The following is a 51,209-nucleotide window of genomic DNA, read 5'->3' on the forward strand; positions in this document are numbered from 1 at the left end:
CCGCGCCGCGCACGTACAGTCCCGAGCCGCCCACCAGGACGGGCCAGCGGCCCTCGGCGAGCAGCGCGTCGATACGGGCGCGGGCGAGGCGCTGGTACTCGGCGACGGACGCCGTGACCGTCACGTCCCAGATGTCCAGCAGGTGGTGCGGAACGCCGCCGCGCTCCTCGGGCGTCAGCTTGGCGGTGCCGATGTCCATCCCCCGGTAGAGCTGCATGGAGTCGGCGTTGACGACCTCCCCGCCGAGCTGCTGGGCCAGGAATACTCCCAGATCGGACTTTCCGGCCGCGGTCGGCCCGACGACGGCGATGACCCGCGGCGCGGGGGCTGCACTACTCACCGCAACAGTCTCGCAAACCTCCGGACCCCGCCTCGAACGAGTTACGTGACACCCCGAGTGGGGGGTCGTTGCCTGTTGCGAGGTTCCGGTCACCGGTTCGAGAACGGGTGACCCGGGGCGACGCAATGGGGCGCACCGAGTTACGCGGTATTTCGCCCGCACGAGTAACGTATGGAGTGGATATGGGTGTTTTTGCACGGCTTCTCCGGAGGCCGAGGACGACCGAGGAGAATCGGTCGGCCGCGACGGAGACCGCACAGGCGGTGGAGGGTGCCGACGCGGAGGCGACGGACGAGGTGACCGATTCGGGCACGGCTGAGGCCGGGAAGCCTCCGGAGAGTGCTCCGCAGGAGAGCGCGGACGCCGACGACGACGCGGTCGGGATCCCGACGCAGCAGTCCGGCGAGAAGGCCGTCGGCAGCGAGGCCGGCGAGGGCGCCCGTACGTAACCCGTTTGAGCCAGGGAAGGTGGACCATGGGCCTCGTGGACAACCTGAAAGCCAAGGTCACGAACCTCGCGCAACAGCACGAGGAGAAGGTCGACCGCGGCCTCGACAAGGCCGCGCACGTGATCGACGAACGGACCAAGGGCAAGTACAGCGACAAGATCCACACGGGCACGGACAAGGCGAAGCACGCGGTGGAGCGCCTCGCCCACCGGGACACCGGCCCGTCGACCGGCGAAGCGGCACCCCCCGGGACACCACAGCCGCCTTCGGCCTCCTGACCACGCTCCGGACAGCACATCACACGTCGGCGGACGGCCGCGGGGCCATGGCCTCCCGGCCGTCCGCCGTGTCCGCCCCACGGCGGGAGCGACCACGTTCGGCGGCCGCGCCCACGAAGGCGCTAGGACCAGACGGCCACCAGGTATCCCACCCCGTACGGCGCCTCGTCGTACAGCAGGCTGCCGGACGGGCGCACGTCCGCCGCCGCGCCCGCGAGGATCTGCCAAGGCGCCCGGCCACAGGCCTTCAGGTCCCGGGCCAGGGCCGGATCGAGGGATTTCAGGGCCGGCACGTCCGCCGCACCCAGCGCCCGCGCGACCTCCGCGTCGAAGTCGGCCGCACGCTCGTCCAGGTAGCCCGGCGCCTTCACCGAGCGGCACGCGCTGGCATCGCCCATGATCAGCAGGGCCGTCCGCTCGGCCTGCCCGGCGAGCCCGGCTCCGACCTCGGCGCACCGCTCGGGGGTCAGGAGTTCCGGCACAGCCAGCCCCTCCACGGGCGCGTCGGCCCAGCGTGTGCGCTCCAGCAGCCATGCGGCGACCGCGAGCGACGGCGGAAGTTCACGCTCCTCGCCCGCGCCGCCCGCGCCCAGCCGTACGTCGACGTCCACACCGAAGCTCCGGAACGAGCCCGGCGCGCCCTCGGCGTAGCCGCCCTCCCCGCCCTCCCCCGCGGGCCCGACGACCACCAGCCGGTCGGGACACGCGGCGGCGAGCACGCCGAGCGCGTCCTCGCACGCGGCACGGGCGCCGTCCAGTTCGGGCGCGGCACCCGCGGCGACCTCGGGCACGAGGAGGGGCGGACAGGGACAGACGGCGGCGGCGACAAGCACGATCCGCAGCGTAACCGGGCCGGACGGCGGCGTCAGTCGCAGCCGCAGGCGCCGGCGGTGGCCATGGGCAGCGGCGCGGGCGCGCCGACCTTCGGCAGACCCAGCATCACACCGGCCGGCCTCGCGGCCTCAGCGGCGTTCCGCTTCGCCCACGCGTCGCCCGCACGCGTACGGCGCACATCGAGGACGGAACCCTCGGCGAGGAGATGGTGCGGGGCGGCGTACGTCACCTCGACGGTCACCACGTCACCGGGGCGCACCTCCTGCTCCGGCTTGGTGAAGTGGACCAGGCGGTTGTCGGGGGCGCGGCCGGACAGCCGGTGGGTGGCTCCGTCCTTGCGGCCCTCGCCCTCGGCGACCATCAGCTCCAGGGTGCGGCCGACCTGCTTCTTGTTCTCCTCCCAGGAGATCTCCTCCTGGAGGGCGACGAGACGCTCGTAGCGCGCCTGGACGACCTCCTTGGGGATCTGGTGGTCCATGGTGGCGGCCGGGGTGCCGGGCCGCTTGGAGTACTGGAAGGTGAACGCCTGCGCGAACCGTGCCTCGCGCACCACGTGCAGGGTCTGCTCGAAGTCCTCCTCGGTCTCCCCGGGGAAGCCGACGATGATGTCGGTGGTGATCGCGGCGTGCGGGATGGCGGCGCGCACCTTCTCGATGATCCCGAGGTAGCGCTCCTGCCGGTAGGACCGGCGCATCGCCTTCAGCACGGTGTCCGAGCCGGACTGCAGCGGCATGTGCAGCTGCGGCATCACGTTCGGCGTCTCGGCCATGGCCGCGATGACGTCGTCGGTGAAGTCGCGCGGGTGCGGGGAGGTGAAGCGGACGCGCTCCAGGCCCTCGATCGTCCCGCAGGCGCGCAGCAGCTTGCTGAAGGCCTCGCGGTCGCCGATGTCGGAGCCGTACGCGTTGACGTTCTGCCCGAGCAGGGTGATCTCGCAGACGCCCTCGGCGACCAGGGCCTCGACCTCCGCGAGGATGTCGCCGGGGCGGCGGTCCTTCTCCTTGCCGCGCAGCGCCGGGACGATGCAGAAGGTGCAGGTGTTGTTGCAGCCGACGGAGATCGACACCCAGGCCGCGTAGGCGCTCTCGCGCCGGGTGGGCAGCGTCGACGGGAACGCCTCGAGCGACTCCGCGATCTCGACCTGCGCCTCCTGCTGCACCCGGGCGCGCTCCAGCAGGACGGGCAGCTTGCCGATGTTGTGCGTGCCGAAGACGACGTCCACCCAGGGCGCCTTCTTCACGATGGTGTCCCGGTCCTTCTGCGCAAGGCAGCCGCCGACGGCGATCTGCATACCGGGCCGGACGGATTTCTTCGGCGCGAGGCGGCCGAGGTTGCCGTACAGCCGGTTGTCGGCGTTCTCCCGCACGGCGCAGGTGTTGAAGACGACCACGTCCGCGTCCCCGTCCGACCCCTCGGGCGCGCGCACGTACCCGGCCTCTTCGAGCAGCCCGGCCAATCGCTCGGAATCGTGGACGTTCATCTGGCACCCGTAGGTGCGGATCTCGTAGCTCTTGGGTGCGTGAACGTCCACTGCGGGGCTCCGGTCGCTGCTGCTGGTCATGCAACAAGAGTAGGCGGTACTCCAACAGCCCTGCCCCGGCCACGAGCCACCGTGCACCGCCCGGTCTCCGCAGGGTCGCGGCGCAGGTCAGTGGCGCACCTCACAACACTTCAGCGATTGCGCAACTCTAAGGTTCAAGCATGGATCTTCATGTCGCGACGAAGTGGGAGACGGCGGTGCTCGCCGGAGGGCCGGCCGACGGCCTGCGCATGCAGGTCGCGGGCCGGCCCTCGGTGCTGCAGGTGACCTACCCCTGCCGGGTCGAGTCCCCGGCGGACGGGGTACGGGTGGAGGCGCTGTACGTCTACCGGCGCCGGCTGGGCGTGAGCAGCGAGCCGCTGACCTACGGCTACGACGGGGCCAGCCCCTGACGGACGCGGTCTCAGCCGGCGGCGGTCGGCGGCCTCTCCGTGGCCGCCTCGGCGGCGGTCGTGACGACCGTCGGCTCGACCGGAGCGGGCGCGGAGGCGGCGGGCGCGGACGCGTTCTCGTCCTTCATCGCTTTCGCCTCGCTCTTGAGGATGCGCATGGACTTGCCGAGCGCCCGGGCGGTGTCGGGGAGCTTCCTCGAGCCGAACAGCACGATGAAGACGATCGCCACGATCAGCAGGTGCCAGGGTTCCAGTCCATTGCGGAGCATGACTGCCCGCCCTTCCTCGCGTCGGCCGAGGACGCCTCTCGCCGCTCCCCCGTGCCATGTCGGTTGCTATGTTGCGCAACTGTACAACCCGCGGTCGTCGGCGGAACCGTGCGGAACAGGAATCGCAGGGAAACCGACAGAACCCGCCGACCGGTCACCACCGCGCACCGGACCGTCGTTCGTAGCGCGACTTGACCGCCCGCAGGGCGAGCGCGTACAGGGCGAGGACGGCGGCGAGCAGCAGGTAGTACGCCAAGGGCAGCACGGGCAGGCCGAGCACGGAGCCGAGCGGGGAGAGCGGCAGCAGGAGCGCCACGGCCGCGAGAACGGCCGCGGCCCGTCCGAGCGGACCGGGCGCGCGTCCCTCGGCGACGCGTCGGCCGGACCTCAGCAGCAGCATCACCAGGGCCTGGGTGAGCAGGTTCTCCGTGAACCACGCCGAGTGGAACACCGCGTCGTCGTCGAGCGCGTCCGGGCCGTACAGCGCGAGCGCCAGGACGCCGAAGGTGGCGAGGTCGGCGACCGCGTTGAGCAGTCCGAAGCCGGTGATGAAGCGCAGGAAGTCGCGCGTTCGCAGCACGGTGGGCCGGGCCAGGGTCCGGGCCGCGGGGCGGTCGTAGGCGAAGGCGAGCTGGGCCGCGTCGAAGCACAGGTTCTGGGCGAGGACCTGGGCCGGGAGCATCGGCAGAAAGGGCAGCAGCAGACCCGCGGCGAGCATCGCGACGACGTTGCCGAGGTTCGAGGAGAGCGTGACGCGCAGGTACGAGGCGATGTTGCCGCCGGCGTGGCGGCCGGCGGCGACCGCGTGGTCGATCGCGCCGAGGTCCTTGTGGGCGAGGACGACGTCCGCGCTCTCGCGGGCCACGTCGACGGCGTCGCGCGGCGTGACTCCCACGTCGGCGGCGTGCAGCGCGGGCACGTCGTTGACACCGTCGCCGAGGAAGCCGACCGTGTGCCCTGCCGCGCGCAGGTCGGCGACGATGCGCGCCTTGTCCTCGGGGGTGCAGCGGGCGACGACGGTCGCGCTCGCGTCGTCCGGGGCGCCCGCGGTTCGCACCCGGCCGGGGTGGAGGCCGAGGTCACGGCAGACGCGGACCGCGGTGCCGGGGTGGTCGCCGGTGAGGATCCGCACGGTGACGCCGCGGGCGGCGAGGTTCCGCAGGGCGTGCGCGGCGGTCGGGGCGAGGGCGTCCCGGAAGGTGACGAAGCCGCGGAAGGTCAGGCCGCGTTCGTCGGCGGGGGTGTAGGGGCGGGTGCGGGCGGGGCGGTCCGCGGTGGCGACCGCCAGCAGCCTGAGGCCGTCGCCGGCCTCGCGCGCGGCCTGTCCGAGCAGCCGTTCCCGCTCGGCGGGCTCCAGCGCGCAGCGTTCCAGCACGTCCTCGGCTGCGCCCTTGACGACGAGGACGTGTGTGCCCACGCCGCCGCGTACCACGGCGGTGGCACGGCGGCGGACCGGGTCGAACGGCACGGCGGCCACGCCCTCGCAGTCCTCCCAGGCGCCGTCGGCCGCGTCCAGGATCGCCTCGTCCAGGGCGTCCGGGGCGGGCAGGTCGGCGAGTTGGAGGGTCCACCAGGCGCTGACGGCGGCCCAGCGCAGCACCTCGGGCGCGTCCCTGCCGTCGCCGTCCAGGGCGCGTTCGACCACCGGCCGGTCCTGGGTGAGGGTGCCGGTCTTGTCCAGGCACAGCACGTCGACGGCGCCGAGGTCGTGCAGCGCGGGCAGGCGTTTGACGATCACGCCGTGGCCGCGGGCGAGCAGGGAGGCGCCGCGGGCCAGGCAGGTGGTGACGATGACCGGCAGCATCTCGGGGGTGAGGCCGACGGCGACCGCGACGGCGAACGGCAGTGTCTGAAGGCCCCGGCCGCGCAGCGCCGCGCCCGCCATGAGGACCAGCGGCGGGGTGAGCAGCATGAACCGGATCAGCACCCAGGAAATGCCGTGCACGGACCGGTCGAAGGCGCTCGCCCCGCGCGCGGCCGGCGCGCCGTGGGCCCGCGCGAACCGGGTCCGGGCGCCGGTGTGCAGGACGAGCGCGGTGCCGCTGCCGGAGGCCACGCTGCTGCCCTGGAAGCAGAGGTGGGGCTGGGCGAAGGGTCCGCCGCCGACGGTGCCGGGGACGTCGGGGGCGCTCTTGGCGACCGGCGCCGACTCGCCGGTCAGCGCCGCCTGATGCACGGTCAGGCCGCCGGCGCGCAGCAGTCGTACGTCGGCGGGGACCAGGTCACCGGGCGCGAGCCGGACCACGTCGCCCGGCACCAGTTCGGCGGCCGGTACCTCGCGCTCGTGCGGCGGTCCGTCCGCCTCCGGTCGGCGCACCACGGTCGCGGTGGTGGCGACCAGGTCGCGCAGCGCCGCCATGGAACGGTCGGCCCGGTGCTCGCCGGTGGCGCGCAGGCAGCAGCTGACCACGACGAGGGAGAGGATCACGCAGGCGGTGCTCCAGGCGGTGACGGTCGCCGAGACCAGGCCGAGGCAGAGCAGCACACTGGTGAAGGGGTCGCGCAGTCCGCGCACGAAGCGCCGGGTCCAGGAGGTCGTACGGGCCTCCGGGAGCACGTTCTCCCCGTGCTCCCCGAGCCGGGTCTCCGCCTCCGCCTCGGTGAGCCCGCGCAGACTGCTCTCCAGGCGGCGCAGCTCCTGCAGGGAGGTGGGTCCGCCGGCGCCGGGGTCCGGGCCGGGCGCGGGTGCCGGGGCCGCGGCGGTCTCAGAGGCCACGGAGCCGGGGTTCCGGGACGTCGGCCGGGGCGGCACGGTCGGTCAGCCGGCCGACCAGGAGGCGCACCACGGTCACGATGTCCGCGTCGTCGACGAAGTACACCTGGCGGCGGCCCTCACGGCGGGAGCCGACGAGTCCGGCGAGCTTGAGCTTGGTCAGGTGCTGACTCACGGCGGGAAGCGCGCCGCCGACCCGCTCGGCGAGTCCGGTGACATCGCTCTCGCCCTGAGCGAGCGCCCACACGATGTGCAGCCGCGCGGGCGAGGCCAACAGCCCGAACGCCGCGGCCGCCTGGGAGAGCACCTCGGCGGACGGATCCTCGAAACCACCGCCGACTGCCGCCACCGTGGGCCCTCCTGTTCACACCGGGGTCATCCGGGGCCTCCCTTGCGGATCAGCTCGGCGTCGCGGAGGTCCGGCACGCACTCCTCCACTGCCTCGACGGCGTGGGGGCGCCCCCCAGCGGCGTTGTCGTCGGTCGCCGACGCTCCGCGTCGACTCCCTCCTCCGCCTGGCAGCCGCACGCACCAGACCCCGCTCGGGCTCGGCCGAGACGGACCGCTCCTCACCACCGACCTGATCCGAAGGACAGACCCTAGTCCTTACGGTGGGTCAGTGTAGGCGTCCCCTACGACGGCGTCGGCGTCCAGCCCTGGCTGCGCAGGACCGCCGGAACGTCAGGGGCGCGGTAGTGGTCGCCCTTGAGGACCTTGCCGTCGGCCCGGCGGGACACCGTGCCGTCCGGGCCGATCTTGGTCATGTTGGCCCGGTGGATCTCGGCGATGACGGCGTCGAGGTCGATGCCGTGCACCAGGGCCGTCCCGTACGCCACGTACACGAGGTCGGCCAGTTCGTGCGCCAGGCGGTCGAGCGGACCGGTGACGGAAACCTCCACGACCTCCGCGGCCTCCTCGGCGAGCAGCTCACCGCGGTGCGCGGCCAGTTCCGGGGCGACCTCCGTCGGCACGGAGCGCACGTCGAGACCGAAGGCGAGGTGGAACTCACGGACGAGGGCGGCGGGGGAAGGACGCATCCGCCGACCCTACCGTCCGGCGGCGACCGTCGGCGGCCTCCCTTCTCCTTCCGGCCTGGCCAGACGGGCGCGTGGCCTGGCAGGATCGCGCGCATGCTCCAGGCACTCCCCCGTATCGGCAGCCGCCGCGCGCTGCTGGGCTCGGCGGCAGCGTGCGCGGTTCTCGGGCTGCTGCTGTGGTGGCTGGTGCCGATCGGCGAGGAGTCCCCGAGCGGCACGGTGACCTTCAGTACCGGCACCCGGAGCGGCGTCTACGAGAAGTACGGCACCCTGCTGCGGCAGACGATGGCCCGGGACATGCCGCGGCTGGACGTACGGCTGCTGAACAGCGACGGGTCGCAGGAGAACGTGCGCCGGGTGGCCACCGGGAAGGTGGACTTCGCGATCGCGGCGGCCGACGCGGTGGAGACGTACCGGCTGCAGCACGGGCCGGGCTCCGGCCGGCTGCGCGGCTGCGCCCGGCTGTACGACGACTATGTGCACCTGGTGGTCCCGCGCTCCTCCGCCGTGCGGTCGGTGGCGGACCTGAAGGGCCGCACGGTCGCCGTCGGGCCGGGCGGCTCCGGGGTGCGGCTGATCGCGGAGCATGTGCTGAAGGCGGCCGGGCTGGACCCGGAGAAGGACATCACGCCGCTGTCCGACGGTATCGCGACGATGCCCGGGCTGCTGAGGCAGCACCGGATCGACGCGTTCTTCTGGTCGGGCGGGCTGCCCACCGGCGCGATCACGGAGCTGTCGAAGCACTTCCCGGTCCGCCTGGTGCCGATCGGCGGCGACCTGGTGGCGCGGCTGCACGCGCAGGGCGGCGCGTCGCGCCGGTACCGGGCCGCGGTGATGCCCGCCGACGCCTATCCGCAGGCACAGCAGGGCGCCTCCGTGCCGACCGTCGCCGTCGCCAACCTCCTGATCACGCGGGAGGACATGAACGCGGGGCTGACCGAGAAGCTCACCCGCGTGGTCATCGACAGCCGCGACGGGATCGGCGCCCAGGTGCACGCGGCGCAGCTGGTGGATCTCCGCACCGCGATCTACACGGACCCGCTGGAACTGCACGAAGGCGCACGCCGGTACTACCGGTCGGTGAAGCCGTAGCGTCGGGCGCCCGGGGTCACCCGCGGGCGCCGCCCGCTCCCGTCCGGAGAAGCGACACCGTCACCCTCAGGCCGTGCGGCTCGTGATGGGCGTACGAGACCGAGCCCCCGCCCGCCGCCAGCAGCGTACGGGTGATCGACAGGCCGAGGCCCGAGCCCTTGATGTTCTGGTGGGCGGGGCTGCGCCAGAAGCGGTCGCCGACGCGGGAGAGTTCCTCGTCGCTGAGGCCGGGGCCGCCGTCGGTGACCACCACCATGGCGGTGTCACCGGTGGCCGCCACCTCCACCTCCACGCTCTCGCCCGCGGGCGTGAACTTCACCGCGTTGTCGATCACCGCGTCCAGCGCGCTGGACAGCGTCACCGGGTCCGCCCAGGCCGTGGTGGCCGGGCAGGTGCCGGTCAGCCGTACGCCCTTGGCCTCGGCGGCGGGCCCCCAGGCCGCGACCCGTTCGGCGGTCAGCGCGCCGATGTCGGTGAGCCTCAGGTCCGCCTCGGCGTGCTCGGCGAGCGCCAGGTCGAGCAGGTCGTCCAGGACCTGTGCGAGGCGCTTGCCCTCGGTGCGCACCGAGGCGATCTCCTCGTTGCCCTCGGGCAGTTCCAGGGCGAGCAGTTCGATGCGCAGCAGCAGCGCCGCCAGCGGGTTGCGCAACTGGTGGGAGGCGTCGGCGACGAAGGCGCGCTGCTGCTCCAGGACCAGCTCGACGTTGTCCGCCATCTCGTTGAACGACCGGGCCAGGCGCCTCAGTTCCGGCGGTCCGCCCGCCGCCGCGACCCGGGACTTCAGGCGTCCGGTCGCTATGTCGTGGGTCGTCGCGTCCAGGACCCGTACCGGCCTGAGCACCCATCCGGTCAGCCGCAGCGCCGCGCCGACGGCGAGCAGCATCGCCGCGATCTCCCCGGCGCCGATGAACAGCCAGCCGTGCAGGATCCTGGACCGCATCTGTCCGGTGGGCGAGTCGGTGACGACCACCGCGACGACGTCACCGTCGCGGATGACCGGCGAGGCGACCACCAGCCGGCCGCGCTGCCAGGGCCAGACCTGCTCGGGATCGTGGCTGCGCCGCCCCAGCAGGGCCTCGTTGAAGGCGTCGCGGCCCTCGCCCTGCTGCGGCAGGAACCAGTCCCCGGGCGCGTTGGCCATGGGGGTGTCGTCGCGGTAGAAGACGCCGGCGCGAATGCCGTACACGCCGTAGTACGTGCCGAGTTCCTTGGCCAGGATATCGCCGCGCTCGTCGGTGGCTTCGGTCCGGGAGCCGCCCGGCCGGTCGGTGACGAACTGTGCGAGGGCGGCGAAGCGCGCGGTGTCGTCGATGCGGTCGACGACGACCCGCTGCTGCTGTGCGGCCGCGAGACTCACCGCGAGCGGCACACCGAGCGCGAGCAGCACAGCCGCCAACAGGACGATGAGCAGCGGAAGGAGACGTGTGCGCACCCTTGCCCGCTACGCGGCCGGGGCGACGAGCCGGTACCCGACGCCGCGCACGGTCTCGATCAGCGCGGGCATGCGCAACTTGGAGCGCAGGGAGGCGACGTGCACCTCCAGGGTGCGCCCGGTCCCCTCCCAACTGGTCTGCCACACCTCGCTGATGATCTGCTCACGGCGGAACACCACACCGGGGCGCTGGGCCAGCAGGGCGAGCAGGTCGAACTCCTTGCGGGTCAGCTGGACGACCGAGCCGTCCACGCTGACACGGCGGGTGGGGAACTCGATGTGCACGGGCCCGAGGCGCAGCGCGGTCTCGGTGGCGCCGGTGTCGTCCAGGTGCGGGGTGCGCCGGCTGACGGCGTGGATACGTGCGAGCAGCTCCCCGGTGTCGTAGGGCTTGACCACGTAGTCGTCGGCGCCGAGGTTCAGGCCGTGGATGCGGGACCGTACGTCCGAACGAGCGGTAACCATGATCACGGGGGTGCCGGTGCGCTTGCGGATCCTTGCGCAGACCTCGTAGCCGTCCTGGTCGGGCAGGCCCAGGTCGAGCAGGACGACGCCGAAGCCGGCGCCCTCGGGGACCAGCGCCTGGAGCGCCTCCTCGCCGCTGCGGGCATGCGTGACCTCGAAGCCGTGCCGGGCCAGCACCGCGGACAGGGCGGCGGCGACGTGGTTGTCGTCCTCGACGAGCAGCAGTCTCATTCCGGCCCCCTCCGGTTTCTCGGCCCTGCGGTCTCGGTGCGCTCTCGGCGTGCGCAAGGGCGTCACCCGCGCTGCACCGGAAAGGCGTCAGCCACCCGAACCTGTGGGCACGCGCGCGTGCACCAAGGAAGTCACGCCGATGAACGAGGACGCCGTCAAGAGGCTTCGGGTTGCGGGCGGCTTCCGTTACCCAGCCGGTACGCGGCCGGCCGGACTCGGCTACGGGTCGTGTCCGGACGCTACCGGATCGTGATGCTCAGATCTCCCTCAGATGTAATGACGCTGGTCGTGCGGCCTCACTACTGTCCTGCGAAACCGAGCGAGGACGGAGCCAGTGAGCACATGACCGAAGTATCGGTGGCCGAGGACTCGGTGGCCGCGACCGACGAACTGGTCGTCCTGAGGAGCGTCAACAAGCACTTCGGCGCGTTGCACGTGCTCCAGGACATCGACCTGACCATCGCACGTGGTGAAGTCGTCGTCGTCATCGGGCCCTCCGGGTCCGGCAAGTCCACCCTCTGCCGCACCATCAACCGTCTGGAGACCATCGATTCGGGCGGCATCCTGATCGACGGCAGGCCGCTGCCCCAGGAGGGCAAGGAGCTGGCCCGGCTGCGCGCCGACGTCGGCATGGTCTTCCAGTCCTTCAACCTCTTCGCGCACAAGACGGTGCTCGAGAACGTGATGCTGGGTCAGATCAAGGTCCGCAGGACCGACAAGCAGAAGGCCGAGGAGAAGGCGCGCGCGCTGCTCGACCGGGTGGGCGTCGCCACCCAGGCGGACAAGTACCCCGCGCAGCTCTCCGGCGGCCAGCAGCAGCGTGTCGCGATCGCCCGGGCGCTGGCGATGGACCCCAAGGTCATCCTCTTCGACGAGCCGACCTCGGCCCTGGACCCCGAAATGATCAACGAGGTCCTGGAGGTCATGCAGCAGCTCGCCCGGGACGGCATGACCATGGTGGTGGTCACCCATGAGATGGGCTTCGCCCGTTCGGCCGCCGATCGGGTGGTCTTCATGGCGGACGGGCGCATCGTGGAAGAGGCCACGCCGGAGCAGTTCTTCAGCAACCCGAGCAGCGACCGCGCGAAGGACTTCCTTTCGAAGATCCTGCACCACTGACGACCGCGCATGCCTCTGCCGCGCGCACCTGCCTCTGCGGCGCGCACCTGCCTCTGCCGCGCGCACATGCCTCTGCCGCGCGCACATGCCTGTGCGGACCGTGCTCGCACGCGTCCGACTTCCCACGGCCGATGCCGAACACACGAAGGATGTCCACCATGAAGTTCCGCAACTCCGCCGTCACGGCGGCTCTCGCCGTCCTCGCGCTGACCGTTTCGGCCTGCGGCGGCGAGTCCGGCAACGCCGGCGACCAGCCCGGCGGGAACAGCGGCACGAACCAGCCCAAGCTGCCGACGTACGCCGTCGCGCAGAACGTGAAGATCGACTCCGCGACCCTGAAGAAGGCCCGGCAGGCGGGCAAGCTGGTGATCGGCGCCAAGAACGACCAACCGTACCTCGGCTTCGAGGACACGGACGGCAAGCGCTCCGGCTTCGACATCGAGATTGCCAAGATGGTTGCCGCCGACCTCGGTTTCAAGCCCTCGCAGATCGAGTTCAAGACGGTTGACTCCAACGTCCGCGAGACCACCATCTCCAAGGGCGAGGTCGACCTCTACGTGGGCACCTACACCATCAACGACAAGCGCAAGCAGCAGGTCGGCTTCGCGGGCCCGTACTTCATGGCAGGAGCAGACCTTCTGGTCCGCAAGGACGAGAAGGACATCACCGGTCCGGACTCCCTCAAGGGCAGGACGGTCTGCTCCATCAAGGGCTCGACTCCGCTCCAGGAGATCAAGAAGCCGAAGTACGGTGCCAAGACGGTGGAGTTGTCGAAGTACTCGGAGTGCGTCCAGCAGCTGCTCAACAACGAAGTCGACGCGGTGACCACCGACGACGCGATTCTCAAGGGATATGCCGCCCAGCGTCCGACCAAGCTGAAGGTCATCGGCAAGCCGTTCACCAAGGAGCCGTACGGCGTCGGCATGAACAAGGACGACAAGGCGCTGCGCGATGCGGTCGACGACGCGCTCGAGAAGCACGAGAAGAACGGCGACTACAAGAAGGCCTACGAGGCGACGCTCGGGCTGTCCGGCTCCCCGTACACGGAGCCTCCGGCCGTCGACCGCTACTGACACGCAACGCCGCGACGCAAGGTGCCGACGAAGCTCACCGCCACAGATCGGCACCGTCCGCGTCCGCGGTGACGAACCGTCCGTCCCGGACACCTCCAGGCCGATGTGCCCGGGACCGCGTCCTTCCCGCCCGTACGCCGCCCACGAGGACTTCACCCTGTGAACGTATTGCTCGACCATCTCGCGGAGTTCCGCGAGGGGTTCATCGGCACAGTCCTGCTCACCTTCGCCAGCGGACTCCTCGCGATGGTGCTCGGTGTCATCATCGCCGGGTTCCGTGTCTCCCCGGTGCCCCCGCTGCGGATGTTCGGCACCGTCTGGGTCACCCTCTTCCGCAACACCCCGCTGACCCTGCTGTTCCTCATCGCATGGTTCGTCGTGCCAGTGATCTTCGTACCGGGCCTGAGTCCGTGGATGAAGGCCCTTCTGGCGCTGGGCTTCTACACCTCGGCCTTCGTGTGCGAGGCCGTGCGGTCGGGCATCGGCACCGTGCCCCTGGGGCAGGCAGAGGCCGCCCGCTCCCTGGGCATGTCCTTCTCGCAGACGCTGCGCCTGATCGTTCTCCCCCAGGCCACGCGCACGGTCGTCCCGCCGCTGAGCTCGATCTTCATCGCGCTGACCAAGAACTCGGCGATCGCGGGCGCCTTCAGCGTCACCGAACTGTTCGGTGTGCAGAAGCTGCTGAGTGACCAGGGCTTCGCCATCGCCTGGATCTTCCTGTGGGTGGCCCTGGGCTACCTCGTCATCACCTTCTCGATCAGCGGTCTCTTCCGGCTGCTGGAGCGGCGCCTGGGGGTCGCACGATGAGTTCAAGCGTTCTGTACGACGCACCCGGCCCCAGGGCCCGTCTGCGCAACCGCCTCTTCACGGTGATCGGCTGCCTGGCCGTGGCCGCCCTGGTCGCCTTCACCGCGTACCGCATGGACGTCAAGGGCCAGTTGGACCCGAAGGTGTGGAACATCTTCAACAACGCGGGTGTGCGAACCAACATCCGCGACGGCGTGCTGACCACGCTGAAGGTGTTCGCCGTGGCCGGCGGGCTGTCCCTGGTGCTGGGCCTGGTGCTCGCCGTGGCGCGGTTGTCCGAGCACAGGACCGCCCGCTGGTTCGCCACGGGATTCGTGGAGCTGTTCCGCGCGGTACCGTTGCTGATCACGATCTACGCCCTGTGGGTGCTGTTCCTCACCTACAAGAACGATCTCGGTGTCATCGGGGACAACACCGCGTTCTGGGGCCTCGTCATCGGACTGACCGTCTACAACGGTTCGGTACAGGCCGAAGTGTTCCGCGCGGGCATCAACGCCGTGCCACGCGGACAGGTCGAGGCAGCCTACGCACTCGGACTGCGCAAATACCAGGTGATGACGACCCTCTTGCTGCCGCAGGCGGTGAGGTCCATGCTGCCGACCATGATCAGCCAGCTGGTCGTCACGCTGAAGGACACCTCGCTCGGCTACATCATCACCTACACGGAGCTCCTCTTCGCCGCCCGGACGATGGCGAACAACATCATCGTCAACGGTGAGAACCCGTTCACCGCGGTCACCATCGTCGTCGGCGCGATCTACATCGCCATGTGCCTCGCGCTCTCCTCGCTCGCCACCTGGATCGAGCGGCGCGGTCGCCGTGCGAAGACGGGTGTCACAGTGGCTCCGGCCGCCGAGCCGGCCGAAGCCCCCGGCGTACTCGACGTCACGGGAGTGGCCGCCGGCCCCGTCGACGGCGATGCGGACCGTACGCCGAAGTAGCCGCGGAACCGGTCCTTCCCGGCACGACCGGGCGCGGTGTCCTGCCGTCGCGGCGGGAACGGGCAGGACACCGTCGGCACCCCGGGGATCAGTGCACGGGCTTGATCGTGACGCTGCCCGTCATGTCCATGGGGTCCTGATGGATGGTCAGCGTGACGTTGGCGTTCATGTCCCCCATGGGCGTGAGCAGGACGGACTTGTTGCAGCCCTTGGCCGACGATTCGACGGTGTCGTAGGTACCACCCCACCTCACGGCGGCACGGGCCCGCCAGTTGGCACACGCGTTGTAGGTGATGCGGATCGAGTGCTTGCGCAGGTTGGGCAGCGAGGTGCTGCGGTACTGCTTGTCGACCCATTTGTACGAGTGGGGGAGTCCGCCGATGTTGATGGTGCCCGAGCGCTGGCCGAGGTAGATCTCGGAGGGGCCGTCCGCGGACGCCGACGGCGCCGCCAGGGCGGTCGCCAGTACCGCCGTGCCGAGAAGCATGACTGCGCGACGCTTCATCCTGGTCTCGTCACCGTGCATGATGAACCTCCTTCAGAATCCTCTCGCACAGATAATCCATGCTCGAGGAGATGTGAAACTTTGCGAATGAAATCGATTTACGCCGGGTATTCACCCCAGTTCCAACGCCAGGTGTCCCTGAACGGAACCCGCCCGGCGTTCTTGTAGACGATGGTCGCCTCGGCGTAGAAGGTCTTGCACTCACTCTTCGGCGGCAACGCCTTTATCAGGGTCGAGGCCGGAGCCTTCCTGTCCGCGATGTTGTCGCGGTAGACGACCTTGGAGTGAGGTTTGAAGCAGTGGATCTGCCCGGCGAGACTGGCGACCCCCCGCCCCTTGGGGCAGCCCCTGTCCGTCTCGAACCACGCCTTGAGGTAAGTGCCGAACTGGTCCGAGTCGTACCACACTTTGAGGACCGGGTTTCCGCAGTGGACCGCTGCCACCGGAGCAGTGGCGGGAGCCGCCGCCGCCGGCGCGGCCGCTGCCCCCGTGGCCAACAGACACGCGGCCGCCGCCGCACCCCACGCCGCACTCCGGCGCTGCCAATTACGGGCCATATCGCTTTTCCTCTCGTTCAGATCCTGCAGGGTATTACCATCATGAGTTCCCAACGAAGAGGAAAAGACCCCCACAGCGGGGGGTCCTGGATCACCACCCCCAAAATGGGGGTTGACTTTTTCTGCACAACGCCAACCAATGTCTACTGAACAGATGATTATGTTTGCTATTGCAACTCCTTTTGCATTGGGGGATCCGGAAGAAACTTGACGCGTACGCGCAATAGTCGGAGGATCACATGACTGCCGCTCGTCGTGACCGGACGAGCGCCGGGTACACATGCCGTTGCGTACGCACAGAACCACACGGGGATCGCATGCTGCGGGTGGGAATCATCGATGACCGATCGCTTTGTCGCGCAGGGCTGCGGGGGATGCTGCAGGCCCTGCCTCCGGACTCACACAGAAGACTGCGGACCAGCGTCGTGGCCGAAGGGAAACGAGCGCAGGCGACCGCCTTGGTGACGAACACCCGCCCGGACCTCCTCATCAGCGGTGACGCCTGCGGCAAGGACTCTCTCCCGCTCCTGGAGACCGTCGCCCGTCTCTCGGCGTCACCTGCAGTGCTGGTCATCACGGAGCGCATCACGGAAGAAGACGCCAGGACCCTCCTCGCCAACGGTGCGGCCGGCGTTCTGCTCCATCGCTCTGCGCCTCGACATCTGACCTGGGCCCTCAGCGCCGTCACCGAGGGCAGCCGTGCCCTTTCACCCGAAATCGCCGACGCGATCATCCACGGCCGCCCCGCCACGGTCCCGTCCGGCCACGGCCTGCAGGAACGTGTCGCCTGTCTGAGCGCACGGGAGCGTCAAGTCCTGGCCCTCCTCGGCGACGGGCTCCCCAACCGTGCCATCGCCCAGGCCCTTCACATCAGTCCGGAGACGGTCAAGGACCATGTCCGCACCCTGTGCGTCAAACTTCGCGCCGCCAACCGGATTCAGGCCGCCCGTATCGCCTGGCAGGCCGACGTCACCGGCGTCGCTGTCTGAGGAGGTCACTGACTGAGGCGCACTCAGCCATGCCGCAGCGGCCGTCGCTTGACGCAAGCACCCGCAATAGGTTGCATACTTTCTGTGATCGTGCACCCTGCTCCATACTTGTGTTCACCTGAGGCCGTCAGAACACCGCCGTGGGCAGGGGGCACCGCGTCGTGGACCCGGTGATCATCGTGGGAGCGGGGCCCGTCGGGCTCTCGCTCGCGCTGGCTCTGGCCCGGCAGGAGGTGCCGTCCGTCGTCCTCGACGAAGGCCCGGGCACGGACGAACCACGGGCGGCGCGCACCCTCGTACTGCGCGAGGACACGGCCGCCCTGATGGAACGACTCACCGGGGTACCGCTCTCCGGAGCCGGGCTGCGGTACACCGGTTGGCGGTCGATGCGGCGCAGGCAGGTCATCCGGAAGGTCGTCTTCGATGCGGGCGGCGGGCGGAAAGAGCAGTACGGCGGCGGATCCGCCCCAGGTGCCGGTCCGGCTGCCCAGGGTCGCAAGGGCGCGGTCGAGGAACCCGCAGGACCGTCGCCGCTGCACATCGCCCAGCATGCGCTGACCGCAGCCCTGCGCGCCGCCATCGCCGGACAGCCGCTGGTCAAGGTCGCCGTCGAGAGCCGTCTCGACTCCCTCGCACAGGAACCGTCCGGCGTCACGGCGCACACGCGCGGCCCCCGCAGCACCTGGTGGCGCGGCAGCTACCTGGTCGGCTGCGACGGGCCGCGCTCCACGGTGCGCAAACTGCTCGACATCCGCTTCCCCGGCCGTACGGCGGTGGAACGGCACGCCGTGGCCGCCCTGCGCGCCGAACTGCCCTGGCCCGGCGAAGCGTTGCTCCACCGCATGCCGCCGTGGCGGACGTCGGGCCCCTCGGGCGGAGAGATCACGGCACGGCCCCTGCCCGACGGGATGTGGCGGCTGGACTGGCTGCTGCCACCGGGCAAGGAGCTGGTCACGCCCGAACTGCTGGTGACCCGGGTCCGGGAGACCCTCGCCGGCTGGAACGGCAGCACCACCCCCGCCTACGACCTGCTGGACACCGGTGTCCACACCGTCCACCACCGGCTGGCCCGCCGCTGGCGCTCCGGGCGGGTCTTCCTCGCCGGGGACGCCGCGCACCTGCTCGGCGCGCTCGGCACGCAGGGCCTCGACGAGAGCCTGCGGGACGTCGACAACCTCGCCTGGAAGCTGGCGCCGGCCTGGCACCACGGGCCCCGCGAGACGCTGCTCGACAGTTACGAGACCGAGCGCCGCGCCGTGGTCGCGGCCCGGCTGCGCGCCGCCGACCAGGCGCTGCCCCTGCTGCGCGGCGGCGGAGGTCTGCGGTCCTACGTGCCCGGGTCCACCCGCGGCCATGACGCGCTGCTCTCGGAGGGTCACCTGGGGAGGGGTGCGCTGGGCGCACCGGGGACGTACGCCGCCTCGCCCCTGGCGGCCGCGCCCAGCGAGTCGGCGGCGTTCGTGGCCACGGAACCCGGGGCCCAGGTCGCGGATGTCCGGGTGACGGCGGAGGACGGCTCCCTCGTACGGCTTCGGGACCGGCTCGGCCGCGGGTCGCTGCTGGTCGTCCTGGTCGCGCCGGGCACCGGCGTATGGGAGCGCAAGCACTGGGTGTCGGCCGGGATCATGCCCCGGCTGGCGGCGGCGGTGACCGCCCTGCCGCACCCCGCGGAGTTGCTGGTCGCCGAGAGCTACCCGGGCGCCGCCGCCCACACCGTCCTGCTGATCCGGCCGGACGGCCACCTGGTGACGGCACTTGCCGGGGTGCGCCCCGCGGACCTGTACGCAGCGGCCGAGGCGGCGCTGGGCGGTCCGGCGAAGGCACAGGCGGCGGCGAGCGCACGCTAGTGCTGTGGAGGAGAACGCCGTTGCCCGCACTCACGGTCACCGTGAGGTCCACATGGTGACCGTGAGTTGACCGGTCTGCACCGCCGTGGTGTACTCCGGACCATGACCGACACGTATGCGCGCCTGTGGCGGAGGGTCCATATGGACCTCGTCCGCTATGCGGGCTGCATGTGTCGCCCGTCCTGCTGATCTCGCTCCCCTCACCGCGCGCCGTGCCTCTGCCGCCGCGCGCCCCTCGTGCGAATCCCCAGGACGGTCCCCCTTGTCTGTCTCCCCTTCAGTGCCGCTGTCCGCCGACTCCGCCCGGCCCCGGGCTCTGGCTCCCACCCAGGCCGAACTCCTCGACTTCGCGCGCCGTACGGCCGCCGACGCCGCACTGGTCGCCTCTCTCCCGCTGGATCCCGAGGGCCGCACCTGGGTTCGGCTCGAAGGGCCCGGCGGCAGCGAGGCCTGGCTGATCGGCTGGCCGCCCGGCACGGGCACCGGCTGGCACGACCACGCCGACTCGGTCGGCGCCTTCGTCGCCGCCTCGGGCGAACTCAAGGAGAACTCCCTCGCGGTCCGGCTGCCGTCCGACGGCTGGAAAACCCTGGAACTCACCGACGGAGTCGACCGGGAGCGACGCCTGCCGGCCGGTGAGGGCCGCTCCTTCGGCCGGCACCATGTGCACGAGGTGCTCAACGAGTCCACCGAGCGACACGCCGTCTCGGTGCACACCTACTACCCGCCCCTGCCGCAGATCCGCCGCTACAGTCGCACAGGTCAGGTGCTGCGGCTGGAGCATGTCGAACGCCCGGAGGACTGGCAATGAGTTCCGCACCCGAACACCCTGTGGGCATTGACGAGTTGCTGGAGCGGGTCCGCGAGGACCTGGACCGGGTGGAGCCCGCTGAGGCCCACGAGGCCGCACGGACCGGCGAGGCCCTGCTCGTGGACATCCGCTACGCGGCCCTGCGGGACCGTGACGGGCTCATCCCCGGCGCGCTGGTCGTCGAACGGAACGAACTGGAGTGGCGCCTGGACCCGCAGGGCAGCCACCGCCTTCCCGAAGCCACCGGCCACGACCTGCGCGTCGTGATCATCTGCAACGAGGGCTATGCCTCCAGCCTGGCCGCCGCGTCCCTGCGTCAACTGGGCCTGCACCGCGCCACCGACCTGGTGGGCGGCTTCCAGTCCTGGAGGGCGGCGGGGCTGCCGGTGGCGTCATAGGCGGGCATTCCTGCGGTTGCCCGGTCGCAACGGTGAGCTTCGTACCGGGGGAGGCCCCCTCCCCCACCCTCCTCCAGCTTCAGAACCCTTCGTCCAGCCCTTCCATGTCCTCCCCCTCCTCCGCCAGCACCTGGCGGACCACGCGCAGGGCCATCCCCTCCGAGTAGCCCTTGCGAGCGAGCATGCCCGCGAGACGGCGCAGGCGCTTGTCCCGGTCGAGGCCCCGCGTGGCGCGCAGCTTGCGGGCGACGAGCTCGCGGGCGGTGGCCTCTTCCTGCTCGGTGTCCAGCTGTCCCACCGCGGCGTCGATCAACGCCGAGTCCACGCCCTTCGTCCGCAGTTCCTGGGCGAGCGCGCGGCGGGCCAGGCCCCGGCCGTGGTGCCGGGACTCCACCCAGGCGTCCGCGAAGGCACTGTCGTCGACCAGGCCGACCTCCTCGAAGCGCGACAGCACCTCGTCCGCCACATCCTCGGGGATCTCCCGCTTGCGCAGGGCGTCCGCGAGTTGCTTGCGGGTGCGTGGAGTTCCGGTGAGCAGACGCAGGCAGATCGCCCGCGCCTGCTCAACCGGGTCCCCCGGGTACTCCTCCGTCCCGGCCCTCGACGAGAAGGAAGAGCCTCCGTCCTGTGGGGCGTCGGCCGGTTCCCCGCCACCGCGCCGCCGCCCTCGCCCGCGTCCACCGCTCTCGCCGCGTGGAATGTCCTCGCCGTGCGCATCCGCGTCGCCGCGCATGGCGTCCCACTCCCCGTCGTCGCTTCCGACGAACCCCGTGTCGCGCCCGCTCCCCCGCCGCTGCGGGGCCACGGGATGGGCGTACTCGGCCCAGTCGGTTCGCCGTGTCATGGGCTAGCTCTTGGCCGTCGGGGCCTTGGCCTTGGCCGCCTTGGCCGCCGGTGCGGGCGCCGCCTTGGTGTCGTCGGCCGCGGGAGCAGCGGCACTCGCAGCGTCCGCGCCCGGCTCGGCGGCGGGCTCCTCCGGCCGTACGCCGACGCCCAGCTTCTCCTTGATCTTCTTCTCGATCTCGTTGGCCAGGTCGGGGTTGTCCTTCAGGAAGTTGCGCGCGTTCTCCTTGCCCTGGCCGAGCTGGTCGCCCTCGTACGTGTACCAGGCGCCGGCCTTGCGGACGAAGCCGTGCTCCACGCCCATGTCGATCAGGCCGCCCTCGCGACTGATGCCCTGGCCGTAGAGGATGTCGAACTCGGCCTGCTTGAAGGGCGGAGCGACCTTGTTCTTGACGACCTTGCAGCGGGTGCGGTTGCCGACCGCTTCCGTCCCGTCCTTCAGGGTCTCGATGCGGCGGATGTCGATACGCACCGAGGCGTAGAACTTCAGCGCGCGGCCACCGGTCGTGGTCTCCGGAGAGCCGAACATCACGCCGATCTTCTCGCGGAGCTGGTTGATGAAGATCGCCGTGGTCTTGGACTGGTTGAGCGCGCTGGTGATCTTCCGCAGCGCCTGGCTCATCAGACGGGCCTGCAGACCGACGTGGCTGTCGCCCATCTCGCCCTCGATCTCGGCGCGCGGGACGAGCGCGGCGACGGAGTCGATGACGATGAGGTCGAGCGCGCCGGAGCGGACCAGCATGTCCACGATCTCCAGGGCCTGCTCGCCGTTGTCCGGCTGGGAGAGGATCAGGTTGTCGATGTCGACGCCGAGCTTGCGCGCGTACTCGGGATCGAGGGCGTGCTCCGCGTCCACGAAGGCGACCTGACCGCCGGCCTTCTGCGCGTTGGCCACGGCGTGCAGGGTCAGCGTGGTCTTACCGGAGGACTCCGGTCCGTAGATCTCCACGACGCGGCCGCGCGGCAGGCCGCCGACGCCCAGGGCCACGTCGAGCGCGGTCGAACCGGTCGGGATGACCTCGATGGGCTCCTTCGACCTCTCGCCCATGCGCATGACCGCGCCCTTGCCGAATTGCCGTTCAATCTGTGCGAGGGCGGCGTCGAGGGCCTTCTCGCGGTCGGTACCTGCCATGGGTTCCACCCGATTTGCTTGAGTCGATCGCTTCACGTCAAAGACGCTAACGCCTGCCACTGACAATGCGTCCCGACGCTCGTCCGGCTGTGGACAACTCGGGCACGTATCCGCCAAAACCGTGTCGAATCCCCGCCGTGAGCCTCGCCGGGGCCTCCATAAGAATGGATGTTCGATTTTGGTGTCAAGCACACCGACAGCGGCCGCCGGGATCACTCTTAGGGCGTGGCGGCACGCGCCCTCGCACCCCGCCCGCGACGCCCTTCGACACCGCGTGGGCGATGACCCTTGCGCTGGGCGGCGGCGTCCTCGTCGTCGTGCTCTCGACGTTCGCCGCCGCGGCCTTCCGGCACCGGCCGGACGGCCCCCTCGGCACGGCCCTCGGTGCTGCGCTCCGGGTTCGCGATCACCGTGGCGCTCCTCTCGGGCGCCGCGATGATCGCGCGAGGGACCGTGCTGTCCCGCGCCGGGCATTTGGAGGAGGCGCACCGCTCGACAGCGCCGCTGAAGCCCCTGCGCGAGGTGGGCCCGCACGCCGTGCCGGTACCGCCCGCGCCGGCCTGGCCGCTGTCCCGCACGTCCTGAAGCGAGGCCGCGGGGCAGCGGGTCGTCGGCGCGGCGGCCGGCGGCTGCGCGGCCGCCGTGCTCGGCGCGGGGCTCTCGGGCGGTCACCGCCTGGTGAGCCGGTGCCCTCAGCGCACGAACAGCCGCCGCACGCGCGCCGTGAGAGCGCCCGAGCCGCGCGTGCGGTGCCCGTGGACGCGGGGGTCGTCGGTGACGTCGTACCGCTTCACGTACGCCCCCAGGAAGGCCTGCAGCGTGGCGACCGCGGGGATGGCGATCAGCGCCCCGACCGCGCCGAGGAGGGCGGTGCCCGCTATGACGGACCCGAAGGCGACGGCGGGGTGGATGTCCACGGACCGCGCGGTCAGTTTGGGCTGCAGCATGTAGTTCTCGAACTGCTGGTAGACCACGACGAAGATCAGCACCCACAGCGCGTACCAGGGGGCCACCGTGAAGGCGATCAGCATCGGCAGGGCACCCGCGAGATAGGTGCCGATGGTGGGGATGAACTGCGAGACCAGTCCGACCCAGACGGCGAGCACAGGTGCGTACGGAATGCTCAGCGCCTGCAGCAGGACGTAGTGCGCGATGCCCGAGATCAGTGCCATCAGGCCGCGCGAGTAGAGGTAGCCGCCCGTCTTGTCGACGGCGATCTCCCAGGCGCGCAGCACCTCGGCCTGTCGGGCGGGCGGCAGCACCGAGCACAGCCCGCGCCGTAGTCTGGGCCCGTCGGCGGCGAAGTAGAACGAGAACAGGCCGATCGTCAGCATCTGGAAGAGCCCGCCCAGGACCTGGGCGGAGACGTCCAGGACACCGGTGGCGCTGTTCTGGACGTACTTTCTGAGCCAGTCGGAGTGGACCAGGCTGTCCTGTACGTCCACGCGTCGCAGATGCGTGTGGAACGTGGTGTTGATCCAGTTGATCAGCGCGTCGAGGTAGCCCGGGAAGCCCTCGACCATCTTGATGATCTGGCCGGCGAGCATGGAGCCGAGCAGCGTGACGAAGCCGGCCACCGCGATCGCCAGGCCGAGGAAGACGAGGAAGGTGGCCAGCCCCCGGCGCATGCTGCGGGCGGCCATCCAGCTGACCGCGGGCTCGACGGCGAGTGCCAGGAAGAATGCGATCAGGATGTTGATCAGCAGGCCGGTGAGCTGGTGGAACGCCCAGCTGCCCAGTTGGAACACCGCGATGAGCGCGAGGGCGAGGACCATGGCGCGCGGCAGCCAGCTCGGCATACGGGCGCCAGGCGCGGCGGCGCCGCCCGACGGGGGCGGCTGGGGCGGTGTCGTGCCGAGCGGTGATGCCTGCTGGGGGACCTGCGCGGTCTCGTCTGTCGGGGCCACGGAGCAAGTCTCGCCCACGTCGGCGACATCCGGGGACCCCTGTGGATCTCCGCGCTTCCTCAGCGCTTCTCCTGCGGCACGTCCACGGCCGTGCACACGGCGCGCCACACGTCCCTGGCCTCCCAGCCGGCCTCGAGCGCCTGGAGCACGGTGCGCCCGCCGAGCTCCGACATCACGTGGTCGCGCGCGAAGGTGTCGGCGTAGGCCTCACCGAAGTGATCCGCCATCCGCTGCCAGAAGACCGTCAACCGCATGACATCAGTATCCCGCCCCTGAGGGTGGGCCCTGGCCCAGACGGCTTACCGGGAACGCTTTACGTCCTACGGTCTGGTCCATGGCCGAATCCGGAGCATCCCCACTCCTTCCCGCGCCCTCGGCGCGCTCCCCGCTGTCCCGTGCCGAGCACTTCGTGTGGCTCACCGCGCGCGTGCTGGAGCAGCGGCGTTTCGCGTACCACTTCCTGGGCGGCGGCGCCGACCCGGTGGAGACGGCGCTGGCCGCCTACCACAACGAGGACGAGGGGTACGGTCACGCCCTCGAACCCGATCTGCGCGGCCCGGTCAGCCAGCCCCTGCACACCGCGCACGCTCTGCGGGTGCTGGACTCGATCGGCCGTTGCGGCGGCCAGCGGGTGGAGCGTGTGTGCCGCTATCTGACCGTGGTGTCGACCCCCGACGGTGCACTTCCGGCGGTGCATCCCGTGCAGCGCGGCTATCCGGCCGCACCCTTCGTGCCCGTCACCGACGACCCGCCGAGTGATCTGCTCGCCACGGGCCCGGTGGTGGGCCTGCTGCACCGCAACGAGGTGTGGCACGCGTGGATGTTCCGGGCCACCGACTTCTGCTGGCGGGCGGTCGAGTCCCTGGACAAGTCGCATCCCTACGAGGTGGAGGCCGCCGTGGCGTTCCTGGACTCGGCACCCGACCGCCCGCGTGCGGAGGCCGCCGCCGACCGTCTGGGCCGCCTGGTGCGCGAGCAGCGGCTCGCGGTCCTGGATCCGGAACGCCGGGAGGCCTGTCCGGTCGCCCCCGGGTACGCGCCGGGCGAGCACCACTTCCCGTACGACTTCGCACGTACGCCCGACTCCCTCGCACGCGCCTGGTTCACCGACGAGGAGATGGCGCGCGCCCTGGACTTCCTCGTGGCCGAGCAGCAGGAGGACGGCGGCTGGCCGGTGCGCCGGCGCCAGTGGGCTCCGGGCACCGCTCTGGAGGCCCGCCCCATGGTGACCATCGACGCGCTGCTCACCCTGCGGGCCCACGGACGGGCGATCGATTGACGGACAGACCCGGGCGGGCGCTCCCAACCGGGCATTTCCGCCGGTCACCGGCATTGTCAGTGCGCGGGTGCAGGATGGACGCATGGTCAGCTCCGCACACCGAGCCCTCGACGGCTTCTCACCCGCGACCCGCGCCTGGTTCACGGGGGCGTTCTCCGCGCCCACCGCGGCGCAGGCCGGGGCGTGGGGTGCCATCGCCGCGGGCTCGGACGTGCTCGTCGTGGCCCCGACCGGCTCCGGCAAGACGCTGGCCGCCTTCCTCGCCGCGCTGGACCGGCTGGCGTCCGTCCCGCCGCCCGCCGACCCCAGGAAGCGCTGCCGGGTGCTGTATGTGTCCCCGCTGAAGGCGCTCGCGGTCGACGTGGAGCGGAACCTGCGCAGTCCGCTCACCGGCATCCGCCAGGAGTCGGCCCGGCTCGGCCTGCCCGAGCCGGAGGTGAAGGTGGGCATCCGCTCCGGCGACACCCCGGCCGCCGAGCGCCGCGCCCTGGCCACACGCCCGCCGGACATCCTCATCACCACTCCGGAGTCGCTGTTCCTGATGCTGACGTCGTCCACCCGCGACGCGCTGACGGGCGTGGAGACGGTCATCCTGGACGAGGTGCACGCGGTCGCGGGCACCAAGCGGGGCGCGCACCTCGCACTCTCCCTGGAGCGGCTCGACGAGCTGCTGCCAAAGCCCGCGCGGCGCATCGGCCTGTCCGCCACCGTGCGCCCGGTGGACGAGGTGGCCCGCTTCCTCTCCCCGCGCCGCAAGGTGGAGATCGTCCAGCCCGAGTCGGGCAAGGAGTTCGACCTCTCCGTCGTCGTACCCGTCGAGGACCTCGCCGAGCTGGGCGGCTCCCCGGTCTCCGACGGGACCGAGGGTGCGGAGCGTCCGTCCATCTGGCCGCACGTCGAGGAGCGCATCGCCGACCTGGTCCAGGCGCATCGCTCCACGATCGTGTTCGCCAACTCCCGCCGCCTCGCGGAGCGGCTGTGCAACCGGCTGAACGAGATCGCCTACGAGAGGGCGACGGGCGAGACGCTTCAGGAGCACCACGCGCCCGCCCAGCTGATGGGGGGCTCCGGCGCCGCGCAGGGGGCGCCCCCGGTCCTCGCGCGCGCCCACCACGGGTCGGTCTCCAAGGAACAGCGCGCTCTCGTCGAGGAGGACCTGAAGGCCGGCCGGCTGCCGGCGGTGGTCGCCACCTCCAGCCTCGAATTGGGCATCGACATGGGTGCGGTGGACCTCGTCGTCCAGGTCGAGTCACCGCCGTCCGTGGCGTCCGGGCTGCAGCGCGTCGGGCGCGCCGGACACCAGGTCGGGGCGGTGTCCAAGGGCATCGTGTTCCCCAAGTACCGCGGCGACCTCGTGCAGGCGGCCGTGGTCACCGAGCGGATGCGCACGGGCGCGATCGAGTCGCTGAAGGTACCGGCGAACCCGCTGGACGTGCTCGCGCAACAGCTCGTCGCGATGACCTCGCTCGACACCTGGCAGTTCGACGACCTGCTGGCGGTGGTGCGCCGGGCGGCCCCGTTCGCCTCGCTGCCGGAGTCGGCGTTCACGGCGGTGCTGGACATGCTTGCGGGCCGCTATCCCTCCGACGCCTTCGCGGAGCTGCGGCCGCGCGTGGTGTGGGACCGGGTCGCGGGCACGATCACCGGCCGTCCCGGCGCCCAGCGGCTCGCCGTCACCTCCGGGGGCACGATCCCGGACCGCGGACTGTTCGGGGTGTTCCTCGCCGGTGCCGACCCGAAGAAGGGCGGCGGCCGGGTGGGCGAGCTGGACGAGGAGATGGTGTACGAGTCCCGGATCGGGGACGTGTTCACCCTCGGCACCAGCTCCTGGCGCATCGAGGACATCACCCGCGACCGGGTCCTGGTCTCTCCCGCGCCCGGCGTGCCCGGCCGGCTGCCGTTCTGGAAGGGCGACCAGCTGGGCCGCCCGCTGGAGCTGGGCCGCGCGGTGGGCGCGTTCCTGCGCGAGGTGGGCTCCATGCCCAGGGAGGACGCGCGGCTGAGGCTGCTCGCGGCGGGTCTGGACGCCTGGGCCGCGGACAACGTGCTGTCGTACCTGGACGAACAGCGCGAGGCCTGCGGCCACGTCCCGGACGACCGCACGATCGTGGTGGAGCGCTTCCGTGACGAGCTGGGCGACTGGCGGGTCGTGGTGCACTCCCCCTTCGGCGCCCAGGTGCACGCCCCGTGGGCGCTCGCGCTGGGCGCCCGCCTGTCCGAGCGCTACGGCATGGACGCCCAGGTCATGCACGCCGACGACGGCATCGTGCTGCGCCTGCCGGACGCCGACCTGATGGGGCTGGACCTGCTGGACCAGGAGCCGACGAAGGCCGGCACCCCCTTCGACACGGCGGCCGACGCCGAGCAGGCACCCGTCGGCGCGGCGGACGTCGCCTTCGACAAGGGCGAGGTCGACCAGATGGTCACCGACCAGGTCGGCGGCTCGGCGCTCTTCGCGTCCCGGTTCCGCGAGTGCGCGGCGCGTGCGCTGCTGCTGCCGCGCCGCAACCCGGGCCGGCGCACCCCGCTGTGGCAGCAGCGCCAGCGTGCGGCCCAGCTGCTGCAGGTGGCGAGCGAGTTCGGCTCGTTCCCGATCGTCCTGGAGGCGGTGCGCGAGTGCCTGCAGGACGTCTTCGACGTCCCGGGCCTCGTCGAGCTGATGGGCGACCTGGAGTCCCGCAAGGTGCGGCTCGTCGAGGTGACCACCCCGGAGCCGTCGCCGTTCGCCCGCTCGCTGCTGTTCGGGTACGTCGCGCAGTTCCTCTACGAGGGTGACTCCCCGCTCGCCGAGCGGCGTGCCGCCGCGCTGTCGCTGGACTCGCGGCTGCTGGCGGAGCTGCTGGGCCAGGCGGAGCTGCGGGAGCTGCTCGACGCGGAGGTGCTGACCGAGCTGGAGCGGGAGCTGCAGTGGCTCACCGAGGACCGGCACGTCAAGGACGTCGAGGGGGTCGCGGACGTACTGCGGGTGCTGGGGCCGCTCACGGACGCCGATCTGGTGGCGCGGGGGGCGGACCCTCAGTGGGCCCGCGAGCTGGCCGCGGCCCGCCGCGCGATCAAGGTCCGGATCGCGGGTGCCGACCACTGGGCGGCGGTGGAGGACGCGGGCCGGCTCCGCGACGCGCTCGGCACGGCGCTGCCCGTCGGCGTTCCGGAGGCGTTCACCGAGCCGGTCAAGGACCCGCTCGGCGACCTCCTCGCACGGTACGCGCGCACCCATGGTCCCTTCACGTCGGCGACGGCGGCCGCGCGGTTCGGGCTCGGGGTCGCCGTCACCGAGGGCGCGCTGCAACGGCTGGCGGCCTCCGGGCGGATCGTCCAGGGCGAGTTCCATCCGGCGGGCATCGGTCAGGAGTGGTGCGACGCGGCGGTGCTGCGCAGGTTGCGGCGCCGTTCGCTGGCCGCTCTGCGGCACGAGCTGGAGCCGGTTCCGGCGCCGGCACTGGCGCAGTTCCTGCCGCAGTGGCAGCACGTCGGCAGCGGGCACGGACTGCGGGGCGTGGACGGACTCGTGCGCGCCATCGAGCAGCTGCAGGGGTCGTCCGTGCCCGCGTCCGCCCTCGAGAAGCTCGTCCTGCCGTCCCGCGTCGCGAACTACACCCCCGCGATGCTGGACGAACTCACGGCCGCCGGCGAGGTGGTGTGGGCGGGCGCGGGCGCGCTGCCCGGCAAGGACGGCTGGATCTCCCTCTACCTGGCGGACGCGGCTCCCCTGCTGCTGCCCGCCCCCCACCCTCTGGAGCTGACCGCCCTCCACCGGTCGGTGCTGAATGCCCTCTCGGGCGGCTACGGACTTTTCTTCCGGCAGATCGCCGACCAGGTCCGCGCCTCCACCCACCCGGACGTCACCGAGCCCGAACTCGCCGATGCGCTCTGGGATCTGGCGTGGTCGGGGCGGCTGACGAACGACACGCTGGCACCCATGCGGTCCCTGCTCGGCTCGGGCCGCACCGCCGGAGCCACGGCCCATCGCGCCAAGCGCGCCGTTCCGCGCGGCCGCTACGGCTCACTGACGGCCGCCGCCAGGCCGCAGTCCCGTACGGGGCCGCCGACCGTCGCGGGCCGTTGGTCGCTGTTGCCCGCACACGACGCCGACCCCACCGTCCGCGCCCACGCCCTGGCCCGGACGCTGCTCGACCGGCACGGCGTGGTCACCCGGGGGGCGGTGGCCGCGGAGGGGGTGGAGGGCGGCTTCTCGGCCGTGTACCGGGTCCTGTCCGCCTTCGAGGAGAGCGGTCAGGCCCGGCGCGGCTATGTCGTCGAGGGGCTGGGCGCGGCACAGTTCGCGATGGACGGCGCGGTGGACCGGCTGCGCGCGGTGGCGAACGCCCGCGACCGGGGCGAAGCGCTGCCGGGCGCGGGAGCGGGACCAGGCGGCGGGAACGGTTTCGGGGGAGCGCCCATGGGCCCGTTCGCCTCCTACGCGGGCCCGGGCGGCGACCGCCCCGAAGACCCGTTCGACTTCGCCGACGCCTTCGACGTGGGACCGGCCGTCACGGACCCGCTGTCCGCCCCGGGGTTCGGAGGCCCCCGTTCGGGCTCCGGCTTCTCCTCCGGGCCTCCCGCCTCCGGCTCCTCCCACGGGCAGCACGGACGAGGGGGCCTGCCACCGAACCGCACCCGCGCCTCCGGGCCGGCCCGAGCGGTGGTCCTGGCGGCCGCCGACCCGGCGAACGCGTACGGCGCGGCGCTCCCCTGGCCCGAGCCGCCCACGGGCGCGGGGCACAAGCCGGGGCGGAAGGCGGGTTCGCTCGTGGTCCTGTTCGACGGCGAGCTGACGCTCTATGTGGAGCGGGGCGGCAAGACCGTGCTGGCCTGGCCCTGTGGCCCGGAGACGGGCCCGGCCGAGGACGGGCGTCTGCGCATGGCCGCCGAGGCCCTGGGGTCGGCGGCCCGGGCGGGTTCCCTGGGCACCGTGACGGTGGAACGGGTCAACGGCGCCTCGGCACTGTCGTCCCCCTTCGGCGTCCTCCTGGAAGGCGCGGGCTTCATAGCGACCCCGCGTGGACTGCGGATCCGCGGGTGACCGGAACCGTCCCCATAGCGAACGGCACGCCCTCGGCTCCACCACCGCGGCCGTGCCGCCCTGGCCCCACCCCGACCGTGCCACCCTTGACCCATGCCCGAAGGTGACACCGTCCACCAGGCCGCGAAGCGTCTGCACGGCGCGCTCGCGGGGAAGGTGCTGACACGTTCCGACCTCCGGGTGCCCAGGTACGCGACGGCCGATCTCACCGGCCGGACGGTCCTGGACGTCACCGCGCGCGGCAAGCACCTGCTGACCCGTATCGCGGGCGGTCTCACGCTGCACTCCCACCTGATGATGGACGGGGCCTGGAAGGTCTTCGCGGCGGGGCAGCGCTGGAGCGGGGGTCCCGCCCACCAGATCCGGGCGATCCTCGGCACCGTCGACCGCACGGCCGTCGGCTACCGCCTGCCCGTCCTGGAACTGCTCCCCACCGCCGACGAGCACCGTGCCGTGGGGCACCTGGGTCCCGACCTCCTCGGCCCGGACTGGGATCCCGGCAGGGCGCTGGAGAACGTGCTGCGCGATCCCGACCGCCCCCTCGGCGAGGCCCTGCTCGACCAGCGCAACCTCGCCGGCATAGGCAATGTCTACAAGAGCGAGCTCTGCTTCCTGCTCCGGGTGACCCCGTGGCTGCCCGTCGGCGAGCTCCCGGCCGCACACACCGCCCAGCTGCCCACCCTCGCCAAGAGGCTGCTGGAGGCGAACCGCGACCGCCCGGCCCGCAACACCACCGGACGGCGCGAACAGAACCTCTTCGTCTACGGCCGCGCGCCCCGCCCCTGCCTGCGCTGCGGCACCCCCGTCCAGGTGGCGGAACAGGGCGACGGCTCCCGGGAGCGGCCCACCTACTGGTGCCCGGCCTGCCAGTGGGGCCCGGCTCCCGCCCCGGGCGCGGCGGGTCACCGCCACAGCCGGCCCCGGACAGGCAATTGACGGGCCGTCAGACATGCTCGTAGCGTCGCTGTCATGCCCGTCACGGCGTACGACCTCAGCGCACGCACCGTCTTCGTCACCGGCGCCGCGAGCGGCATCGGCCGGGCATCGGCCGTGCTGCTCGCCGAGGCCGGCGCGACCGTGCACTGCGCCGACCACGACGCGCCCGGGCTGCGCGAGACGGCGGTCCTGATCCAGGACCGGGGCGGCACGGCCCGCACCCACCACCTCGACGTGACCGACCGGGCCCGGCTCAAGCAGGCGGTCGCGTCCTGCGAGCGCCTCGACGCGATGGCGGCCGTCGCGGGGATCATGCACAGCAGTCCGGTCCTCCAGACGCGCGACGAGGACCTGGACCGGGTCCTGGCCGTCAACTTCAAGGGTGTCCTGTACGCCTGCCAGGAGGCGGCGCTGCGGATGATCGCGGACGGGATCCGCGGCAGCATCGTCACGATGGCGTCGAGCGCCGTCGACACCGGTGGCCCCGGGCTGCTCTGCTACGGCGCGGCGAAGGCGGCCGTGGTGCAGCTGACGAAGACCCTGGCGACCGAGGTCGGGCCGCACGGCATACGGGTCAACGCGGTGGCGCCGGGCTGGACCCGTACGCCGATGACCGCCCGGCACCGGGAGTCGCAGGAGCGCACGGAGGGGTTCATGGCGCGGCTGTCACCGCTGGGCCGGGTCGGCGAACCGCAGGACGTCGCGCACGCGGTGCTGTATCTGACCTGCGACGCCTCGTCGTTCGTCACGGGGCAGATCCTCCGCCCGAACGGCGGTGTGGCGATGCCCTGGTGACGACGAGGACCACAGGGTCCGGGGGGCGGGCGCGGCGGGGCCGGTCACGGGCCGCCCCCGGGGGTACCCTGAACACCCCCGGACGCCGTCGTACCGGCCCCGCACGCTCTTCCTCTGCCCCGCCCCCCTCACCCTGGTTGCGCGCCCCTCCCGCGCCCCCTCACGGCCTGCCACCGCCGCCAGGTCCGAGCCCACTGATCCGACCGGGCCGCCCCCACGGCTCTGGCCTTCGGCACACAGTGCACCGGCAGCAGACTCAGTCCCCATCCCCCGGTGGCGACCGCACCTTCCAGCACCCCCGCGTCGGGTGCCAGCACGAGTCGGAGCACCCCCCACCACCACAGCGCACCCAGCGCCAGCGCAACCCCCCAGCGCGCCGTGCGCCCCGCCATGGCCGTCACCTCCAACCCGAGGAACCAGACCCTAGACCGGGTCGTCACAGCCAGGGAGGGCGCACCAGCGGCACACAGGCGCACCGGACCCAGCGCATACCCCCGGCATCTGGCGCACGCGGCGCACCCCGCGCGCACCCCGGTCGGGCGGCGGCCCGCTCTGCGCTCACGCGTTCTCCGCCTGGAACATCCAGTGGTGTTTCTCGAGGTCGGCGGTGACGTCGATGAAGATGTCCTGGCTCACCGGGTCGGCCTCCGCGGTCGCCCGCACCCGCTCCCGCATGCGCGTGATCACCGCGCCGAGCGCGGACACGAGGGTGCCCACGGCGTCCGTGTCCTTGACCCAGCCCTGGGGCACGGAGCCGATACCGCTGCTCTGGGCAACCGTCGCGGCGCGCCCGTCCGGCGGGACGCCGAGCGCGGAGGCCCGTTCGGCGACGGTGTCGGAGTAGCGCCGCGCGCTGTCGACGACCTCGTCGAGCTGGAGGTGGATGGAGCGGAAACGCGGTCCGATGATGTTCCAGTGGATCTGCTTGGCCACGAGAGAGAGGTCGAGCAGGTCGACCAGGGCGCCCTGCAGCGCCTCGGCGACGGTCTTGAGGTCTGTGTCGGGCAGCGGGCTCTTCACGACGTACATCGGTTTCCTCCGCGAGCGTTCGTACGGCCCCCAGTCCCCGCTCCTCCACCATGACGGCCCCGTCCGAACCCGGCAAACGGGAGTCGTGCCGGCTCGGAAAGCGCGAAAGGGCCCCGGCCGGTCCCTCCGGGTCTCCCCGGAGAAGCCCCGGCCGGGGCCCTCGTCGAGCTTGCCGCCTCACCCGCTCCCGCGCGTGAGGATCAGGCGGCCACCACGTCCACTGCCTCGGCGGGCGCCTTGATCGTGACCCGTTCCGGCGGGACACCGGTGACGGACACGGAGTTCAGCATCGGGCGACGCACCGGTGCGGGCACCGGCTCGGTGGCCGCCGCCGACTGTGCCAGCTCGGCGAGCGCGAGCTCGTCGCTCACTTCCCGCATGAGCTCGGACATCCGTACGTCCAGCGCGTCGCAGATCGCGGAGAGCAGCTCGGAGGACGCCTCCTTCTGCCCCCGTTCCACCTCGGAGAGATAGCCGAGCGAGACTCGGGCGGTCGAGGAGACTTCGCGCAGAGTACGGCCCTGGCGCTGGCGCTGCCGACGCAGCACGTCACCCAGCAGGCGACGGAGCAGAATCATCGGTGGCTCCCTCCTCGGACCGCGTAGCCGCATCCTTCTCGCCCCACCGTACCGCCTTGCGCCGCGGCCGTGCGGGGAGCGCTGTTGTGTTCACTGAAAGCTGCAAACATCAAGTCCCCCCGTTCTGTTCCGTATCCTGTGCCCGCTCGTTCCCGGTCTGTTCGCCCGCAAGCTGCTCCAGAAGCAGTGCGAGTACGCTCCGTACACTCTCCATACGGATTTCCGCGCGGTCGCCGTTCAACCGCAGGGAGGCCACTTTCTCGCCGCCGAGTTCGTCGGAAACCTCTTCGAAGGGCCCGGCGACGGCCACGAAAACCGTGCCGACGGGCTGTCCGTCCTGTGGGTCGGGGCCGGCCACTCCTGTGGTGGCGAGGCCCCAGTCCGCGCCGAGCGCCTTGCGTACGCCCACCGCCATCTGCCCCGCGACCTGCGGATCGACCGCGCCACGGGTATCCAACAGGGTACCGTCCACACCCAGCAGGTCCCGTTTGAGATCGGTGGCGTACGCGGTCACGGAGCCGCGGAAGACCTTGGACGCCCCCGGCACCGCCGTGAGCTCCGCGGCCACCAGGCCGCCGGTCAGCGACTCGGCGACGGCGAGGGTCTCGCCTCTCACCGTGAGTAGTCGCAGCAGCTCGGCAGCCGTGGAATTCACCGTTCCGCCTCCTCGGCCGCGGCCCGGCGCTCGGCGATGCCGCGCCTGCGCAGCACAATGGCCTGTCTCACATAGTCGAGCCCGGTGACCACGGTCAGCGCGACGGCCACGGCCATCACCCAGAACCTCAGGGTCGCCAGCCATCCCGTGAGCGCCAGCACGTACATGCCTACGGCCACGCCCTGCGTCAGCGTCTTCAGCTTGCCGCCCCGGCTCGCCGGGATCACCCCGTAGCGGATGACGAGGAAGCGCAGCAGGGTGATGCCGAGCTCCCGGCCGAGTATGACGGCCGTCACCCACCACGGCAGATCGCCGAGTCCGGACAGACAGATGAGCGCCGCACCCATGATCGCCTTGTCGGCGATGGGGTCGGCGATCTTCCCGAAGTCGGTGACCAGGTTGTAGGTGCGGGCCAGATGACCGTCGAACAGGTCGGTGATCATGGCGATGGCGAAGGCCGCCCAGGCGAGCGAGCGCCACGCCGGGTCATATCCGCCGTCGGCGAGCATCAGCGCGACGAAGCCCGGGACGAGGAGCAGGCGGAGCATCGTCAGGAGGTTGGCGACGTTCCAGACGCCGGCCTGGTTGACGGCGGCGGCCGTCAGCTTGCCGCCCCGCGCCGCCCGTGCGTCCTCGTGCCCGTCGGCAGGCCCGGGGCCACCGGGCGCGTCCGGGCGCCTGGCCGACGGGGCGACCGGGGCACCGGCGGGCCCTTTGGCCGGCTTGGCCCCGGACCTGCCGGTCGCGCCCGAGGCACCCGGCGTGGACGCCGCTCCTCGAGCACCGGAGGAGCCACCCGCCGCGGAGGCTGGGATTCCGGTCATCTGCCCGCCTCCTCAGGACAGCCGAGCGCCCCCGCAAGGGGCTCGGCCACCAGATCGACACCTTCCGTACCGACCACCTTCGCCTCGACCATACGGCCCGTGCGAAGACCCCCGCCCCTCGTGAGCAGCACCTGGCCGTCCGTCTCGGGCGCCTGGTGCGCCGCGCGGCCGCGGATGCCCTCCTCCTCGTCCACCGACTCCACGAGCACGTGGACGGCCTCGCCGACGCGCTCCTCGGCGCGCTGGGACACCAGTTCCTCGGCGAGCCGGGAGATGTGGGCGAGCCGCTCGGCGACGACGTCCTCGTCGAGCTTGTCGTCGTACGTGGCGGCTTCCGTGCCCTCCTCGTCGGAGTAGCCGAAGACACCGATCGCATCCAGCCGGGCGCCGTTCAGGAAGCGCTCCAGTTCGGCCAGGTCGGCCTCGCTCTCGCCGGGGAAGCCCACGATGAAGTTGGAGCGCACGCCGGCCTCGGGTGCCTTGCTGCGGATCGTGTCGAGCAGCTCCAGGAACCGGTCGGTGTCGCCGAAGCGCCGCATGGCGCGCAGCACGTCGGGCGCGGAGTGCTGGAAGGACAGGTCGAAGTAGGGCGCGACCTTCGGGGTCGAGGCCAGCACGTCGATCAGGCCCGGGCGCATCTCGGCCGGCTGGAGGTAGCTGACGCGGACCCGCTCGATGCCGTCCACCTCGGCCAGCTCCGGGAGCAGGGACTCCAGGAGGCGGATGTCGCCCAGGTCCTTGCCGTAGGAGGTGTTGTTCTCGGAGACCAGCATGATCTCCTTCACGCCCTGCTCGGCCAGCCAGCGGGTCTCGTTCAGCACGTCGCTGGGGCGGCGCGAGATGAACGAGCCGCGGAAGGAGGGGATGGCGCAGAAGGAGCAGCGCCGGTCACAGCCGGAGGCGAGCTTCACCGAGGCGACCGGTGAGCCGTCGAGCCGGCGGCGCAGGGGCGCGCGCGGGCCGGAGGCCGGGGCGACCCCCTCGGGGAGGTCCGCCGGGGCGCCGTGCCCGGGCAGGGCCACGTCGGCCGCCGACTGCCGCTCCGCCGGGCTGATCGGCAGCAGTTTGCGGCGGTCGCGCGGGGTGTGGGCGGCGTGGATGCCGCCGGACAGGATGGTCCGGAGCCGGTCCGAGATGTGCTCGTAGTCGTCGAAGCCGAGCACGCCGTCGGCCTCCGGGAGGGCCTCGGCCAGTTCCTTGCCGTACCGCTCGGCCATGCAGCCGACCGCCACCACCGCCTGCGTTCTGCCGTGGCCCTTGAGGTCGTTCGCCTCCAGGAGGGCGTCGACGGAGTCCTTCTTGGCGGCCTCGACGAAGCCGCACGTGTTCACCACGGCGACGTCCGCGTCCTCGGCGTCCTCCACGAGCTGCCAGCCGTCCGCCTCCAAACGGCCTGCGAGCTCTTCCGAGTCCACCTCGTTACGGGCGCAGCCAAGGGTGACGAGTGCGACGGTACGGCGTTCAGGCATGGGCTCAAGACTACTTCGTCCCACTGACAGCCCACGTCGACGGGGTTGGCCGATCTTGGCCAACCCCGTGTGTCCCTGCCCCTTGCGTACCCCTGGGTGCCGCTCGATCAGCCGGTGACCGGGTCGCCCTTGGTGTAGGTCAGGCGCTCGACCTGGCCGGGCCGGAAGTCGTCCTGGATCTTCTTGCCGTTGACGTACAGCTGGATGGCACCCGCGTCACCGAGGACGAGGTCGATCCGCTCCTTGTCCTGGAATGTCTGCGAGTCGCCCTTCTTCAGGAGTCCGTCGAAGAGGGTGCGGCCGTTGTGGTCCCTGGCGGAGATCCAGCTGCGGCCGTCGACGGCGCTCACCTGGACCGTCACCTTGTCCCGGGGCGCGGCCGCGATGGCGCTCTCGGACGGCACGGGCTTCTGGTCGGCGGGCTTGCTGCTCTTGGGCGTGGGCGAGGCGGACCTGCCGGCGCCGGCCGCGGGACCCTTGGCGACCGGCGTGCCGACGGTGTCCGAACCGCCGGTCCCCTTGATCAGGGTGAACCCGACGAACCCGATCACCACGACGATGGCGGCGACCATGGCCGCGGTCCAGTTGGGCCCCCGCCGGTCGGGCCGGATGCGCTCCGCCTCGAAGAGCGGGGCCGCCGGGGTCGGGGCCGGGCGTGCGCCGTGTTCGGCGGCGTACTGCTCCAGCAGCGGGGCCGGGTCGAGGTGCACGGCGCGCGCGAGCGTGCGGATGTGACCGCGGGCGTAGACGTCGCCGCCACAGGGGGCGAAGTCGTCCCGTTCGATCGCGTGCACGATGGCGACACGGACCCGGGTGGCGTTGCTGACGTCGTCGACGGTCAGTCCGGCCGCGATCCGCGCCTGTCGCAGGGCTCGGCCGATCGAGGGGCGGTCCGACGCGGAGGCGTCGTCACGGCCGTCTTCGAACGGACGCGCGTCCTCAGGGGAGTTGCCGTCAGGGGAGTTGCCGATGGACACGGGGGCGCCTTTCGAGCGTGTAGCCACCTGTGCTGGAAGTTCAGTCTAGGAGGGGTGCGAAAGGGTGGGGCAACCGGGCGGTATGACTTTGTACGCCATCAGAATGGCCGGTCATCCTGATGTCGAAAGACGGGTCCGTCCTCTCTCAACTTGACGTCCGATGGCGGGAAACGGTTGCTCACGGAACACTTACGAGTGGGTCACGGCCGGGCGTCCGAGCACCCCGCCGGGCGCACTCGGACCCGCTCGGCCGGCCCTGCCGCGGGGCGGCCCCGGACCGTCCGAATCCCTATGGTTGAGACTCCCCACGGATGAGGGCGAGCACGCCGTCCAACTCGTCGGGTTTCACGAGAACGTCACGTGCCTTGGACCCCTCGCTGGGTCCGACGATGTTCCGCGACTCCATGAGGTCCATCAGCCGCCCGGCCTTGGCGAATCCGACGCGCAGCTTCCGCTGGAGCATCGAGGTGGATCCGAACTGGGTGGAGACGACCAGCTCGGCGGCCTGGCACAGCAGGTCGAGGTCGTCGCCGATGTCCTCGTCGATCTCCTTCTTCTGCTTGCCGCCGACCACGACGTCGTCCCGGAAGACGGGCGTCATCTGCTCCTTGCAGTGCCGGACGACGGCCGCGACCTCCTCCTCGGTCACGAACGCGCCCTGCATGCGCACCGGCTTGTTCGCACCCATCGGCAGGAAGAGCCCGTCGCCCTTGCCGATCAGCTTCTCGGCACCGGGCTGGTCGAGGATGACGCGCGAGTCGGCCAGGGAGGAGGTGGCGAAGGCGAGCCGGGAGGGCACGTTCGCCTTGATCAGGCCGGTGACGACGTCCACCGACGGCCGCTGCGTGGCGAGCACCAGGTGGATGCCGGCGGCGCGCGCGAGCTGCGTGATGCGCACGATCGCGTCCTCCACGTCCCGGGGCGCGACCATCATCAGGTCGGCCAGCTCGTCGACGATCACCAGCAGATACGGATAGGGCTGCAGTTCCCGCTCGCTGCCCTCCTGCGGCTTCACCTTGCCGTGGCGGACTGCCTCGTTGAAGTCGTCGATGTGCCGGAAGCCGTACGCAGCCAGGTCGTCGTAGCGCAGGTCCATCTCGCGTACGACCCACTGGAGCGCCTCGGCGGCCCGCTTGGGGTTGGTGATGATCGGCGTGATCAGGTGCGGGATGCCCTCGTACGCGGTCAGCTCGACCCGCTTGGGGTCGACGAGGACCATGCGCACGTCCTCCGGGGTCGCGCGCATCATGACCGAGGTGATCAGGCAGTTGACGCACGACGACTTGCCGGAGCCGGTGGCGCCGGCGACCAGCAGGTGCGGCATCCTGGCCAGGCTGTGCATGACGTAACCGCCCTCGACGTCCTTGCCGAAGGCGACCAGCATCGGGTCGTCGTCCTCGGCGGACTCGGCGAGGCGCAGCACGTCACCGAGGTTGACCATCTCCCGGTCCGTGTTGGGGATCTCGATGCCGACCGCGGACTTGCCGGGGATCGGGCTGATGATCCGTACGTCGGGGCTGGCGACGGCGTACGCGATGTTCTTGGTGAGCGCGGTGATCCGCTCCACCTTGACGGCGGGGCCGAGCTCGACCTCGTACCGGGTGACTGTCGGGCCGCGGGTGAAGCCGGTGACGCGGGCGTCGACCTTGAACTCGGTGAAGACGTTGGTGAGCGCGTCGACGACGGCGTCGTTGGCGGCGCTGCGCGCCTTGCCGGGACCGCCCCGGTGGAGCAGGTCCAGGGAGGGCAGGGCGTAGGTGATGTCACCGGACAACTGCAGTTGCTCGGCGCGCGGCGGCAGCTCGCGGTGCTCCTCGGGGGCCTTCTTCGTCAGGTCGGGCACCCCGGCCGGGGACGCGGGCTCCTCCGGCTGGGGGCGGGCGGCCGGCACGGGCGTCGGTGTGGTCGGCTCCCGGTCGGAGACGCTCACGCCCTGGGTGAGGTCGGCGACGACCGGGGAGGGCGGCATGCCGTGCAGGACGGCACCGTCCAGGGCCGCGGCGGCGGCTGCCGCGACGTCCACGGCGTCCATCTCCCTGCCCATGGCGGGCTGCTGCACCGCGGGGCGCCGGGGACGGCCGCGGCGCCGGGAGAGCGCCTCCTGCTCGGCTCCGTCCGTGTCGTACGCGTCGGGAACGGGGCCGCGCCGCCGGGTGCGGGGCAGCGCCTCGCGCCACTGCTCGTCGTAGCGTTCGTCGTCCTCGGTCGGGACCTCGCCCTCCGGGTCGTGCAGCAGCCCCAGCCTGATGCCGAGGTGACGCAGCCGCCGGGGGATGGCGGTGACGGGGGTGGCGGTGACGACGAGCAGGCCGAAGAAGGTGAGCAGGACGAGCAGCGCCACGGCGAGGGCGTCGCCCATGGTGTACGTCAGCGGGGTGGCCGCGGCCCAGCCGATGAGCCCGCCGGCGTCCCTTATGGCCTGCATGCCGTCGCTGCGCGCGGGTGCGCCGCCGGCGATGTGCACCTGGCCGAGCACGCCGATGACGAGCGCGGACAGGCCGATGACGATGCGGCCGTTGGCCTCCGGCCGCTCCGGGTGGAGGATCAGCCGCACGGCGATGGCGCCGAGCAGGAGCGGCACCAGCAGGTCGAGGCGGCCGAAGGCACCGGTCACCAGCATCTCGACGAGGTCGCCGACAGGGCCGCGCAGATTGGCCCAGGTGCCGGCGGCGACGATCAGCGACAGCGCGAGCAGCAGGAGCGCGAGACCGTCCTTGCGGTGCGCCGGGTCGAGCCCCTTCGCACCCCGCCCGATGCTGCGGAACAGGGCTCCGACAGCGTGCGCGAGGCCGAGCCAGAGGGCGCGTACGAGTTTGTAGACGCCTGCGGTCGGACTGGGCGCCGGCGCGGGGACGGGCTTCTTCGCCGCCGCCTTCTTGGCGGGCGCCTTCCTCGCGGGGGCCTTCTTCGCCGGAGCCTTCGCGGGAGCGGTCGCCTTCTTCGCGGGCGACTTCTTGGCTGCGGGACGTGAGGCCATGGGTGTGAGATTACCGGTGGAAAGGACCGGGAACACGCGCCCCTGCAGCTTCACCCTTTCGTGTCGCCACAGGAGGTGTACGAAGTTGACACCCGCTCAACGGGGGGTGCACGGCACCGACCCGACCCTGCCCCGCGTCAGTTCTGCGAAGGCAGCGACGGTGCCCCGCTGCCCGTCCCCGGCTCCAACGCGTCCAGCGCCCTGCGCAGGCCCGTGAGTTTGCGTTCCAGGTGGGCCGCCGTCGCCACCGCGGCCGCGTCCGCCGACTCGTCGTCCAGCTGCTTGGACAGCGCCTCCGCCTGCTCCTCCACCGCCGCGAGCCGCGCCGAGAGTTCGGCGAGGACGCCCGCCGGCTCCTTGCTGTCGCCGTCCCCGGACCTGCCGCCCTCCAGCTGGAGCCGCAGCAGGGCCGCCTGCTCCCGCAGTTGGCAGTTCTTCATGTACAGCTCGACGAAGACGGAGACCTTGGCCCGCAGCACCCATGGGTCGAACGGCTTGGAGATGTAGTCCACCGCACCGGCCGCGTACCCGCGGAAGGTGTGGTGCGGGCCGTGATTGATGGCGGTCAGGAAGATGATCGGGATGTCCCGGGTCCGCTCACGCCGCTTGATGTGCGCGGCGGTCTCGAAACCGTCCATGCCCGGCATCTGGACGTCCAGCAGAATCACCGCGAAGTCATCCGTCAGCAGCGCCTTGAGCGCTTCCTCCCCGGACGATGCCCTGACCAGCGTCTGATCGAGCGCAGAGAGGATGGCCTCCAGCGCCAGCAGATTCTCCGGCCGGTCATCGACCAGGAGGATCTTGGCCTTCTGCACCATGGCCCGCCCTCCTCGCCCCGGCTTGGGGCCTCCCCTGTCCACAGGACCGGGGACGACGCTGCCCGGCGCCGCCCCAGGGGACGACTCCCTTGCGCCGCCCGTCCTTGTGCCGGTCATCGTAGCCGCACCCCGCCTGTCGCCACACCCTGTCACCGCGATGTCACTGTGCACATAGCAGAAACGCGGCAGGAGACCGGAAGGTTCCCCGCACACCGCACTTCTACACGGCTCCCGCTCCCCTCACCCGGCGACTCCGCGTGAACGGCAGGGCTTCTCCGCCATCCCTTCACTCCGCGCGCATCCACTGCTCCATCACCGACAGAAGATGATCGGGGTCGACCGGCTTGGTCACATAATCGGAAGCGCCCGACTCGATGGCCTTCTCCCGGTCGCCCTTCATCGCCTTCGCCGTCAACGCGATGATCGGCAACCCCGCGAACTGCGGCATCCGCCGGATCGCGGTGGTCGTGGCGTACCCGTCCATCTCCGGCATCATGATGTCCATCAGGACGACCGCCGCGTCGTCGTGCTGTTCCAGGACCTCGATGCCCTCACGGCCGTTCTCGGCGTACAGCACCGACAGACCGTGCTGCTCCAGGACGCTGGTCAGCGCGAAGACATTGCGGATGTCGTCGTCGACGATCAGCACCTTCTCGCCCTCGAACCGCACGCCCTGCCGCGGCAGCGCGCCCTCCTGCAGCTCGCCGCCGCCCTGGTCCTGGCCCGCGCCGCCCCGGCCGGCGGTCACAGCCCTGCGGCGGCGCCGGAAGAGGGCCGCGGGACCGTTCTGCGTCTCCTGGTACGACTTCACCTCGGCCGGGGTCTCGATGTCCGGCGCGGACAGCTGGGCCTCGGACGCCAGCAGCTCGCCGACCTCCATGGTGGGCGCGAGCTGCGAGTAGCCGTGCGGCGGCAGCTCGCTCGGGTGCAGCGGCAGGTACAGGGTGAACGTGGAGCCGCGGCCGGGCTCGCTCTGCGCGTGGATCTCACCGCCGAGCAGCCGGGCGATCTCCCGCGAGATGGACAGCCCGAGGCCCGTACCGCCGTACTTGCGGCTGGTGGTGCCGTCGGCCTGCTTGAACGCCTCGAAGATCACCCGCATCTTGCTGGCCGGGATGCCGATACCGGTGTCGGCCACGGAGAACGCGATCATCTCCGCGTCCGCGTCCCTCAGCGAGCCCGCCTCCAGGAGCTGCTCCCGGATGGCCATCGGGACATCGCCGCCCGCAGGACGGATGACCAGCTCCACGGCCCCGGTGTCGGTGAACTTCACCGCGTTGGACAGCAGGTTGCGCAGCACCTGGAGCAGCCGCTGCTCGTCGGTGTGCAGCGTGGCCGGCAGCTCCGGCGACACCCGCACCGAGAAGTCCAGGCCCTTCTCCGCGGTCAGCGGCCGGAAGGTGGCCTCCACGTAGTCGACGAGCTGGACGAGCGCGATACGCGTCGGCGAGACGTCCATCTTGCCCGCCTCGACCTTCGACAGGTCCAGGATGTCGTTGATCAGCTGCAGCAGGTCGGAGCCGGCGCCGTGGATGGTCTCGGCGAACTCCACCTGCTTCGGCGAGAGGTTGCCCTCGGCGTTGTCGGCCAGCAGCTTGGCCAGGATCAGCAGCGAGTTCAGCGGCGTCCGCAGTTCGTGCGACATGTTGGCGAGGAACTCGCTCTTGTAGCGCATGGACACCGCGAGCTGCTCGGCGCGCTCCTCCAGGACCTGCCGCGCCTCCTCGATCTCGGTGTTCTTGACCTCGATGTCGCGGTTCTGCTGGGCCAGCAGCTCCGCCTTCTCCTCCAGTTCGGCGTTGGACGCCTGAAGGGCCTTCTGCCGCTGCTCCAGCTCCTCCGACCGCAGCCTCAGCTGCTCGGTCAGCTCCTGCGACTGCTTCAGCAGCACCTCCGTCTTGGTGTTGACGGAGATGGTGTTGACGCTGGTGGCGATCATCTCCGCGATCTGGTTGAGGAAGTCCTTCTGGATCTGCGTGAACGGCGTGAAGGACGCGAGCTCGATGACCCCGAGCACCTTCCCCTCGAAGAGGACCGGGATCACGACCACCTGGGCGGGCGGCGCCTCCCCGAGCCCGGAGGAGATCTTCAGGTAGCCGCTGGGCGCGTTCTCCACCAGGATGGTGCGCTTCTCCTCGGCCGCCGTCCCGATCAGCGCCTCACCCGGCCGGAACGACGTCGGCATGGAGCCCATCGAGTAGCCGTACGAGCCCAGCATGCGCAGCTCGTACTGGTCCTCGTTGTCGGCGCCGGCGTCCTGGCCGTCGACCAGTGGCATGGCGACGAAGAACGCGCCGTGCTGTGCGGACACCACCGGCGTCAGCTCGCTCATGATCAGCGAGGCCACGTCCTCCAGGTCGCGGCGGCCCTGCATCAGCGCCGAGATCCGGGCCAGGTTGCCCTTGAGCCAGTCCTGCTCCTTGTTGGCGATCGTGGTGTCGCGCAGGTTGGCGATCATCTTGTTGATGTAGTCCTGAAGCTCCTGGATCTCCCCGGAGGCGTCCACGTCGATCTTCAGGTTGAGGTCGCCACGCGTCACCGCGGTCGCCACGCGCGCGATGGCTCGCACCTGCCGGGTCAGGTTCCCGGCCATCTCGTTCACGGACTCCGTGAGGTCCCGCCAGGTGCCGTCGACGTCCCGCACGCGCGCCTGACCGCCGAGCTGGCCCTCGGTGCCCACCTCGCGGGCCACCCGCGTGACCTCCTCCGCGAAGGAGGACAGCTGGTCGACCATCGTGTTGATGGTGGTCTTCAGCTCCAGGATCTCGCCGCGCGCGTCGATGTCGATCTTCTTGGTCAGGTCGCCCTTGGCGATCGCCGTGGTCACCATGGCGATGTTGCGGACCTGGCCGGTCAGGTTCGACGCCATCTGGTTCACGGACTCGGTGAGGTCCTTCCACGTGCCGGCCACGCCCGGAACGTAGGCCTGCCCGCCCAGGATGCCGTCCGTGCCCACCTCGCGGGCCACCTTGGTGACCTGGTCGGCGAACGAACTCAGCGTCTTGACCATCGTGTTGAAGGTGTCGGCGAGCTGAGCGACCTCGCCCCGCGCCTCGATCGTCACCGTGCGCGTCAGGTCACCGTTGGCGACCGCCGCCGCCACCTGGGAGATGTTCCGCACCTGCATGGTCAGGTTGTTGGCCATGAGGTTGACGTTGTCGCTGAGGTCCTTCCAGATGCCCGTGACGCCGGGGACGTGCGCCTGACCGCCCAGGATGCCCTCGGTGCCCACCTCGCGGGCCACCCTCGTCACCTGCTCGGCGAACGACGACAGCTGGTCGACCATCGTGTTGACGGTGGTGACCAGTTCGAGGATCTCGCCCTTGGCGTCGACGGTGATCTTCTTGGACAGATCGCCCTTGGCGACCGCGGTCGTGACTTCGGCGATGTTGCGTACCTGCATGGTCAGGTTGTTCGCCATGCCGTTGACGGACTGCGTGAGGTCCTTCCAGGTGCCGGAGACGCCCTGCACCTCGGCCTGACCGCCGAGGATGCCCTCCGTACCCACCTCGCGGGCCACCCGTGTGACCTCCTGGGCGAACGACGACAGCTGGTCCACCATCGTGTTCAGCGTGTTCTTCAGCTCCAGGATCTCCCCGCGCGCGTCCACGGTGATCTTCTGGGACAGGTCACCGCGCGCCACGGCGGTGGCGACCTGTGCGATGTTGCGCACCTGTGCGGTGAGGTTGCCCGCCATACCGTTCACGGAGTCCGTCAGGTCGCGCCACACACCGGCCACGCCCGGCACCTGCGCCTGACCGCCCAGCCGGCCCTCCGTGCCCACCTCGCGGGCCACCCGCGTCACCTGCTCGGCGAAGGCGGAGAGCTGGTCGACCATCGTGTTGATGGTGTTCTTCAGCTCCAGGATCTCCCCGCGCGCGTCGACGTCGATCTTCTGCGACAGATCGCCGCGCGCCACGGCCGTCGTCACCTGCGCGATGTTGCGCACCTGACCGGTCAGGTTGGACGCCATCGAGTTGACGGAGTCCGTGAGTTCCTTCCACGTGCCCGACACGCCGTCCACGCGGGCCTGGCCCCCCAGGCGGCCCTCCGTGCCCACGTCCCGGGCCATGCGGGTCACCTGGTCGGCGAAGCTCGACAGCTGGTCCACCATCGTGTTCACGGTGTTCTTCAGCTGGAGCATCTCGCCGGAGACGTCCACGGTGACCTTCTGGGACAGGTCGCCGTTGGCCACGGCCGTCGTCACCTGGGCGATGTTGCGGACCTGGCCGGTGAGGTTGCGGAACGCGGTGTTGACGGAGTCCGTCAGGTCCTTCCACGTACCGGCCGCGCCCGGGACCTGCGCCTGACCGCCCAGCTCCCCCTCGACGCCGATCTCCCGCGCCACGCGCGTGACCTCGGCACCGAACGCCGACAGCTGGTCGACCATGCCGTTGACGGTGTTCTTCAGCTCAAGCATCTCGCCGGCCACGTCGACCGTGACCTTCTGCGACATGTCGCCGTTGGCCACCGCCGTCGTCACCGCGGCGATGTCCCGCACCTGGGTGGTCAGATTCCGGAAGACCGTGTTCACCGAATCGGTGAGGTCCTTCCACGTTCCCGCGGCACCCGGCACGTTGGCCTGCCCGCCGAGCTGGCCCTCGGCGCCCACCTCGTTGGCGACGCGCGTGACCTCGTCCGCGAAGATCCGCAGCGTCTCGGTCATCTGGTTGATCGTCTCGGCGAGGCGCGCGACCTCGCCGCGTGCCGGCACGGTGACCTTCTGCGACAGGTCGCCGTTGGCGACCGCCGTCGTCACCTGCGCGATCCCGCGCACCTGGGCCGTCAGGTTGCCGGCCATCACGTTCACCGAGTCGGTGAGGTCCTTCCACACACCGGCGACGCCCGGCACCTGCGCCTGGCCTCCCAGGATGCCCTCGGTGCCCACCTCGCGGGCCACCCGGGTCACCTCGGAGGAGAACGCGGACAGCTGCTCCACCATCGTGTTGACGGTGTTCTTCAGCTCCAGCATCTCGCCCGCGACATGCACCGTGACCTTGCGCGACAGGTCACCCTTGGCGACCGCCGTCGTCACCAGCGCGATGTCCCGCACCTGCGCGGTCAGCCGGTACGCCATCGTGTTGACCGACTCCGTCAGGTCCTTCCACGAACCGGACATACCACGCAGCCGGGCCTGCCCGCCCAGCTTGCCCTCGGTGCCCACCTCGATGGCCACCCGTGTGACCTCGTCGGTGAACGTCGACAGCTGGTCGACCAGGTTGTTGACGGTACGGGCCACCTTCAGGAACTCGCCCCGCAGCGGATGCCCCGTCCCCTCCGGACCGGGCGTCCGCAGCTCCATGCGCGGCGACAGATCGCCCTCGGCCACCGCGGACAGCACCCGGCTGACCTCGGAGACCGGCCGTACGAGGTCGTCCACGAGCGCGTTGGACGCGTCGATCGCCGACGCCCAGGAGCCCTCGCACGCCCCCGTCTCCAGCCGCTCGGTGAGCTTGCCCTCACGCCCGACCACACGCCGCACCCGCGCCAGCTCACCGGTCAGGTGCAGGTTGCGGTCGGCCACCTCGTTGAAGACGGCGGCGATCTCGGACATGACCCCGTCACCGGAGACGGTCAGCCGTTTACGGAAGTTGCCGTCCCGCATCGACACCAGGGCCGCCAGCAGCCGGTTCAGGGCCGCCGTGTCCACCGCGGTGGTTCCGCCCCGTCCCTCGCGCTGGTTGCCCAGGGACTGTCCGCCTTTCGCGCGCGTCTTCGTGCCACGCGTCGCTGCGCCAGACTCCACTGTGTCCCTCCCGCAGGGATCGACCATCACTGTTGTGCTCAGGGGTACTGCTCGACATACCGTTGCCGATGCGTAGTCCTGCCCGATCCAGCCGGGCACACGCGCGTGCTCCTGCCCGGCGTGGCAAACGACACTCGGCCTCGCGGACCTTCTCCTAGAACCCTGCCCAGTGTTTCACCATGCCGGAACCAGGCCATAACAGTTCGGCAGCTTCGCACACGCTCCGCACACCCTCCGGACGTAAACACCGGCGACCGGCATCCGCATGGACGGCGAAGGTAAGTAACCTTGCATGCGGCTGTCCAGCCGCAGTGGTCGACCGGCCTGGGCGGTGGCACGACCATGAGGCAGGCATCGGAGGGGCGCCGCACCATGACCACCGGACTGCATCCCGGGGGACCACCCCAGGATCCCCGGCAGAGGGACGACGAGCCACTGCCTCGGCAGGAGGGGGTCGGCCCCGGAGCCCTGCACGTCGAGAACCGGACGAGGAGTTCTGTGATCACCGCGCGCGCGGCCGCCAGCTTCGAGCCCGTCGGACGATCGGTCGCGAGCGCGCGGTCCTTCGTCCGCGACACCCTCCAGGGCTGGGGTTTCGCCGACATCGTCGACGACGCCGTGGTCCTCACCAGCGAACTGGTCACCAACGCGGTCGTCCACGCGGGCACCGCCGCGGACGTCCTGTGCCTGCGCAGCGACGACGGCGTACGCGTCCAGGTCGCCGACCGGTATCCGGAGCGCGAGATCCCGCTGCAGTCGGCCGCCGTCGACATGGGCAGCCCCGACCGGGAGGGCGGCCGCGGTCTGCAGCTCTGCGCCGCCCTGGCCGGCCGGTGGGGCGTCGAGTACACCCCCACGCACAAACAGGTCTGGTTCCAGCTCGAGCTCCCCGAGCGCCCGGTCGGCACCCGCGCGGCGGGCCCCGCCCTCCCCGCCGACCTCCTGCCGCTCGCCGACGGCCGGGTCCGCGTCGCGGTCGTCCAGATCGACCGCTCCGGCTGCATCACCGCCTGGAACGAGGACGCGGAGGAACTGTTCGGATACACCACGGAGCAGGTCACCGGCAAGCCGCTCACCGACCTCGCGGCCTGGCCGCACACCCCGGGCACCGGCACGGGCGTGGCCGAGGCCCTCCGGCTCTCCCGCTGGGAGGGCAGCTACGGCATCCGCGGCGCCGACGGCCGCGTCATCGCCGTCTACGCCTCCCACCTGCGGGTCCGCGACACGGCGGGCGAGCCGTCCACGGTCTGCCTGCTGGTGCGCGACCACGAGCGGGCCGTCCTGCAGACCCCGCTCCGCGGCCCGGCCCCCGACACGACCACGGCCGCGGACGGTCAGAGCGCGGACCCCTTCGAGGTCTTCATCGGCTCCCCCGCCCCGGACGACCTCGACGGCCTGCTGCAGCGCACGGTGGAGCGCGCCCGCGACATGCTCGACGGCGACGCGGCCTTCCTGCTGCTGGCCACCGATGACGAGACGGAGCTCGAGGTGCGGGCCTCCACGGGCCTGCCGTCCGCCCGCCAGCGCTTCGCCCGCGTCCCCGTAGAGGCCGGGCCCGGCCGCTACGGCTCGGCCCGCATGCCGGCCGTGCACGACGACCTGGCGGCCGTACCGGGCGCGGTCCCGCTGCTGAACGGCACCGGTATGCGCTCAGTGGTGACGGTCCCACTGAAGGTCGAGGGCCGCCTCACCGGCTCCCTCGGCGTGGCGGCCGAGGCGCCCTCCCGGTACTCCAACGAGGAGGCGCTGCGCCTTCAGTTCGCCGCCGACCGCATCGCCCTCGCCGTGGAATCGGCTCGCCTGGGCGAGCTGGAACGCCTGCGCCGCGGCTCCCTGAGCTTCCTCGTGGAGGCCTCCGACCTCCTCGCGGGCACCCTGGACCGGGACCAGACGCTGGCGCTGATGGCCCAGATGACGATTCCGACCCTGGCCACCTGGTGCGCCGTGTACACCATTGCCGACCAGGCCTCCGAGCCGTACCTCTCCTACGTCCTGCACGAGGACGAGGACCGCATCGACGGCCTCAAGGCTCTCCTGTCCAAGATCCCGCCCCCGGAGCCCATTCCCACGCCGGGCGCCCGTATCTGGACGGCCCCCGCGGAGGCGGCCCACCAGGCGGCCCTGCGCACCTCCATGCGCAGCCTCGGCCTCGGCGAGCCCGCCACCGTCAGCTCCGGCATCGGCACGACGCTGGCGACGGCCTCGGCGGTGGGTGGCGAGACAGTCGTACTGCCGCTGGTCGCCCGGAACCGCGTCATCGGCATGCTCACGCTGGGCAAGCCGACGGACGAACACTTCCGGCAGGAGATCCTGGAACTCGCCGAGGACTTGAGCCGTCGGGCGGCCCTCGCCCTGGACAACGCCCGGCTGTACTCGGAGCGCACGGCCATCAGCCAATCCCTCCAGCGCAGCCTGCTCCCGCCGGGACTGCCGCAGATCGACGGGGTGGAGGTCGAGGTCATCTACCGCGCGGCCGGCGAGGGCAACGAGGTCGGTGGCGACTTCTACGACCTGTTCCCGATCCGCGACGGCGCGTACGGCTTCGCCATCGGTGACGTGTGCGGTACGGGACCGGAGGCCGCCGCGGTCACGGGTCTGGCCCGCCACGCCCTGCGGCTGCTGGCCCGCGAGGGCTTCGGCGGTCCGGCCGTCCTGGAACGCCTGAACTCCGCGATCCTCGACGAAGGCGCCCGCAGCCGTTTCCTGACCCTGCTCTACGGCGAGTTGTGGCCTCAGGAGGACGGCAGCGCCGTACTGAAGGTGGTGTGCGCCGGCCATCCGCTGCCGCTGCGGCTGCGGCAGGACGGCATGGTCGAACCGGCGGCCGAACCGCAGCCGCTCCTCGGCGTGATGGAGGACCTGGAGCTGTACGAGCAGACGGTCACGCTCGACCCGGGCGACGTCCTGCTGTGCGTCACGGACGGCGTCACGGAACGCCGCGAGGGCCGGCGCATGCTGGGCGACGACGGTCTGGCGGACGTGCTGACGACCTGCACGGGCCTTACGGCGGGCGCGGTGGCGGCCCGCATCATGCGCGCGGTCGAACGGTTCGCCTCCGACGCCCCGTCGGACGACATGGCGATTCTGGCGATGCGGGTCCCGGACCTTCCGAAGGACTGACGGCCCGGGGCACGAAAAGGGCCCCGCCCTGCTGGGCGAGGCCTTTTCTCGGAGCCCCCAAACGGAATCGAACCGTTGACCTTCTCCTTACCATGGAGACGCTCTGCCGACTGAGCTATAGGGGCCTGTCGCGCTTTGGGAGGTTTCCCTCCCGGCGACGGAATAGATCATACCCCGAACCGACGTGTGCTCCCAACCGTCAGGACACCGGTCCGAAGGCGGGCTGCAGCAATCCGCCCAGGGCGTTGCACGCGGAGACGATCCTGTTCATCTCACGCTTGGTCAGCGACGCGTCCACCGGAAGCGAGAGCGTCTCGTCGGCGGCTCGTTCGGTCTCCAGCAGGTGCACGTCGCGCCGGAAGGCCGGCATTCGGTGTACGGGGGTCTTCACCGGAACCCGGCACTCGACTCCCTTGGCCCGCAGGGCCCGTGCGAAGGCGTCCCGGTCGGGCCGGCCGTTCCCCGGCACCCGCACGACGTACTGCTGGTAGGTGTGCCCGCCACCGCTGTCGGGCGTGCGCACGCCCCGCAGTCGCTTGTCGAGGTAGGCGGCCCGCTCCCGCCGCTGCGCCACCTCGGTGTACGGCGTCTCGGACTCGCCCTGTTCCAGCACCAGCAGACCGTGCCGCTGCCCGACCTCGTGAAGTGCGGCGACGTCGGCCGGGCGCCCGAAGCGGTGCACGACGACAACCGCGGTGGTCCGGGCCGTCACCACGGCCTCCACAGCCGTCGGGTCCAGGCAGTACGTCACCGGGTCTATGTCCGCGAAGACCGGCGTTGCACCCGCCGTGGCGACGGCCTCGGCCACCTCTATGGTGCCGAACGCCGGCACGATGACCTCGTCACCGCGGCCGACACCTGCGGCCGTGAGCATTCCAGCAGTACCCATGGCTGGGATGCTGGTCCGGCAACGTGAACGCGGAGTGACGCACAACGCAAAAGAGCGGGTCCCTGAACCGAAGTTCGGGGACCCGCTCTGAAG

Annotated in this window: 44 protein-coding genes and 1 tRNA gene (1 of these 45 running past the window's edge); 19 read left to right on the plus strand and 26 right to left on the minus strand. The window is 71.3% G+C overall.

What is annotated here, in order from left to right; all coding sequences use genetic code 11:
• Window positions 1–340 carry the 5' end (the start) of a tRNA (adenosine(37)-N6)-dimethylallyltransferase MiaA gene (gene miaA / locus AC5WS8_RS10825; RefSeq protein ID WP_496103109.1) on the minus strand. 599 nt of this gene lie to the left of the window's left edge, so the window shows 340 of its 939 coding nt (coding positions 1–340); the start codon lies at window positions 338–340; the stop codon falls past the left edge of the window.
• Window positions 341–522: 182 nt separating this feature from the next.
• Here miaA and AC5WS8_RS10830 point away from each other — a divergent pair, with 182 nt between their 5' ends.
• The gene (locus AC5WS8_RS10830) at window positions 523–789 is read left to right on the plus strand and encodes a hypothetical protein (RefSeq protein WP_496103110.1); all 267 of its coding nucleotides are present in this window, start codon (window positions 523–525) and stop codon (window positions 787–789) included.
• Window positions 790–815: 26 nt separating this feature from the next.
• The gene (locus AC5WS8_RS10835; RefSeq protein WP_496103111.1) at window positions 816–1,067 is read left to right on the plus strand and encodes an antitoxin; all 252 of its coding nucleotides are present in this window, start codon (window positions 816–818) and stop codon (window positions 1,065–1,067) included.
• Between the two features lie 122 nt (window positions 1,068–1,189).
• Here AC5WS8_RS10835 and AC5WS8_RS10840 read toward each other — a convergent pair whose 3' ends face one another.
• Both AC5WS8_RS10840 and miaB read right to left on the minus strand, forming a co-directional pair.
• Window positions 1,190–1,900: a class III extradiol dioxygenase subunit B-like domain-containing protein gene (locus tag AC5WS8_RS10840; protein ID WP_496103112.1), complete on the minus strand. Its 711-nt coding sequence runs from the start codon at window positions 1,898–1,900 to the stop codon at window positions 1,190–1,192.
• 32 nt (window positions 1,901–1,932) lie between these two features.
• Window positions 1,933–3,462 carry a tRNA (N6-isopentenyl adenosine(37)-C2)-methylthiotransferase MiaB gene (gene miaB, locus AC5WS8_RS10845; protein ID WP_496103113.1) on the minus strand — a complete coding sequence of 510 codons (1,530 nt, stop codon included), beginning with the start codon at window positions 3,460–3,462 and terminating at the stop codon, window positions 1,933–1,935.
• A gap of 140 nt (window positions 3,463–3,602) precedes the next feature.
• Between miaB and AC5WS8_RS10850 the strand changes: the two genes are divergently transcribed.
• Window positions 3,603–3,833 carry a hypothetical protein gene (locus AC5WS8_RS10850; RefSeq protein WP_388562113.1) on the plus strand — a complete coding sequence of 77 codons (231 nt, stop codon included), beginning with the start codon at window positions 3,603–3,605 and terminating at the stop codon, window positions 3,831–3,833.
• An 11-nt stretch (window positions 3,834–3,844) separates the two neighbouring features.
• Here AC5WS8_RS10850 and tatA read toward each other — a convergent pair whose 3' ends face one another.
• The 4 genes from tatA to AC5WS8_RS10870 form a co-directional block, all read right to left on the minus strand.
• The gene (tatA, locus tag AC5WS8_RS10855) at window positions 3,845–4,102 is read right to left on the minus strand and encodes a Sec-independent protein translocase subunit TatA (protein WP_496103114.1); all 258 of its coding nucleotides are present in this window, start codon (window positions 4,100–4,102) and stop codon (window positions 3,845–3,847) included.
• A gap of 154 nt (window positions 4,103–4,256) precedes the next feature.
• Window positions 4,257–6,818 (minus strand): magnesium-translocating P-type ATPase, encoded by a 2,562-nt coding sequence (gene mgtA, locus AC5WS8_RS10860; RefSeq protein WP_496103115.1) that lies wholly within the window; start codon window positions 6,816–6,818, stop codon window positions 4,257–4,259.
• Window positions 6,808–7,164 (minus strand): ArsR/SmtB family transcription factor, encoded by a 357-nt coding sequence (locus tag AC5WS8_RS10865; RefSeq protein WP_496103116.1) that lies wholly within the window; start codon window positions 7,162–7,164, stop codon window positions 6,808–6,810. Before AC5WS8_RS10865 ends, mgtA begins: the two co-directional genes overlap by 11 nt.
• Window positions 7,165–7,447: 283 nt before the next feature.
• Complete coding sequence (locus tag AC5WS8_RS10870) at window positions 7,448–7,852, minus strand: pyrophosphohydrolase domain-containing protein (RefSeq protein ID WP_496103117.1); 405 nt, start codon at window positions 7,850–7,852, stop codon at window positions 7,448–7,450.
• Window positions 7,853–7,945: 93 nt separating this feature from the next.
• On the opposite strand from AC5WS8_RS10870, the gene AC5WS8_RS10875 reads away from it, so the two are divergent.
• Window positions 7,946–8,944 (plus strand): TAXI family TRAP transporter solute-binding subunit, encoded by a 999-nt coding sequence (locus AC5WS8_RS10875; RefSeq protein WP_496103118.1) that lies wholly within the window; start codon window positions 7,946–7,948, stop codon window positions 8,942–8,944.
• Window positions 8,945–8,960: 16 nt separating this feature from the next.
• Here AC5WS8_RS10875 and AC5WS8_RS10880 read toward each other — a convergent pair whose 3' ends face one another.
• Complete coding sequence (locus AC5WS8_RS10880; protein ID WP_496103119.1) at window positions 8,961–10,376, minus strand: sensor histidine kinase; 1,416 nt, start codon at window positions 10,374–10,376, stop codon at window positions 8,961–8,963.
• Window positions 10,377–10,385: 9 nt separating this feature from the next.
• On the minus strand, window positions 10,386–11,072 hold the full coding sequence (locus AC5WS8_RS10885; RefSeq protein ID WP_496103120.1) for a response regulator transcription factor: 687 nt from the start codon (window positions 11,070–11,072) through the stop codon (window positions 10,386–10,388).
• Window positions 11,073–11,414: 342 nt separating this feature from the next.
• Between AC5WS8_RS10885 and AC5WS8_RS10890 the strand changes: the two genes are divergently transcribed.
• The 4 genes from AC5WS8_RS10890 (at window position 11,415) to AC5WS8_RS10905 (ending at window position 15,012) form a co-directional block, all read left to right on the plus strand.
• Window positions 11,415–12,191: an amino acid ABC transporter ATP-binding protein gene (locus tag AC5WS8_RS10890; protein ID WP_496103121.1), complete on the plus strand. Its 777-nt coding sequence runs from the start codon at window positions 11,415–11,417 to the stop codon at window positions 12,189–12,191.
• A 158-nt stretch (window positions 12,192–12,349) separates the two neighbouring features.
• Window positions 12,350–13,264 carry a glutamate ABC transporter substrate-binding protein gene (locus tag AC5WS8_RS10895; protein WP_496103122.1) on the plus strand — a complete coding sequence of 305 codons (915 nt, stop codon included), beginning with the start codon at window positions 12,350–12,352 and terminating at the stop codon, window positions 13,262–13,264.
• Between the two features lie 159 nt (window positions 13,265–13,423).
• Entirely contained in the window at window positions 13,424–14,071 is a 648-nt protein-coding gene (locus tag AC5WS8_RS10900; protein ID WP_496103123.1) for an amino acid ABC transporter permease, read from the plus strand.
• Window positions 14,068–15,012, plus strand: coding sequence for an amino acid ABC transporter permease (locus AC5WS8_RS10905; protein WP_496103124.1), 945 nt, complete (start codon window positions 14,068–14,070; stop codon window positions 15,010–15,012). Before AC5WS8_RS10900 ends, AC5WS8_RS10905 begins: the two co-directional genes overlap by 4 nt.
• A gap of 88 nt (window positions 15,013–15,100) precedes the next feature.
• Here the strand turns inward: AC5WS8_RS10905 and AC5WS8_RS10910 are convergent, their stop codons facing one another.
• Together AC5WS8_RS10910 and AC5WS8_RS10915 are read right to left on the minus strand one after the other, a co-directional pair.
• The gene (locus AC5WS8_RS10910) at window positions 15,101–15,538 is read right to left on the minus strand and encodes a hypothetical protein (protein ID WP_496103125.1); all 438 of its coding nucleotides are present in this window, start codon (window positions 15,536–15,538) and stop codon (window positions 15,101–15,103) included.
• Between the two features lie 77 nt (window positions 15,539–15,615).
• Window positions 15,616–16,074 carry a hypothetical protein gene (locus AC5WS8_RS10915; RefSeq protein ID WP_496103126.1) on the minus strand — a complete coding sequence of 153 codons (459 nt, stop codon included), beginning with the start codon at window positions 16,072–16,074 and terminating at the stop codon, window positions 15,616–15,618.
• A gap of 461 nt (window positions 16,075–16,535) precedes the next feature.
• On the opposite strand from AC5WS8_RS10915, the gene AC5WS8_RS10920 reads away from it, so the two are divergent.
• From AC5WS8_RS10920 to AC5WS8_RS10940, 5 genes are all read left to right on the plus strand, one after another.
• The gene (locus AC5WS8_RS10920; RefSeq protein WP_496103127.1) at window positions 16,536–17,063 is read left to right on the plus strand and encodes a response regulator transcription factor; all 528 of its coding nucleotides are present in this window, start codon (window positions 16,536–16,538) and stop codon (window positions 17,061–17,063) included.
• A gap of 161 nt (window positions 17,064–17,224) precedes the next feature.
• Window positions 17,225–18,910, plus strand: a complete 1,686-nt coding sequence (locus AC5WS8_RS10925; RefSeq protein ID WP_496103157.1) for an FAD-dependent monooxygenase — start codon at window positions 17,225–17,227, stop codon at window positions 18,908–18,910.
• Window positions 18,911–19,012: 102 nt separating this feature from the next.
• Window positions 19,013–19,099 carry a putative leader peptide gene (locus AC5WS8_RS10930; protein ID WP_496103158.1) on the plus strand — a complete coding sequence of 29 codons (87 nt, stop codon included), beginning with the start codon at window positions 19,013–19,015 and terminating at the stop codon, window positions 19,097–19,099.
• Window positions 19,100–19,172: 73 nt separating this feature from the next.
• Window positions 19,173–19,721, plus strand: coding sequence for a cupin domain-containing protein (locus tag AC5WS8_RS10935; protein WP_496103128.1), 549 nt, complete (start codon window positions 19,173–19,175; stop codon window positions 19,719–19,721).
• Complete coding sequence (locus AC5WS8_RS10940) at window positions 19,718–20,119, plus strand: rhodanese-like domain-containing protein (protein WP_496103129.1); 402 nt, start codon at window positions 19,718–19,720, stop codon at window positions 20,117–20,119. Before AC5WS8_RS10935 ends, AC5WS8_RS10940 begins: the two co-directional genes overlap by 4 nt.
• A gap of 79 nt (window positions 20,120–20,198) precedes the next feature.
• On the opposite strand, the gene recX is transcribed toward AC5WS8_RS10940, so the two are convergent.
• Together recX and recA are read right to left on the minus strand one after the other, a co-directional pair.
• On the minus strand, window positions 20,199–20,963 hold the full coding sequence (recX, locus tag AC5WS8_RS10945) for a recombination regulator RecX (RefSeq protein ID WP_496103130.1): 765 nt from the start codon (window positions 20,961–20,963) through the stop codon (window positions 20,199–20,201).
• A 3-nt stretch (window positions 20,964–20,966) separates the two neighbouring features.
• Window positions 20,967–22,094, minus strand: coding sequence for a recombinase RecA (gene recA, locus AC5WS8_RS10950; protein ID WP_496103131.1), 1,128 nt, complete (start codon window positions 22,092–22,094; stop codon window positions 20,967–20,969).
• 384 nt (window positions 22,095–22,478) lie between these two features.
• On the opposite strand from recA, the gene AC5WS8_RS10955 reads away from it, so the two are divergent.
• On the plus strand, window positions 22,479–22,679 hold the full coding sequence (locus AC5WS8_RS10955; RefSeq protein WP_496103132.1) for a hypothetical protein: 201 nt from the start codon (window positions 22,479–22,481) through the stop codon (window positions 22,677–22,679).
• Between the two features lie 107 nt (window positions 22,680–22,786).
• On the opposite strand, the gene AC5WS8_RS10960 is transcribed toward AC5WS8_RS10955, so the two are convergent.
• Together AC5WS8_RS10960 and AC5WS8_RS10965 are read right to left on the minus strand one after the other, a co-directional pair.
• Window positions 22,787–24,001, minus strand: coding sequence for an AI-2E family transporter (locus AC5WS8_RS10960; protein WP_496103133.1), 1,215 nt, complete (start codon window positions 23,999–24,001; stop codon window positions 22,787–22,789).
• A 59-nt stretch (window positions 24,002–24,060) separates the two neighbouring features.
• Window positions 24,061–24,255: a DUF3046 domain-containing protein gene (locus AC5WS8_RS10965; RefSeq protein ID WP_496103134.1), complete on the minus strand. Its 195-nt coding sequence runs from the start codon at window positions 24,253–24,255 to the stop codon at window positions 24,061–24,063.
• A gap of 80 nt (window positions 24,256–24,335) precedes the next feature.
• Between AC5WS8_RS10965 and AC5WS8_RS10970 the strand changes: the two genes are divergently transcribed.
• The 4 genes from AC5WS8_RS10970 (at window position 24,336) to AC5WS8_RS10985 (ending at window position 32,034) form a co-directional block, all read left to right on the plus strand.
• Window positions 24,336–25,280, plus strand: a complete 945-nt coding sequence (locus tag AC5WS8_RS10970) for a hypothetical protein (RefSeq protein WP_496103135.1) — start codon at window positions 24,336–24,338, stop codon at window positions 25,278–25,280.
• 82 nt (window positions 25,281–25,362) lie between these two features.
• Complete coding sequence (locus AC5WS8_RS10975) at window positions 25,363–30,303, plus strand: ATP-dependent helicase (RefSeq protein WP_496103136.1); 4,941 nt, start codon at window positions 25,363–25,365, stop codon at window positions 30,301–30,303.
• Window positions 30,304–30,396: 93 nt separating this feature from the next.
• Window positions 30,397–31,239 (plus strand): Fpg/Nei family DNA glycosylase, encoded by an 843-nt coding sequence (locus AC5WS8_RS10980; protein ID WP_496103137.1) that lies wholly within the window; start codon window positions 30,397–30,399, stop codon window positions 31,237–31,239.
• Window positions 31,240–31,272: 33 nt separating this feature from the next.
• Window positions 31,273–32,034, plus strand: coding sequence for an SDR family NAD(P)-dependent oxidoreductase (locus AC5WS8_RS10985; RefSeq protein WP_496103138.1), 762 nt, complete (start codon window positions 31,273–31,275; stop codon window positions 32,032–32,034).
• A 558-nt stretch (window positions 32,035–32,592) separates the two neighbouring features.
• On the opposite strand, the gene AC5WS8_RS10990 is transcribed toward AC5WS8_RS10985, so the two are convergent.
• The 9 genes from AC5WS8_RS10990 to AC5WS8_RS11030 form a co-directional block, all read right to left on the minus strand.
• Complete coding sequence (locus tag AC5WS8_RS10990; RefSeq protein ID WP_496103139.1) at window positions 32,593–33,063, minus strand: Dps family protein; 471 nt, start codon at window positions 33,061–33,063, stop codon at window positions 32,593–32,595.
• A gap of 200 nt (window positions 33,064–33,263) precedes the next feature.
• A complete protein-coding gene (locus AC5WS8_RS10995; RefSeq protein WP_103845022.1) occupies window positions 33,264–33,641 on the minus strand; it encodes a helix-turn-helix domain-containing protein in 378 nt (125 codons plus the stop codon).
• 109 nt (window positions 33,642–33,750) lie between these two features.
• Entirely contained in the window at window positions 33,751–34,296 is a 546-nt protein-coding gene (locus AC5WS8_RS11000) for a CinA family protein (protein ID WP_496103140.1), read from the minus strand.
• A complete protein-coding gene (pgsA, locus tag AC5WS8_RS11005) occupies window positions 34,293–35,120 on the minus strand; it encodes a CDP-diacylglycerol--glycerol-3-phosphate 3-phosphatidyltransferase (RefSeq protein ID WP_496103141.1) in 828 nt (275 codons plus the stop codon). Before pgsA ends, AC5WS8_RS11000 begins: the two co-directional genes overlap by 4 nt.
• Window positions 35,117–36,589, minus strand: coding sequence for a 30S ribosomal protein S12 methylthiotransferase RimO (rimO, locus tag AC5WS8_RS11010; protein ID WP_496103142.1), 1,473 nt, complete (start codon window positions 36,587–36,589; stop codon window positions 35,117–35,119). The genes pgsA and rimO overlap by 4 nt, the downstream gene beginning before the upstream one ends.
• Before the next feature lie 107 nt (window positions 36,590–36,696).
• The gene (locus AC5WS8_RS11015) at window positions 36,697–37,566 is read right to left on the minus strand and encodes a helix-turn-helix domain-containing protein (RefSeq protein WP_496103143.1); all 870 of its coding nucleotides are present in this window, start codon (window positions 37,564–37,566) and stop codon (window positions 36,697–36,699) included.
• Window positions 37,567–37,855: 289 nt separating this feature from the next.
• Window positions 37,856–40,543, minus strand: coding sequence for a DNA translocase FtsK (locus tag AC5WS8_RS11020; RefSeq protein ID WP_496103144.1), 2,688 nt, complete (start codon window positions 40,541–40,543; stop codon window positions 37,856–37,858).
• Between the two features lie 137 nt (window positions 40,544–40,680).
• Entirely contained in the window at window positions 40,681–41,361 is a 681-nt protein-coding gene (locus AC5WS8_RS11025; RefSeq protein WP_496103145.1) for a response regulator, read from the minus strand.
• Window positions 41,362–41,647: 286 nt separating this feature from the next.
• Complete coding sequence (locus AC5WS8_RS11030; protein ID WP_496103146.1) at window positions 41,648–47,107, minus strand: HAMP domain-containing protein; 5,460 nt, start codon at window positions 47,105–47,107, stop codon at window positions 41,648–41,650.
• Between the two features lie 372 nt (window positions 47,108–47,479).
• Between AC5WS8_RS11030 and AC5WS8_RS11035 the strand changes: the two genes are divergently transcribed.
• Window positions 47,480–50,227, plus strand: coding sequence for a SpoIIE family protein phosphatase (locus tag AC5WS8_RS11035; RefSeq protein WP_496103159.1), 2,748 nt, complete (start codon window positions 47,480–47,482; stop codon window positions 50,225–50,227).
• Window positions 50,228–50,279: 52 nt separating this feature from the next.
• Here AC5WS8_RS11035 and AC5WS8_RS11040 read toward each other — a convergent pair.
• Both AC5WS8_RS11040 and AC5WS8_RS11045 read right to left on the minus strand, forming a co-directional pair.
• Window positions 50,280–50,352, minus strand: a tRNA-Thr gene (locus AC5WS8_RS11040).
• A 74-nt stretch (window positions 50,353–50,426) separates the two neighbouring features.
• Complete coding sequence (locus AC5WS8_RS11045) at window positions 50,427–51,101, minus strand: DegT/DnrJ/EryC1/StrS family aminotransferase (RefSeq protein WP_496103160.1); 675 nt, start codon at window positions 51,099–51,101, stop codon at window positions 50,427–50,429.
• Between the last annotated feature and the right edge of the window lie 108 nt (window positions 51,102–51,209).

The organism is Streptomyces sp. PTL18, from assembly GCF_059510295.1.

What these genes read in the sequence shown, in the direction of transcription:
- AC5WS8_RS10830 (WP_496103110.1), top strand. Translation starts at nt 523, where the DNA reads ATGGGTGTTTTTGCACGGCTTCTCCGGAGGCCGAGGACGACCGAGGAG.
- AC5WS8_RS10835 (WP_496103111.1), top strand. Translation starts at nt 816, where the DNA reads ATGGGCCTCGTGGACAACCTGAAAGCCAAGGTCACGAACCTCGCGCAA.
- miaB (WP_496103113.1), bottom strand. Translation starts at nt 3,462, where the DNA reads ATGACCAGCAGCAGCGACCGGAGCCCCGCAGTGGACGTTCACGCACCC.
- AC5WS8_RS10850 (WP_388562113.1), top strand. Translation starts at nt 3,603, where the DNA reads ATGGATCTTCATGTCGCGACGAAGTGGGAGACGGCGGTGCTCGCCGGA.
- tatA (WP_496103114.1), bottom strand. Translation starts at nt 4,102, where the DNA reads ATGCTCCGCAATGGACTGGAACCCTGGCACCTGCTGATCGTGGCGATC.
- AC5WS8_RS10870 (WP_496103117.1), bottom strand. Translation starts at nt 7,852, where the DNA reads ATGCGTCCTTCCCCCGCCGCCCTCGTCCGTGAGTTCCACCTCGCCTTC.
- AC5WS8_RS10875 (WP_496103118.1), top strand. Translation starts at nt 7,946, where the DNA reads ATGCTCCAGGCACTCCCCCGTATCGGCAGCCGCCGCGCGCTGCTGGGC.
- AC5WS8_RS10885 (WP_496103120.1), bottom strand. Translation starts at nt 11,072, where the DNA reads ATGAGACTGCTGCTCGTCGAGGACGACAACCACGTCGCCGCCGCCCTG.
- AC5WS8_RS10890 (WP_496103121.1), top strand. Translation starts at nt 11,415, where the DNA reads ATGACCGAAGTATCGGTGGCCGAGGACTCGGTGGCCGCGACCGACGAA.
- AC5WS8_RS10895 (WP_496103122.1), top strand. Translation starts at nt 12,350, where the DNA reads ATGAAGTTCCGCAACTCCGCCGTCACGGCGGCTCTCGCCGTCCTCGCG.
- AC5WS8_RS10905 (WP_496103124.1), top strand. Translation starts at nt 14,068, where the DNA reads ATGAGTTCAAGCGTTCTGTACGACGCACCCGGCCCCAGGGCCCGTCTG.
- AC5WS8_RS10910 (WP_496103125.1), bottom strand. Translation starts at nt 15,538, where the DNA reads ATGCACGGTGACGAGACCAGGATGAAGCGTCGCGCAGTCATGCTTCTC.
- AC5WS8_RS10915 (WP_496103126.1), bottom strand. Translation starts at nt 16,074, where the DNA reads ATGGCCCGTAATTGGCAGCGCCGGAGTGCGGCGTGGGGTGCGGCGGCG.
- AC5WS8_RS10930 (WP_496103158.1), top strand. Translation starts at nt 19,013, where the DNA reads ATGACCGACACGTATGCGCGCCTGTGGCGGAGGGTCCATATGGACCTC.
- AC5WS8_RS10940 (WP_496103129.1), top strand. Translation starts at nt 19,718, where the DNA reads ATGAGTTCCGCACCCGAACACCCTGTGGGCATTGACGAGTTGCTGGAG.
- recX (WP_496103130.1), bottom strand. Translation starts at nt 20,963, where the DNA reads ATGACACGGCGAACCGACTGGGCCGAGTACGCCCATCCCGTGGCCCCG.
- recA (WP_496103131.1), bottom strand. Translation starts at nt 22,094, where the DNA reads ATGGCAGGTACCGACCGCGAGAAGGCCCTCGACGCCGCCCTCGCACAG.
- AC5WS8_RS10965 (WP_496103134.1), bottom strand. Translation starts at nt 24,255, where the DNA reads ATGCGGTTGACGGTCTTCTGGCAGCGGATGGCGGATCACTTCGGTGAG.
- AC5WS8_RS10970 (WP_496103135.1), top strand. Translation starts at nt 24,336, where the DNA reads ATGGCCGAATCCGGAGCATCCCCACTCCTTCCCGCGCCCTCGGCGCGC.
- AC5WS8_RS10975 (WP_496103136.1), top strand. Translation starts at nt 25,363, where the DNA reads ATGGTCAGCTCCGCACACCGAGCCCTCGACGGCTTCTCACCCGCGACC.
- AC5WS8_RS10980 (WP_496103137.1), top strand. Translation starts at nt 30,397, where the DNA reads ATGCCCGAAGGTGACACCGTCCACCAGGCCGCGAAGCGTCTGCACGGC.
- AC5WS8_RS10985 (WP_496103138.1), top strand. Translation starts at nt 31,273, where the DNA reads ATGCCCGTCACGGCGTACGACCTCAGCGCACGCACCGTCTTCGTCACC.
- AC5WS8_RS10990 (WP_496103139.1), bottom strand. Translation starts at nt 33,063, where the DNA reads ATGTACGTCGTGAAGAGCCCGCTGCCCGACACAGACCTCAAGACCGTC.
- AC5WS8_RS10995 (WP_103845022.1), bottom strand. Translation starts at nt 33,641, where the DNA reads ATGATTCTGCTCCGTCGCCTGCTGGGTGACGTGCTGCGTCGGCAGCGC.
- pgsA (WP_496103141.1), bottom strand. Translation starts at nt 35,120, where the DNA reads ATGACCGGAATCCCAGCCTCCGCGGCGGGTGGCTCCTCCGGTGCTCGA.
- rimO (WP_496103142.1), bottom strand. Translation starts at nt 36,589, where the DNA reads ATGCCTGAACGCCGTACCGTCGCACTCGTCACCCTTGGCTGCGCCCGT.
- AC5WS8_RS11020 (WP_496103144.1), bottom strand. Translation starts at nt 40,543, where the DNA reads ATGGCCTCACGTCCCGCAGCCAAGAAGTCGCCCGCGAAGAAGGCGACC.
- AC5WS8_RS11025 (WP_496103145.1), bottom strand. Translation starts at nt 41,361, where the DNA reads ATGGTGCAGAAGGCCAAGATCCTCCTGGTCGATGACCGGCCGGAGAAT.
- AC5WS8_RS11035 (WP_496103159.1), top strand. Translation starts at nt 47,480, where the DNA reads ATGACCACCGGACTGCATCCCGGGGGACCACCCCAGGATCCCCGGCAG.
- AC5WS8_RS11045 (WP_496103160.1), bottom strand. Translation starts at nt 51,101, where the DNA reads ATGCTCACGGCCGCAGGTGTCGGCCGCGGTGACGAGGTCATCGTGCCG.